This window comes from Streptomyces tamarix (genome assembly GCF_032423885.1).
GTDB lineage: Bacteria > Actinomycetota > Actinomycetes > Streptomycetales > Streptomycetaceae > Streptomyces > Streptomyces tamarix.
Map to the genome: position 1 here is coordinate 1 of NZ_JAWCTQ010000053.1, position 44,922 is coordinate 44,922.

Here is a 44,922-nt window from a genome sequence, read left to right on the forward strand (position 1 = left end):
CCCGGGCTCCGGGGGGCGGGACGACGGCGGTCCCCGCGGGGGACACGGGCCCGGGTCAGGGCCGGTCGCCGCATCCGCGGCGTCGGTGGAGGTCCGGGAGCCGCTCCGGAAGTCCGTGACGCCGACAACCCCTACGGTGCCGGACGCGTGTTAAGCGGATGCTGCCTCCACGTGTCGTCCTCGTACCGTTTGCACGAATCCCGTCCGCCCGGTCGTCACCTGCCGTCGCGGGCCAGGAAGGCGAGCAGGTCCTGGCGGCTCACCACGCCGGTCGGCTTGCCCTCGACCAGCACGATCGCCGCGTCCGCCCGTCCCAGGACGGCCATCAGGTCCTCGACCGGCTCGCCCGAGCCGACCTGCGGGAGCGGGGCGCTCATGTGCTTCTCCAGCGGGTCCCCGAGGGAGGCGCGCTGGGTGAACAGCGCCTCCAGCAGCTCCCGCTCGACGACCGAGCCGACGATCTCGGCGGCCATCACGTCCGGGTGCCCGGCGCCCGGCTTGACGATGGGCATCTGCGACACGCCGTACTCGCGGAGCACCTCGATCGCCTCGCCGACCGTCTCCTCCGGGTGCATGTGCACCAGCTTCGGGATGCCGCCCTCCTTGTGGTGGAGCACGTCGCCGACGCGCGCGGACGGGCCGGCGTCCTCCAGGAAGCCGTAGTCCGCCATCCACTCGTCGTTGAAGATCTTGGAGAGGTAGCCGCGGCCGCTGTCCGGCAGCAGGACGACCACGACGTCGTCCGGGCCGAGGCCCTCCGCGACGCGCAGCGCCGCGACGACGGCCATGCCGCAGGAGCCGCCGACGAGGAGGCCCTCCTCCTTGGCGAGGCGGCGGGTCATCTGGAAGGAGTCCTTGTCGGAGACGGCGACGATCTCGTCCGTCACCGTCCGGTCGTAGGCGGACGGCCAGAAGTCCTCACCGACGCCCTCCACCAGGTACGGGCGGCCGGAACCGCCGGAGTAGACCGAGCCCTCCGGGTCCGCGCCGACGACCCTGACCCTGCCGTCGCTGACCTCCTTGAGGTAGCGGCCGGTGCCGGTGATGGTGCCGCCCGTGCCGACGCCCGCGACGAAGTGGGTGATCCTCCCCTCCGTCTGCTCCCACAGCTCGGGGCCGGTGGTCTCGTAGTGCGAGCGCGGGTTGTTCGGGTTCGAGTACTGGTCCGGCTTCCAGGCGCCGGGCGTCTCGCGGACGAGGCGGTCGGAGACGTTGTAGTACGAGTCCGGGTGCTCCGGGTCGACCGCCGTGGGGCAGACGACGACCTCGGCCCCGTACGCCCGCAGCACGTTGATCTTGTCGGTGGACACCTTGTCGGGGCAGACGAAGACGCACTTGTAGCCCTTCTGCTGGGCCACGATCGCCAGCCCCACGCCCGTGTTGCCGGAGGTCGGCTCGACGATGGTGCCGCCGGGCTTGAGCTCGCCGCTCTTCTCGGCCGCCTCGATCATGCGCAGGGCGATGCGGTCCTTCACCGAACCGCCGGGGTTGAAGTACTCCACCTTGGCCAGGACCGTGGCCTGGATGCCCGCGGTCACACTGTTGAGCCTCACCAGCGGGGTGTTGCCGACGAGACTGATCATCGAGTCGTGGATTTGCACCGTAAGTCTCCGGGGTCTCCGTAATGGTCCAGCCAGCGTAAGCCGACCGGATGCGTAGGCGGGCACGGTTCCGGGGCAGTTAGCTCACAGACCGTACGGAGGAGGTGGCCGCGCCTATGTCGAGGGCGAGGGTGGCACGGCGGATCGCCGCGGGGGCGGCGTACGGGGGCGGCGGCATCGGCCTGCTGGGGGTGGCCGCGATGGGGGTGCTGCTGGCCGAGGTGCGGCTGGCGAAGCGGTCCGTGGGCGGCGGCGTCGCGCCGCTCCCGCCGGCGGCGGACGGGCTGTACGGGCGCGGCTTCGACGGGGTGCCGCTGCGGCTCGCCCTGCTGGGCGACTCCACCGCCGCGGGCCAGGGCGTGCGGCGGGCCGGCCAGACGCCGGGCGCGCTGCTGGCGGCCGGGCTCGCCCAGGTGGCCGAGCGGTCCGTGGAGCTGCGGAACGTCGCCCTGCCCGGCGCCCGCTCCGACGACCTGGAGCGGCAGGTCGCCCTGCTGCTCGGGCCGTCGGGGTGGGTCCCGGACGCCTGCGTCATCATGATCGGCGCGAACGACGTCACGCACCGGATGCCGCCCACGCAGTCCGTGCGGTACCTGTCGGAGGCGGTGCGGCGGCTGCGTGCCGCGGGGGTCGAGGTGGTCGTCGGCACCTGTCCGGACCTGGGCACCATCGAGCCGGTGTACCAGCCGCTGCGCTGGCTGGCGCGGCGGCTGTCGCGGCAGTTGGCGGCGGCGCAGACGATCGTGGTGGTGGAGCACGGCGGCCGGACCGTGTCGCTGGGCGACCTGCTGGGGCCGGAGTTCGCGGCGAACCCGCGGGAGATGTTCGGCGCCGACAACTACCACCCGTCGGCGGAGGGGTACGCCACGGCGGCGATGGCGGTGCTGCCGACGGTGTGCGCGGTCCTGGGGGTGTGGCCCGAGCCGGAGCGGCCGGACGCGGACCGGCGCGAGGGGATGCTGCCGGTGGCCGTGGCGGCGGCGGAGGCGGCGCAGGAGGCGGGTACGGAGGTCACGGGCGCCCGCGCGCCGTGGGCCCTGCTCAAGCACCGCCGCCGCCAGCGCCTCACGGAGTCCGCCGCCCCCGAACCCCCCGTCACCGACGCCCCGGCGTGACCGCGCGCCGCGGGCCCCGCACGGCCCGCCCGCGCACCGCGTCCGCGCGCCCGTGCCGGCGCGGGCGGGCGCGCCCGTGACGGCGCGGGCGGGCGCGCCCGGAACCGGACGGCGGGGCCGCGGGAGTGGCGGGACGGGGGGCCGGGGAGAGAGACTGAGCGAGCGCTTAGAAATGCGGTGGGGGTCACACCCCACATGCGGTGACCCCAGCCCTACGTAGGGGTAACTTCCCTCTCAGTCGCACACCCGCCCACCCGCCCACCCTGGAGCCGTGATGCCCGAAGCCGTGATCGTCTCAGCCGCCCGCTCCCCCATCGGTCGGGCCTTCAAAGGCTCGCTGAAGGACCTGCGGCCCGACGACCTGACCGCCACGATCATCCAGGCCGCCCTCGCCAAGGTCCCCGAGCTGGACCCGCGGGACATCGACGACCTCATGCTCGGCTGCGGCCTGCCGGGCGGTGAGCAGGGCTACAACCTGGGCCGCATCGTCGCCGTGCGGATGGGCATGGACCACCTGCCCGGCTGCACCCTGACCCGGTACTGCGCCTCGTCCCTGCAGACCACCCGCATGGCCCTGCACGCGATCAAGGCCGGCGAGGGCGACGTGTTCGTCTCCGCCGGCGTCGAGACCGTCTCGCGGTACGTGAAGGGCAACTCCGACAGCCTGCCCGACACCCACAACCCGCTCTTCGACGAGGCGCAGGCCCGCACCGCGGCCGCCGCCGAGAACGGCGCCTCCGAGTGGCACGACCCGCGCGAGGACGACCTGGTGCCGGACGCGTACATCGCGATGGGCCAGACCGCCGAGAACCTCGCCCTCCTCAAGGGCGTCAGCCGCGAGGAGATGGACGAGTTCGGCGTACGGTCGCAGAACCTCGCCGAGCAGGCCATCAAGAACGGCTTCTGGGAGCGCGAGATCACCCCGGTGACCCTCCCGGACGGCACCGTCGTCAGCAAGGACGACGGCCCCCGCGCGGGCGTCACCCTGGAGGGCGTCCAGGGCCTCAAGCCGGTCTTCCGCCCCGACGGCCGCGTCACCGCGGGCAACTGCTGCCCGCTCAACGACGGTGCCGCCGCCCTCGTCGTCATGTCCGACACGAAGGCGCGCGAGCTCGGCCTGACCCCGCTCGCCCGGGTCGTCTCCACCGGCGTCTCCGGCCTCTCCCCCGAGATCATGGGGTACGGCCCGGTCGAGGCCACCAAGCGGGCGCTCGCCAACGCCGGCCTCACCATCGACGACATCGACCTGGTCGAGATCAACGAGGCGTTCGCCGCCCAGGTGATCCCCTCCTACAAGGACCTGGGCATCCCGCTCGACAAGCTGAACGTCAACGGCGGCGCCATCGCCGTCGGCCACCCCTTCGGCATGACCGGCGCGCGCATCACCACGACGCTGATCAACAGCCTCCAGTTCCACGACAAGCAGTTCGGCCTGGAGACCATGTGCGTCGGCGGCGGCCAGGGCATGGCCATGGTGATCGAGCGGCTCTCCTGACCCGACCCTCCTGAACCGCACCGCGTCCCAGCCGTGACCGAATCTCCCCCAGGATGTGACCTATCTCCTGGGGGAGATTCGTTTATGCAGGTCATGGTGGTGGGAGCGCGAAACACCAGCGAAAGAAAACTGTCCAATTCGTGACGTAATGCACTGACACCGGGTCCACAGGCGGGACAAGCTGATGTAGGAAGTGCGGGGGATCGATTGAAACCGGGAGTAAGTCAGTGAGCGCCATGTCTCTCGCCCTGCTGCTGACCACGGCCACCACCACGGCCGTGGGCGCCGCTGCCCTGTACGCCGCCCGCGGACTGCGCCGGCAGATCACCGCCCTGCGCGCCGACCTCGCCGCCGCGGGCCGCACCCCGGCCGTCCCGCACGCCCGCTCCGCGGACGCCTCCGCCATGGCGGAGGAGATACGCGCCGCCGTCACCGAGGCCCTCGCCGAGGAGCGCGAGCGCGAGCTGGCGGAGGCCCGCGCGTTCTGGGCCGCCCAGGAGGCCCGGGAGGCCACCGACTCCCCCGCCTCCCTGCTGGGCGGTCTCCCCGGCCCGCTGGGCGGCGACGACGGCCCCTACTTCGTACCGCGCCAGGCCGACTTCGCGGGCCTGGAGGCGCTGGACCTCGACGCCGAGTACGACCCCACCGACCCGGCAGACCTGGCCGGCGACTTCCCCGGCGACTTCTCCGGAGCGGAGCTGCCCGAGCTGCCCGGCCCGCTGGGCGGGGAGCTTCCGGAGCCGGCCGGTGCGGGCGACTGCCCCGAGTACGCCGAGGACTCCCCCGAACTGGCCGCGGCCCGCCGGCGGCACCCCTCGCACCCCGACTTCGTGCCCGTCCGGACGCCGGTCGTCACCGACCACGAGCGGACCGTGGCGCGCCTGGAGGAGCTGGCCGCCGCGCGCACCGCGCTGACCGACGTACGGCCCGGCCCGCTCGGCACGCTCGACGTGTACGTCTTCGAGGACGGCACCACGCTGTGCATGACGCCGGGGCACCGCGAGACCGCCGAACGCCTCGCCGAGGCCCTGCGCGACGGCGCCGCGCCGTTCCTGCTGGGCGGGTCGGGCATCTCCGGCGCGTACGCCCTGACGTTCTCCTGCGGCGACGAGGAGAACGTCTACATCCTCGCCGACCGGGTCATCGCCTCCTTCTAGGCGCCGCCCCTACAGGCCCGCCCGCGCCGCCGTCGCGCGCACCGACGCCACCGCGTCCGCCAGCTCCCCGTCCAGCGCCGCCCCGGACGCGCCGCCCCGGCGCGCGGCGGCCCGCAGCGCCTCGGCGAGGTCCGCGCCCGCGACCGCCAGTTGGTCGCCCACCGCGAACACCCCCGCGTCCGGCATGACCCGCGTCTCCGCCGTGCCCTCCCACCGCTGCGCCCGCGCCGCCAGCTCCCTGGCCAGCGCCAGTCCCTCCGCCGCCGCGCCCTGCCTGAGCCGGCTCTGCGGGGCGGCCCGCAGCCGGTCGGCGAGGCGGCTCACGGCCTCGTCCAGTTCCGTCGTATCGCGCACACCGCGACCCTATGCGCCGGTGCGGCACTGTTGCCAACGGGCGAACGCTCGGGCACGGTGACGTGAAGGAGCACTCGCGCACAGCGTCCGGAGGCGCCCATGTCCCATGTCTTCTCTGAGGAAACCCACCGGAACCTGCTCTCCCGCATCCCCCACTGCACGGGCCGTGAGGTGTCCGACTGGCTTCGCACCGTCGAGGAAGGCCCCTCCCTCCTCCGCTTCGAGGAGAAGGTGAGCTGGCTCCGGAGCGAGCACGACCTCGCGTACGGCCACGCCAAGGCGATCATCCACGAGTACGACCTGCGGCGCGCCGCGCGCAAGCTGCTCTAGCGGCGGCGGTCCGGCACGACGCGGAAGGGCCCGCCCGGACGTACCGGGCGGGCCCTTCTCGGTCCACGGGACGATCAGCCGTCCCGGGGGACGGTCAGTCGTCGCCGGAGAAGATCTGCACGAGGCGCAGGAACTCCATGTAGATCCACACCAGGGTCATGGTGAGGCCGAAGGCGGCCAGCCACGACTCCTCGCGCGGGGCGCCGTACGTGATGCCGTCCTCGACCTGCTTGAAGTCCAGCGCCAGGAAGCAGGCGCCGAGGACGATGCCGATGATGCCGAACAGGATGCCGAGGCCGCCGCTGCGGAAGCCCAGGCCGTCACCGCCGCCGAACAGCGAGAACAGCAGGTTGACGGCCATCAGCAGCACGAAGCCGACCGCGGCCGCCATCACGAAGCCGTAGAAGCGGCGCGTGACGCGGATCCAGCGCATCTTGTACGCGATGAGCACACCGGCGAAGACCGCCATCGTGCCGAGCACCGCCTGCGGGACGGCGCCCGCCGTGACGTACGTCGAGACGGCGCTGGAGATGACGCCGAGGAAGACGCCCTCGAAGGCCGCGTACCCCAGGATCAGGGCGGGCGACGCCTTGCGCTTGAAGGACTGCACCATCGCCAGGACGAAGGCCACCAGGGCCGCGCCGACACCGATGCCGTACGACTTGCCGATGTTGGCCGGGTCGACCGGCAGCAGGAACCAGGCGAGCGTCGCGGTGACGAACACCGTGCCGAGCGTGATGGCCGTGCGGGACACCACGTCGTCGATGGTCATGGCGCCGGCGCGCGCCGGTGCCTGCAGCGGGACGCCCTGCTGGACGTCCGGCTGCGCGTAGGGGTTGGTCGCGTACGGGTTCGTCGCGTACGGGTTCGTCGCGTACGGGTTGGTTCCAGCGGCGGGGCCCCCGGCCTGCTGCTGCGCGTTGAAGCCCGCGTAGCCGTTGTCGCGGCTGAACCCCCGTCGCGAGAAGACCGGGTTGCTGCTCCTCATCTCACTCCTCCATGGCCGCCGTGCGCGGCCTTGGAACAAGAGTAATGGGGAAGCAAAGGAAACACCCTAGTGCTCGGGGAGGATCTTTCCGCTCCTGGGTCTCGATCACGCAACCCCCGTAACGCGCCGAAACCTCCCCGAGCCGGTCGGTGCCCGGAGCGGGACTCGAACCCGCACGGCCGTAGGCCAGCGAGGTTTAAGCTCGCCGTGTCTGCGTTCCACCATCCGGGCATGACACGCGTTTTCTGCGCGTCGGCACATGAGCCTATCCGGGCGTGTCGCCCGAACAGCGGAAGAGTGGCCCGATGTTGTCTTATTTTATTGACTTCTGAGGGGTCATCAGCACGCGTCGAGGGCGCTGCGCAGCAGCGGTGCCGACGTCACGGCCGCACAGGCCATCCCGAGGGAATGACGGAAAGTCGCCGTCCCCCCACGGCGAGTCCTCGCCATCGGGGCCGAAGCCCGTCCCCGCAGGCCCTCCCGGCGGCCCCTCAGGGGCGCCGTCATACCTCAGGAGGAGGGGCGGACCGCGCCGTCAGACTCCAGAGGGCCCCGGGAACGGGCACGCGGGCGGACGCCCCGCGGGGGCGGCGGCACCGACGATGGAACGGTCCTCGACGAACCCATGTGCGACAGGAGCCCTCCTCGTGATCCCCACCCCGACGACCGCACGCCGCGCCACCGCGGTGGCCGCCCGCGCCACGGATCTCTCCAAGGTCTACGGACAGGGCGAGACCCAGGTGGTCGCCCTCGACCGGGTCACCGTGGAGTTCCCGCAGGGAGAGTTCACCGCGATCATGGGGCCGTCCGGCTCCGGCAAGTCGACGCTGATGCACTGCGTGGCCGGGCTGGACAGCTTCTCCGGCGGCTCGGTCCGCGTCGGCGAGACGGAGCTGGGCTCCCTGAAGGACAAGCAGCTCACGCAGTTGCGCCGGGACAAGATCGGCTTCATCTTCCAGGCGTTCAACCTGCTGCCGACGCTCACCGCCCTGGAGAACATCACGCTCCCCATGGACATCGCGGGCCGCAAGCCGGACAAGCAGTGGCTGGACCGGGTCATCGACATGGTCGGCCTGTCCGGGCGGCTCGGCCACCGGCCGGCGCAGCTCTCCGGCGGCCAGCAGCAGCGCGTCGCCGTCGCCCGCGCCCTGGCCTCCCGGCCCGAGATCATCTTCGGTGACGAGCCCACCGGCAACCTCGACTCGCGCTCCGGCGCCGAGGTGCTGGGCTTCCTGCGGAACTCGGTGCGGGAACTGGGACAGACGGTCGTGATGGTCACCCACGACCCGGTCGCCGCCTCCTACGCGGACCGGGTGATCTTCCTGGCGGACGGCCGGATCGTCGACGAGATGCTCGCGCCCACCGCCGACGGGGTGCTGGACCGCATGAAGGAGTTCGACGCCAAGGGCCGGACCAGCTGACCGGGGCGCCGGACCGCCCCGCGCCCCGCCCCTCCCGCCACCGGACACCTCCACCCCAGGACACACCTCATGTTCCGTACCGCCCTGCGCAATGTGCTCGCGCACAAGGCCAGGCTGCTGATGACCGTCCTCGCCGTCATGCTCGGCGTGGCCTTCGTCTCCGGCACCCTCGTCTTCACCGACACCCTCAACCAGGCCTTCGGCAAGCAGTCCGCCAAGAGCTACGACGACGTCGCCGTCGCCGTGTCCTCCCACGCCGACCCCGACGACCCCGAGCAGGAGCCCGGGATCCCCCGCGCCACGCTCGACAGGATCGCCGGGGTGGACGGCGTCGCCACCGCCACCGGCCGGGTCGAGGGCTTCGCCGGCGTGCCCGACCGGGCCGGGAAGCTGATCGGCGTCGGATGGTCCAACAAGGGCGCCAACTTCGCCCCCGGGAAGGACGGCGAGGACCCGCGGTACGACTTCGTCGAGGGCGGCGGCCCCGTCTCCGGCGGCCGGATAGCCCTCGACCGGGAGACCGCCACCAAGGGCGGCTACGAGGTCGGCGACACGGTCCGCGTCGCCACCAACGGCCCGGTGGAGGAGTACCGCCTCCAGGGCGTCTTCACCACCGACGACGGCTCCGTCAGCGCCGGCGGCAGCCTGGTCCTGTTCGACACGGAGACCGCGCAGCGGCTGTTCCTCAAGCCGGGCTACTTCCAGGACGTCACCGTCACCGCGGCGCCCGGCGCCGACGACGCGGAGCTCCTCGGCGCGATCGAGCCGCTGCTGCCGAAGAGCGCCGAGGCACAGACGGGCAAGGCCCTCGCCCAGCAGCAGGCCGAGGAGATCGAGGAGAGCCTGAGCGCCTTCAACCAGGTCTTCCTGGGCGCCGCCGGGATCGCCCTCTTCGTCGGTGTCTTCCTGATCGCCAACACGTTCACGATGCTCGTCGCGCAGCGCACCAAGGAGGTCGCGCTGATGCGGGCCGTCGGCGCCTCCCGCAAGCAGATCACCCGCTCGGTGCTGGCGGAGGCCGCGATCGTCGGGCTGGTCGCCTCCGCCGCCGGCTACCTGCTCGGCATCGGGCTGGCCGTGGGCCTGCGCTCCGGCATGGCGGCGTTCGACCTGAAGGTGCCGGACGGCCCGCTCGTCCTCGGCGTCACGCCCGTGCTGTCCGCGCTCGGCGTCGGCCTCGTCGTCACGGTGCTCGCCGCGTGGCTGCCCGGCCGCCGCGCCGCGAAGATCCCGCCGGTCGCCGCGATGAACAGCCTGCACGCGGCACCCACCCAGAAGTCGCTGGTCGTGCGGAACAGCATCGGCGGCGGACTGGCCCTGCTCGGCTCCGGCGTGATCGTCTACGGCGCCGTCGAGGGCGGCGACCTGGGGCGCGTCCTCATCGCCGGCGGCGCGTTCCTCACCCTGATCGGCGTGATCATGCTGATCCCGCTGCTGTCGCGTCCGCTCATCGCCGCCGTACGGCCGCTGCTGGTCGGGGCCTTCGGGATCTCCGGCAAGCTCGCCGGGCAGAACGCCGTCCGCAACCCGCGCCGCACGGGCGCGACCGCCTCGGCGCTGGCGATCGGCCTCACCCTGGTCACCGGCCTGTCGGTGCTCGGCGTCACGGTCGGCCAGTCCATCGACAAGATGACCACCGACCAGATCAAGGCGGACTACATGGTCCGGATGGCCGGTGGCGGCTTCCTCGACCAGTCCGCGCTGGACGCCCTGGAGAAGGCCCCCGGCGTCACCGCCCTGTCGCCGCAGCAGGCGTCGTACCTGGAGATCGACGGCGAGTTCACCTCCGCGTCCGCCGTCACGCCCGGCGACATCGAGCAGGTCATGAACGTCGAGCGGACCGCCGGTTCGCTGGACTCGCTGGGCCGGGGGCAGATCGCCGTGGCCGAGAAGACGGCGGAGTCGCGCGGCTGGAAGGTCGGCAGCACCCTGCCCGTGAAGTACGACGACGACCGGAAGGGCACGCTGACCGTCGGCGCGGTCTACAAGGACTCCGAGTTCCTCTCGCCCGTCCTGATCGACCGGAAGGTCGTCGCCCCGCACGACACGAAGCCGTACATCCCCTCCATCTTCGTCGCGATGGACGGCGGGGAGAGCGCCGCCAACGAGAAGGCCCTGGTCGACGCCCTCGGGAACAACCCGGCGATCACCGTCATGGACCAGCGGGACATCCGCGACGAGTTCGGCGGTGCCATCAACATGCTGCTGAACATCATGTACGGCCTGCTGGCGATGGCCCTGATCATCGCCGTGCTCGGAGTGGTCAACACGCTCGCCATGTCGGTGTTCGAGCGGCAGCAGGAGATCGGCATGCTCCGCGCGATCGGCCTCGACCGGCGCCGGGTGAAGCGGATGGTCCGCCTGGAGGCCGTGGTGATCTCGCTGTACGGCGCGGTCGTCGGCATCGTCCTCGGGTCGTTCCTCGGCTGGGCGATCGGCGAGACCGTCAAGAACAGCCTGCCGGGGTACGCGCTGGTCCTGCCGTGGGGCCGGATCGGGATCTTCCTGCTGCTCGCCGGTCTGGTCGGCGTCCTGGCCGCGATGTGGCCGGCGCGCAGCGCGGCGAAGCTGAACATGCTCAACGCCATCAAGGCCGAGTAGCGGACGCGGCGCCGAAGAGGGCCGGGCCCCCCGTCTCGGGGGCCCGGCCCTCCGCCGTGCGCGGGGTCCCGCCGGCCGGGCACTGCGGCGACGCGCGGCAGGGGCCCTCCGGGGCGGGACGGGGACCTGGGGCGGGGGTGGGCCCCCGGGGCGGGGTGGGGGCCCGTCCGGGGCGGAAGGGGGACCGGCCGGGGGGATCCGGGGCGGGGCGGCTTCTCCGAGACGGAGTGCAGCCCCTCCCGGGCGGGACGCGGCCCCTCCCGGGAGGATCGAGCCCGTCCGGGAGGAACGGGCCCCGACCGAAAGGGGCCGGAGCCTCACCTGCCGCCGGTTTCGCTCCAGACGCGGCTGCGCAGCGGCATCCCCGAGGCGCCGCCCTCGGGGGTCTTCACGGCGAGGACCTGGTTGACGCCGATCCGGTTGCGTTCGAAGGCGAGCGCGGACGCCGCCATGTAGAGCCGCCAGACGCGGGCACGGCCGGGTGAGACGAGGCGTACGGCCTCGTCCCAGCGCTCCTCCAGGTTGGCGACCCAGCGGCGCAGGGTGAGGGCGTAGTGCTCGCGGAGCGCCTCGACGTCCCGCACCTCGAAGCCGGCCTCCTCCAGCGTGGCGGTGGTGCGGCCGATGGGCGCCAGCTCCCCGTCGGGGAAGACGTACGCGTCGATGAACGGGTCGAGGCGGTACTCCTCCTCACGGGGCTCGGGGCGGCGGGCGATCTGGTGGTTGAGGAGCCGGCCGCCGGGCTTGAGCAGGCCGTGCAGGACGTCGGCGTACTCGCGGTAGCGGACGGCGCCGACGTGCTCGGCCATGCCGATGGAGGAGATCGCGTCGTACGGCCCGTCGCGGACGTCCCGGTAGTCCTGGACGCGGATCTCGACGCGGTCGGCGAGGCCCTCGTCGGCGACGCGCTTGCGGGCGTGGACGGCCTGTTCGGAGCTGAGCGTGATGCCGACGACGGTGGCGCCGTGGTGGCGGGCGGCGTGCATCGCCATGGAGCCCCAGCCGCAGCCCACGTCGAGGAGCCGGTCGCCCTCCTTGAGGGCCAGCTTGCGGCAGACCAGCTCCAACTTGTCGTGCTGGGCCTCCTCCAGGGTGCCGCCCTCGGACCAGTAGGCGCACGAGTAGACCATGGACGGGCCGAGGACCAGCTCGTAGAAGTCGTTTCCCACGTCGTAGTGGTGGCTGATCGCCGCGCGGTCGCGGAGCTTGGTGTGCAGGGGGCCGCTGCGGCGCCGGACCTCCTCGGCGGGCGGGGCCGGCGGCGGGAAGGGCCCGGTGAGCCGCAGCAGTTCGCGGGCGGCGGCGCGGACGCGCGGGTCCCGGGCGGTGCGCAGGGCCTGGGCGGCCCGGGCGCCGAACCGGGGCCGGCGGCCTCCCGGGCCGTCGCTGCCGGTGCCGGGGCCGCGCTCCCAGAGGAGGCCGGCGAGCCGGGCGAGCGCCTCGTACAGGTCGCCCTCCACGTCCAGTTCCCCGGCGACCCAGCCGCGGGCGAGGCCCAGTTCGCCCGGCCGCCACGCCATGCGGCGCAGCGCCCTGCGGTCCCGGATGACCAGCACGGGCGTGCCGGGGCCGGCGGGCGGACCGGCCTCGCTGCCGTCCCAGGCGCGGATCCGCACCGGGAGCGGAACGCCCAGCAGGTCCTCGGCGAGCGCGGCCAGCCGCGAAGCGGCGTCGGACATGGTGCACACCTCCGTGACGTCGATCCCAGAAATGCTCAGCACCACGTAAACACCGTTCGGCGCGGAAAGTAGTCCCAAAACCACGCGACGTGGCGGGCGGTCGGCGCAACGGCGGCATCCCGCCACGCGGCGGGCCCCCGGCGCGCACTGCGGTACCACGCGCCCCGCGGCCCGGCCCCGGCACGGCACGTCCTGGCGCGACACCTCCCGGCACGTCCTGGCGCGACACACGGCACGACACGTCCCGGCACGGCACGGCACCGGCACCGGCACCGGCACGGGACGACGCACCCGCGGCGGGCCCCGGCACGACGCGCTCCCCGGCACGGCAGGCCCCGGCACGTCCCGCGGCACGACGCGGCGAGGGGCCGCCCGCACCACGGATGGCGGGCGGCCCCTCGTCGGGACTGCGTGGGGACGGCCGGGTCCGGCCGTCGGGGCCGGGTCGGTCCGGCCGTCGTCAGGAGGCCTTGGCCTTCTCCTGCTTGGCGGCGGGCGCCGGGGCCGGCTTGGCCGCCTCGTAGAACTCCTCGCGCGGCGACTCGATGGCGCCGAGCGAGACGACCTCGCGCTTGAGGAACATCGCGAGCGTCCAGTCCGCGAAGACGCGGATCTTCCGGTTCCAGGTCGGCATGGCCATGCCGTGGTAGCCGCGGTGCATGTACCAGGCGAGACGGCCCTTGAGCTTGATCTTCATCTTGCCCATGACGATCATCGCGACGCCCTTGTGCAGGCCGAGGCCCGCCACCGCGCCCTTGTTGGCGTGGCTGTACTCCTTCTGCGGGAAGCCCCGCATGCCGGAGAGGACGTTGTCACCGAGCACCCGGGCCTGTCGCAGCGCGTGCTGGGCGTTGGGCGGGCACCAGGCGTTCTCGTTGCCGGCCTTGCGGCCCACGAGGTCCGGGACCTGGGCGTTGTCGCCCGCGGCCCAGATGTAGTCCGTGCCCGTTACCTGGAGCGTCGGCTGGCAGTCGACGTGGCCGCGGGGGCCGAGCGGCAGGCCGAAGCGGGCCAGCGCCGGGTTCGGCTTCACACCGGCGGTCCACACGATCGTGTTGGAGTCGACTTCGAGGCCGTTCTTCAGCACCACGTGGCCGTCGACGCAGGAGTCCATGGACGTGCTCAGGTAGACCTCGACGCCGCGGCCCTCGAGGTGCTCCTTGCCGTACTTGCCGAGCTTCGGACCGACCTCGGGGAGGATCTTGTCGGCGGCGTCGACCAGGATGAAGCGCATGTCCTCGCGGGACACGTTCTTGTAGTACTTGGCGGCGTCGCGGGCCATGTCCTCGACCTCGCCGATCGTCTCGGCACCGGCGAAGCCACCGCCGACGAAGACGAAGGTCAGGGCCTTGCGGCGGACCTCCTCGTCGGTGGTCGAGTCGGCCTTGTCGAGCTGCTCGAGCACGTGGTTGCGCAGGCCGATGGCCTCCTCGATGCCCTTCATGCCGATGCCCTGCTCGGCGAGGCCGGGGATCGGGAAGGTGCGGGAGACCGCGCCGAGCGCGATCACCAGGTAGTCGAAGGGCAGCTCGTACGCCTCGCCGACCAGCGGCGCGACGGTGGCGACCTTGCGGTCCTGGTCGATGGTGGTGACCCGGCCGGTCAGGACCTCGGCCTTGGGCAGCACGCGTCGCAGCGGGACGACGACGTGCCGCGGCGAGATGCTGCCGGCGGCGGCTTCGGGGAGGAAGGGCTGGTACGTCATGTACGAGCGCGGGTCGACGACCGTGACGGTCGCCTCGCCGTAGCGCATCTTCTTCAGGATGCGTCGAGCTGCGTACAGGCCTACGTACCCACCGCCTACTACGAGGATCCTGGGACGCTCCGTGGTGCTCATGCCATCGAGTATCCACCCCTCGGACGGGGGTCGCTCGTGCGCCCCTTCACAAGGTTCGAGTGGACCTCTGCTACACTGCCCCGCCCACGTGACCGAGGTCATGGCGTCGACCGGGAACCAGGGTGTACCGAAGGACGTTGTTCACTGCCCCCTCACCCCTCGTGAACTGGACCGGAGAGCCTTTCGTAACGGTGGACCACCGCCTTGGTTCACATGGCCGAAACGCTTCTGCGGTTACGAAAACCGGGACGGGCAAGAGCCCCGAGAGGGCTCCGTAAGGGTCGCACCCCCCGTGGAGACCCTCATCAGGGCTCTTTTCCTTGTGAAGAACTTCACGACCTTTTCCCGACGACTCGTCGGTAGGCCCGTCGCGACCCGTGCCGATACGCCGGAACCACCACGTCCGCCCCGCTTGTCCCCCCTTGGGCCCCGTCCGTGACGACGCCCCGGCCCGCACGGGAAACACCCCCGGACGCGGCCGGTCGCGGCCGGCACGCGGCCGGTCGCGGCCGTCCCGCGAGGCCGGTCCGCGAGGCCGACACCCGGCCGATCCACGAGGCCGACGCGCGCCCGGTCTGCGGGGCCGGGGCAGCCCTGGCGGAGGCGGGTCCCGGCGGGGAGGCCGACCCGACCGCCCCGCCAGCGGAACTCCCGACGGGCCCGCCCCCGAGCCCACCGAGGCCCGCGGAGTACCCGACCGGCCAACGCGGAGGGACGTACCGAAGGCCGGCTTCCGCGAAGTCCCGGAAGCCTCAACCGTCCGACCAAACCGGCCGGTACACCTGCCGCACGCTGTTGCCGGGCATCACCCACGGCCGCACCCGCCCGGCCAGGATCAGCACCCGGCCACCGGGCCCGTTCGACCGCATGTCCTGGACCTGATAGATCCGCCCGCCCTCCACCCGGACCCAGTCCCCGATCCGCACGGCCTCCGGCGTGGTGTCCACCGGGCGGGTGCCCGGCGGGACCGGCTGCTCGGGCGGCGCCTCCTTGACCAGCCGGCAGCGCGCCGCCACGGCCCGCCACCTGTACCCCTGACAGTCCTCCAACTCGACCACGCCCAACTGCCGGTCGCACACGACCCCCACGGCGTCCCGCACCGTGTCGTAGACCAGGTCGCCGACGCCGTACCGCCCCCTCCTCACCGGGCGCCCACCCCGCGTTCCTCCCACTGCTCCCAGGTGTGCGGCCCGTCGTGGTGGCGGTACCTCGCGCACGCGTCCATACGACTGGGGCTGAGCGACGCGCAGTCGTCCAGGACGACCAGGACGACCGTGCGGAGGGCCGCATCGCTCGACCACTGCGCCCACAAGGCCCTCGCCCTCGCAGCCGGGGCCGCGTCCAAGTCGACCACGCAGGCGCGGTGCGGCCCGTCGTGGCCGCCGGGCTCGTCGCAGTACAGCCGGCCCTGTTCGGCCTCGTCCGGCCATTGGGCGGTGATCGCGGCTCGAAGGGCCACCGGCAGTTCCTTGCCGGACCAGCATCCGATCACGGCGCCTCTCCTCCGTCCACATCGCCGGATGAGTCGGCTGAGCTGATCGACTCTATTTCGAAGGACTGTTACTCATGAGCCACGCCGGAATCTCGGAAACCGACTGGACCAGTTCTAGCTACAGCCAGGCAAACGGCGGCGAGTGCGTCGAATGGGCTCCCGCGTACGCCGTCGCGCACGACGTCGTGCCGGTCCGCGACAGCAAGCGCCCCACCGGGCCGGTGCTGAAGGTGTCGCCGGTGGCGTGGACCGGCCTGGTGACGATGGCGGCCGGATCCCAGGTGTGACGTCACGACACCCCGGAGACGGAGATCCGCCCGTGGTCGGAACGCCACCTCCCCCCGGTGAAGCCCTCGCCCACCTCCGGGACCGCGTCGGCCGGCCCCGCACGACCCGGCTCCTGAGCGACCGGCGCGGCTCTCGCACCTGGAAGGTGCACGGCCCGCTCGGCGCCGTCGCCGTCAAGGCGAACAACCCCGATGACGAGACCGCCCGTAACAAGGCCGCGGAGATCGCCCAGGAGGACAGCCACATCACCCGCCTCATCGACGCGGGCGCGCTGAACCCCGGCTACCGGGTGGGTGCCGGCACCTGGGACGGCGGCCGGTGGATCGCCGTCCGGTGGGTCGACGGCACCCCCCCTGTGGCGTACGTTCGCCCTCGCCCGCGGCCCCGAAGGTGACCGTCCCTCCGTACGCCCGTGGTTGCTCGGGATCGCCCGCACCTGGGCCGAGAGCCTCGCCCGGCTGCATGCCGCCGGCTGGGCCCACGCCAATGTCCAGCCCACCAACACCCTCGTGGCGGACGGCCGCGCCGTACTCATCGACTACGCCCTCGCCTGCGGTCCCGGCGACGGCTCCCGCCTCCCCTACCGGGGAGCCCTCACCCACACCACCGCCCCGGAGATCGCCGCCTCCGTCCTCGCCACCTCCGCCGACACCCACGTCCAGGCCGCGCCGCCCGCCGACGTCTGGGGCCTCGGCGCGTCCCTGTTCTGGTGCTGGACCGGACACCGCCCCGTCACCTACGACGACGCCGTGGACCGGCCGGAGAAGCTGCGGGCCATCGCCGAGGGCAGGACGCTCCCGATCGCCGGAGTCCGGCCCTGGCCGTTCCCCGAGTTCGAGGAAGTGGTCACCGCCTGCCTGGCTCCCGCCCCGGAAGACCGCCCGACGGCCGCCGCCGTCACCGGCATGCTCACCGGCAAGTGATCACGCTCCGGGAACTGGCCGCGGCCGACGTCCCGGCCGTCCGGCGGGTCTACAGCGGTGCGTCCGTCCGCTTCACCCACGACCGTCCGTACACCACCGGGCAGGCGCACGACCGCGTCAGCCGCGCCCTCGCGGCAGCCCGCGAGAAGCCCCGCGTCCGGTGGGACTTCGGCGTCGTCCACGGCTGGGACCTCGTCGGCACCATCTCCCTGCGGCTGCGGGAACCGGGCCTCGGCACCCTCGGCTACATCCTCCGCGAGGACACCTGGGGCCGCGGTTACACCACCCACGCCGCACGGCAGGTCGTGGCCTTCGCCTTCACCCTCGCCGGCCTGGACTGTCTGGAGGCCAAGCACCACCCCGGCAACCCCGCCTCCGGCCGGGTCCTCGTGAAGGCCGGCTTCACCCGGGTCGGCACCGCCGGCCTGCCCCACACGGACGGAGTCGTCGTGCCGTACCCCGTCTACGGGTTTCACCGCGCCCTGTGGGCGTGCGGCCGGACCGGACCGGAAGGGCGCCACTGAGCTTGTTCTTTATCTTCCGGCCCCATGCCGTAGGAGTGGCCGGAAGATAAAGAACAAGTTAAGGAGGCCGGCGACGAGGACTGCGTGGCGCTCGCCGGGGTGTGCGCGCACGGCCCGTTGTGCTCAGCAGGAACGGGCTCAGGAAGCAGGAAATGCAAAGAAGTTGACTCCCTCGCTTATTTGATCAAGCTTCGGGCACCCACGCTCGTGAAAGCCTGAGGCTAATTTGGCCGGTTTGACAGTCTGCTGGTGGTGGGGGTGTTGCGCGGGTGGTGTCGGATGAGCTGTGGGAGTTGTTGGGGTGCTGCTAATGAACAGCGCAGCATCCGACATGTAGCTGAGTGTGATGTTCAAGTGGTGGATTCGGGGTGTCGCCCTCGGGAAGGGTGCGGTAGACGGTGGCGAGGTGGCGCTCGCCGTTCCTGTCGGACAGGGTGACGAGCCCACCCTTGGTGACAGCTTCGCGCTGGGCACCCAGGGCGCGGGCGTACGGAGCATGTCGTCGTCGACGACTTTATGCGTGCCGCATGAGCATCACGCTCAGCTACAAGTCAGCTGGTTCGCCGCTCGTTAACGGCACCCCAAATCTGGCCACGCACCGCTCCAAAAAGGTGGTGACGGCGGTGTCGCCGGCGATGGCGCACTTGAACTGCGTACCGACGGCCCCGAGTATGTGACTGACGAGGGGGCAGCAGAATCCGTCGCCGCCCCGGCCTCGGATGCGAATGAGGCCATGCATTCGACCGAAAGGAAGATCGAGTGACGTTTCTGGACACCGCCACGCACCTCCAAGACAAGGACGGGAAGCAGCGGAGCCTGCTGTTCCTCGGGTCGAGTTGTCTGGAGCTGAACTGGAGCGACGGCATCGCCTTCTGGGGGGCGATCAGGCAGTACAACAAAGGCGTCACCTGGAATGAATTACAGCAGTGGGGGTTCGACAAGGACATCGATGCGGCCGCAGATCTGACGGACGTTGTCGGCAGCCCGTGCACGATGCTGTTCAAGGGGGACCAGTGCGTGGTCCTCAAATGGGACGAAGGCATCGACTACCACGGGAAGATCACGGGGTACAAGAAGCACTGGGCGGACCTGCCGAAGGGGTTCGACCGTGACCTTGACGCGGTCATGCAGATAGAGGACCAGGGCGGCCCGTGCACCATGCTGTTCAAGAAGGACCAGTGCGTGGTGCTCAGCTGGAACCACGGCATCCAGTTCCACGACAAGATCACCGCGTACGAAGGTCCCTGGCGCGACCTGCCGAAGCCGTTCAGCAAGAGCCTCGACGCGGTTGTGCGGATGGCGAACGACGAAGACGGCAACCAGCAGAGCCTGCTGATCAAAGACAGCCAGTGCCTGGTGCTCAACTGGGAGAACGGCTTCAGCTACGACGGCGAGGTCACGGGTTACTCGCAGGCGTGGGCCAACGCCTACAACAGACTGACGGGTTAACCGCGGCCGCCGGACGCCACGAACAGTGAGGTCCGCCGGTCGCTGACGCGGTGCCGGGCCCGGGCCCGGATGCGTCGGGCCCGGTGCCGTGGCCACGTCAGCGCTGCACCGCGCCTTGCGTTGGAGGATGTTGCGGTCTGCCGCGCGGCAATATCTCCTGCGCCCGCGCGGTGGTCCGTACCAGTCTGGGCGGGACTGCTTCATAGTCCTTGGGACCGTACTTGCGGCGGGGCCTCTTCGCTGCCTTGAGCGGTTGAACCCTTGGCGCCGTCTGCCGGCATGCGACCCGGAGGAGTGTCTCGCGCCGGATCGCACGCCTTGTGGCCTGATGGTCAACCGGTGGGCAGCCGGGCACCGCGCGGTGCCCGCATCGGCACGGACACCGGTGTCAGCGGCCCCGCCTCACCTTCTGTGACACAACCTCGTAGGACACCTCGTCGTAGTCGATGGCCTGCACCTCGTCTGTGATGCTCCACAGGGCCCTCCTGAGGTCGCTGCGGCAAGTGGCCTGGACCATCCTCTCCTTGAAGTAGGCCTCCTCAGGTGACCACGTGATTAAGCACAGTCGGCGTCCCTGGAAGTCGAAGCCGTAGACGCCCCAGCGGCACTCGGAGGCCGGGAGATCCGCGACGAACGCGTCGTAGTCACCGCTGTCGCCGACCTTCTCCACGACGATCTCGGTGCTGCGGTCATTGAGCTTGAGGATCAGGTACCTGTGCTTCCCGGCCTTCACCTCATCGGCTTTCACCATGCACTGCTCGTCGACGTCCACGGTCCGCACAGGCTGACTCCCTTCGGCTGATGCTTGGTGTCACGCTATCGGCCCACTCCGCCCCCCGCCCAGGGCCTGACGGAGACCGCTGGGCGGGCACCGAACGCCACAGCAAGCCGAAACCCGCCCTGAGCCTCCGTGGCCTGAGCGTCGGCCGCCGGGCGGGGCGGCGCACAGCCAGACCCTCCAACAGCCCAGGGCGGGCGGAGGTATCCGGCACGATCGAGCGGCCGCGGCTCGGTGCGGGCCTGTTTCTCAGCTTGCTCTTTGTCTACCAAGGTCTTCCAGGCTTGCCGATGGCTTTGAGGGTCTCTGGGCGCTTGAGGGTCTTGCCGACGTCGTAGCGGGGCGCCCGGTGCTTGTTCCGGGCGCCGGGTGGCCGTCCAGGGCCAGCGCCCCGGGGTTTGGGAACACGGGCCGAGCAGGCGAGGTGGGCGCGGATGTTCCTGAACCCCCGGCGGACCCGGGCCGGGGTGAGCCGGTCAGAGATAGTGGGCTTCTCCCAGGGCCGGCGCAGGTCTGCAGCCAGCGGCCGGGCGAGCCGGAGCTGGGTGTGGGCGACGATCAGAATCCAGGTCCAGCGGTCCGCCGCCTCGGGAGTACGCAGCTTCGGAGTGGTCCAGCCGAGGGTCTGCTTGGCGAAGCGGAAGGTGTGCTCCAGGTCGAAGCGGCGGAGAAATGCCTGCCAGAAACGGTCCACGTCGTCCGGTGTGGCGCTGTTCTTGGAGGACCATAACCACACCGGCGGGGCATCGCGGTCCTTCGACAGATGCTCAACCTTTAACCGGATCAACGTGCCCTCTACCAGGGGCAGTTCGCCGTCGTGGTCGAGCCAGGAGGAGCGGTGGGTGAGCCGGGGGTGGACCCGGTCCCATGCCTGTGTCTCGGCCTTGCCGTAGTTGGTGGTTGCAGTGACCGTGGTGATCGCGGGCTCGGGCCACGTCTCCGGCTTGGTGAAGTGGAATTCCGGGCCGTGCTTGGGCGGCCGGCCGCCCTTCGGGTCGTAGACACGAGGCGGCTTCGGCAGTCGCATGACGCGGTCGGAGCGGACCCGGCCGACCAGCTCGACAGGCAGATCGCGCAGGACCCAGGCCAGGCGGGTGACGTCATAGCCAGCATCGCTGACGATCACGATGTCCGGGTCCCCGGCCTGCCACTGGCTGACGGCGATGAGCCGTTCAACGACTCCCCGCAGCTGGGCGGCAGTGACCGCCGTCGCGTCGTCCACCAGTCCCAGCCGGACCGCGTCCAGGATCGCAGTCCAGGACGTGGCACCCGGCTCCAGGACGGCGACGAAGGAGTAGGGCCAGCCCGGAATGAACTGCGACGCCGTCTTCGCCCGGCCATAGACATGGCAAAACAACCGCTCGGCCGAGCACGGCGCGTCCGAACGAAGCCACGGCGACACATCGACCGCCAGGACCAGGCGCCCGCCGTCGAACCGCGGCAGCGACAGCCCGGCCAGCACTATCCGTAGCCGATCCACGTCGATCCGGCCGTGATTCAGACCGCCGTACATCGCTCCGTGCCCACGACGATGCTCGGGCAACAACGTCAAGTCCACCGGAGACTTCACCGCACCGTCCGCACACAACACCGCGTCTGCCAGCTCGAACAATGCATCCCGCCGAGCGGTCAGACACTCGTAGAACTCGCCCCGGAAGCGTGACGCTTCCGCAAGCGCTTCCCTCCGGACAGCACCAGGCAGCAGACTCACCTCACGGCCTTTGTCGTGATCACGTGCACTTTGGTCGGAGCACAGGATCAGACGAAGGCCGCCTCTGCGTTCGGCGAATCCACACGTGAGCGACTCAGTTCGAGGCACCGTTCGAGGCCGGAAGATAAAAAACAAGCTGAGGGCGTGTTTCCAAGCCCCGGTTCTGATCTGAACCCGCTGTCGCAGATCGTCCATGAGTTCCCCAGCGCCGCGACGACGTCGAGCAGCCGACCTGCGGGCTCGTCCTCGCTCCGGAGTTGCCCAAGCGTCATGACGTCCCGGGCCCGGTGGCGGTGGGTTGCTGGAGGCGCGTCGTCGATTGCTCGCCCCGGTCGTGGCCGAACAGGCGGAGCCCTATGCCACTTCGAGCAGGCGGTCGAGGCGGTCGCGGTGCGCCGGGGTCATGGCGAGACGCTCCGCAGCGAGGTTCTCCTCCAGGTGATCGATCCGGGCAGTGCCAGGGATCGGGAGGATGACGGGTGAGTGGTCGAGGAGCCAGGCGAGGGCGATCTGCGTGGGGGTGGCGTCGAGTTCGGTCGCCACGGAGGCGACCTCGGCCTTCGCACCTGACGTGCCCCAGGCGACGGGTCGCCACGGCAGGAACGCGATTCCTGCCGCTTCGCAGGCCGCGAGCACGGGCTCGTGTTCGCGGTCGAGCAGGTTGTACCGGTTCTGCACGCTCGCGATGTCGACGATCTCCCGGGCCCGGTTCAGCTCGTCGACGGTGACCTCGGACAGTCCGATCCGGCCGATCTTGCCCTCGGCCCGCAGGTCCCGCAGCGTGCCGACCTGGTCGGCGAGCGGTGTTTCGGGGTCGATGCGGTGCAGTTGGAGAAGCTCGATCCGCTCGACCCGCAGTCGGCGGAGCGCCTGCTCGACCTGCTCCCGCAGCACGGCCGGCCGCCCGTCGAGCCTCCACTCGCCCGAGGGGCCCGATCGGGCGACGCCGACCTTGGTGGTGATCAGCAGTCCGTCCGGGTAGGGGTGCAGGGCCTCGGCCAGGAGTTCCTCACTGGCTCCCCCGCCATAGAGGTACGCGGTGTCGATCAGCGTGACACCCAGTTCGACGGCCCGCCGGGCGACCGCGAGAGAGGTCTCGCGGTCCGGGCCCGGTTCCGTCGGCAAGTGCATGGCCCCGAACCCCAGCCGCCGTACTTCCAGGTCCCCGCCGATGCAAAACGCGGTCGATGTCACGTGCCGCCCTCCCCCTCGCTCAAACGGCAACGCTAACAGCGCAGTTGGCCACGGCGAGCGTCCATCGGCAAGGAACGGCCACCGATCAGAACGGCGGCTGCCTGGTCGACGACGGGCTCGGTCCAGAAGCACGCGCCGGGTCGGCCCTCGGGGTGACCCGGTCGAGGAGGGCGGAGGCCGACGGTGGCGCCGGGGCGCGGACGGGCCCCGGGGCGCGGACGACCCCGGGCGCGCGGACGGCCCGGGCGCGAGAGGGGCCCGGGAGCGCGGACGGCCCGGGCGCGAGAGGGGCCGTCGGGCAGGGCGCGGGGGCCCGCCCCGGGAGGCGGGCCCCCGGCGGCGGGCCCGGTCAGGCCAGGGACCAGGCGATCCCGTCCAGGATGTCGTGTTCGCTCACCACGACCTCGGGGGCGTCGATGTGCTCCATGATCTCGCGCAGGACCAGGGCGCCGGAGACGATGACGTCGACCCGGCCCGGGTGCATGACGGGGATCGCGGCGCGCTCCTCGTGGGTCATGGCCAGCAGCCGGTCGGTGACCTCGGCGACCTGCCCGTAGGGGATGCGGGAGCGGTGGATGGCCGCCGAGTCGTACTCCTCCAGGCCCAGCGCGATCGCGGCGACCGTGGTGACGGAGCCGGCGAGGCCGACGAGGGTGTGCGCCTCGCGGACGGGGACGGTCTCCTCGGCCAGGGCGATCGCGGCGCGCACGTCGGCGCGGATCGCGGCCACCTCGTCCTCGCCGGGCGGGTCGTGGCGGACGTGGCGCTCCGTCAGGCGCACGCAGCCGATGTCCACCGACCGGGCCGCCTCGACGTGCGCGGAGCCGACGACGAACTCGGTGGAGCCGCCGCCGATGTCCACCACCAGGTACCGGTCGGTGCCCTCCAGTTCGCGGGTCGCCCCGGTGAAGGAGAACTCGGCCTCCTGGTCGCCGGTGATGACCTCCGGCTCGACCCCGAGGATGTCCAGGACGCCCCGCACGAAGTCCTCGCGGTTCTCGGCGTCGCGGGAGGCGGAGGTCGCCACGAAGCGGACCTTCTCGGCGCCCAGCTCCCCGATGGCGGCGGCGTACTCGCGGCACGCCGCGAACGTCCGCTCCAGCGCCTCCGGGGCCAGCCGGCCCGTGCGGTCCACGCCCTGGCCGAGGCGGACGATGGTCATCCGCCGGTCCAGGTCGACGAGGGTGCCCGCGTCGGGGTCGACGTCCGCCACGAGGAGGCGGATGGAGTTCGTGCCGCAGTCGATGGCCGCCACCCGGGTCACTTCTTCTCCTCCTCGTCGTCGATCGGCTTGAAGGCGAAGTGGCCGTCCGCGTCACCCTCGACGGTCCAACCGTCCTCCTCCTTCGGGGCCACGCACGGCGTGACGCAGGGGCCCTTCGCCCACCACTCCGGGAGCATCGCCAGCGCCTCGTCGCCCAGCGGGTTCACGCCCGGCCCGGCGACCAGGGAGTGGGCGACCAGGACGTGCAGGCACTTCACGCGGTCCGGCATGCCGCCGGCGCTGGGGAAGCCGGTGAGGACCTCGATGGCGTCGCGGCGGGCGATGTAGTCCTCGTGCGCGGCCCGGTAGGCGGCGGCCAGCTCGGGGTCGGTGCCGAGGCGCTCGGTCATCTCCTTCATGACGCCGTTCGCCTCCAGCGTGCCGATCGCGGAGTTCGCGCGGGGGCACGTGAGGTAGTACGTCGTCGGGAACGGCGTGCCGTCGGGGAGCCGGGGCGCGGTCTCGACGACGTCGGGCTCGCCGCACGGGCAGCGGTGCGCGATGGCCCGCAGGCCGCGCGGCGGGCGGCCGAGCTGTTCCTTGAAGGCCGCGACGTCGGCCTCGGTCGGCTCGGTGCGTTCGGTCTGCGGAGGGGGCGTTTCCATGCCTGCCTTGATCCTGCTCGGTCCTGGTGGGGCGCGGGACCGCCGGGGGCGGCCCAGCGGCTATCGGTTCTGCTGGTCGGCGCGGTCCACGCCGTCCCAGACGCTGGAGTACCAGGGCCGGCCGGTGCCGCCCTGGTCGGTGCGGTGCCGCCGGGCCGCCCCGGGGTCGTTCATCGTGAAGGCGGTCTCGCCGGGCATCACGTAGTGGAGGTGCTGGCGGGCGAGCCGCTTGACGTAGGCGTCGTCCTGGAGGCGGGCCTTCTCGTCGCGCAGCCGTTCGACGCGGGCGGCGGCCTCCTCGGCCAGCCGCTCCTGCTCGGCGATCTCGCCGCGCTGCGACACGTACTGGCGCATCGGGTAGGCGAGGGCGACGACCATGGTGCAGACGACGAGGGCGAGGAAGGCGGCCCGGCCGGTGAGCCGGGAGCGGCGCGCCTGGCGGCGGCTCTGGGAACGGTAGACGCGGGCGGCGGTCTGCTCGCCGAGCAGCCGCAGCCTCGTCGCGGTCGAGAACCGGTCCCGGTCCTGGCCCATCGGCTCGCCCCTCCTCACGTACGACGTCCCCGGACACGGTACGGGACCGTGGCCGGGGACGTACGCAACCGGGGGCGACGAGGCGCCGGCCCCCGCTCGTTCAGTCGTTCGCGGGGCGGAACCGCGGGAACGCGCTGCGGCCGGCGTACACCGCGGCGTCGTCGAGGATCTCCTCGATGCGCAGGAGCTGGTTGTACTTGGCGACGCGCTCGGAGCGGGCCGGGGCGCCGGTCTTGATCTGGCCGCAGTTGGTGGCGACGGCCAGGTCGGCGATGGTGACGTCCTCGGTCTCGCCGGAGCGGTGGGACATCATGCACTTGAAGCCGTTGCGCTGGGCCAGCTCGACGGCGTCCAGGGTCTCCGTGAGGGAGCCGATCTGGTTGACCTTGACGAGCAGGGCGTTGGCGGCGCCCTCCTCGATGCCGCGGGCCAGGCGCTCCGGGTTGGTGACGAACAGGTCGTCGCCGACGAGCTGGACCTTCGAGCCGAGCTTCTCGGTGATGGTCTTCCAGCCGTCCCAGTCGTCCTCGAACAGCGGGTCCTCGATGGAGACGAGCGGGTACGAGGCGACGAGCTCCTCGTAGTACTCGGTCATCTCGGCGGCCGTGCGGGACTTGCCCTCGAAGGCGTACGCGCCGTCCTTGTAGAACTCGGACGCCGCGACGTCCAGGGCGAGCGCGATGTCCTTGCCCGGGGTGTAGCCGGCCTGCTTGATCGCCTCCAGGATGAGGTCGAGGGCGGCGCGGTTGGACTCCAGGTTCGGGGCGAAGCCGCCCTCGTCGCCGAGGCCGGTGGACAGGCCCTTGTCCTTCAGGACCTTCTTCAGGGTGTGGTAGACCTCGGTGCCCCAGCGCAGGGCCTCGGAGAAGGACTCCGCGCCGATCGGGGCGATCATGAACTCCTGGATGTCCACGTTGGAGTCGGCGTGCGAGCCGCCGTTCAGGATGTTCATCATCGGCACCGGCAGCAGGTGCGCGTTCGGGCCGCCCAGGTAGCGGAAGAGCGGCAGGTCGGACGCCTCGGAGGCGGCGTGCGCCACGGCGAGGGAGACGCCGAGGATGGCGTTGGCGCCGAGGGAGGACTTGTCCGGGGTGGCGTCCAGGTCGAACATCGCCTGGTCGATCAGCCGCTGCTCGGTGGCGTCGTAGCCGACGAGCTCCGGGCCGATCTGCTCGATGACGGCGAGCACGGCCTTCTCGACACCCTTGCCGAGGTAGCGGTCCTTGTCACCGTCGCGGAGCTCGAGGGCCTCGAACGCACCGGTGGAGGCACCGGACGGGACGGCAGCACGGCCGGTGCTGCCGTCGTCGAGGCCGACCTCGACCTCGACCGTGGGGTTGCCTCGGGAGTCCAGGATTTCCCGGGCTACGACGACGTCGATGGACGGCACGAGCATCTCCTTCTGGGATGTGACGCATGGAGTGCAGGATCTTTGGCCTTGCGGCAAGAGCCTAACCGCCCCGGAGGGCCGGGGCCCGCGACCGCCCGCCCGCTGGGACGAAAAAGGGCACGAAGCGGTGGATTACGGGGTGAACGGCCGCCACTCCTACTGGACGGTAACCACCTTGAGCGCCCCCGTTCTCATCCGTCCTGGATCGGTTTGCCCCGAAACGGGGAGGCCCCGGCTCGCCGCGTACGGGGGATGCGCGACGAGCCGGGGCCGGCTCGGGGGGAGCGGCCGGCCGGGTGGGTCCGGCCGGACCGCCTCCGGGTCAGCTCAGGTGGAGCTGCTGGCCCGGGTAGATGAGGTCGGCGTCGTCGACGATGTCCTCGTTCAGGTCGAACAGCTTCTTCCAGCCGCCCTTGACGCCCTCGGCCGTGGCGATGGAGCTGAGCGTGTCGCCGGCCTTGACCTCGTACTCGCCGTCGCCCTTCTCGACCTTCTCGCCGGTCGGGGTGGTGACGGTCTCGGCCTTGGCCTTGGGGGCCGCCGCCTTGGGCTGGGCCGGCTTGGGCGCGGTGCGCTGCTCGCTGCGCGTGGTGGGCTCCTCGGCGGTGCGCTCGGCGGCGGCGCCGCCACCGTACGGCGCGTTGGACAGGCCGACGCCGCAGACCGGCCAGGCGCCCTTGCCCTGGCCCGCAAGGACCTTCTCGGCGATCTCTATCTGCTGGGCCTTGCTGGCCCGGTCGGCGGTGGAGGCGTACTGCGTGCCGCCGTACGCGGCCCACGTGGAGGCCGAGAACTGCAGGCCGCCGTAGTAGCCGTTGCCGGTGTTGATGGACCAGTTGCCGCCGGACTCGCACTGCGCGACGCGGTCCCACTCGGAGGCGGTCGCGGCGCTGGCGGACGTGGCGCCCATCAGCGGGGCGGCGACGGCCACGCCGGTGATGCCGGCGAACGCGACGAGACGGACGGCCTTGGACGGGCGACGGTGCTTTCCCTTGCCGGAATTCAGCATGGCGGATCTCCTCACCGACGCCTGCGAGGTGAGCTGTCGGGTTCGGGCCTGGTGAGTGCCCGGCCGCGCGTTGGGCGCGCGGCTTCACCCCGAGCCGGTTCCGGTCGTCTCTCAACGGCCGGGCCCGGCACTTACCTTGGGTCCCCCGCTCCTGCCTACGGCGCTGGAAGCGTCGACTGTTCCCGTCGCCCGGCGGCAGGATTCGGCGTTACCGGTCGGACGGGGCCCGCGGTGGCGAGCGGTATCGACGGTAAGCACAGACCCGCCCCAAGTTCAAAGGGGGACATCCGGGTCAATCCGCCCCTACGCGCCTGCCTCTTGCGGGCGTTTGCGCAGGTAGGGGCGGAGACGGACGGATCGGGCGGCGCAGGGGCGCGAGTTGGGGCAAAGAGACTCTTGTCTCACTTCCGAGAAACGGACATTCGGCCCGTAACTATCCCTCGTTCACGCCCAGATCGAGGCTCTGGCCAGGGAGGATGAGGTCGGGGTCGGTACCCACGGTCTCGCGGTTCGCGTCGTAGAGCGCCGGCCAGCCGCCGGCCAGCTCGTGGGTGTCCGCGATGGCCCACAGGTTGTCGCCGGGCTGGACGGTGTACGTGCCGTCCGCGGCGAGGCCCTCCGCCGTACGTGCCGTTCCGTCACCCCGCGAGGTGTGTCTACCGTTTTCACGCCCACTGACCGTATTGTCGGATTCAACGGACTCGCCGGACCCGCCGGATTCGCCGGACTCATCGGTGGCGCCCGGAACCGTCGGAGCGGTCGCGGCCTCCTCCTTGGCCGGCTCGCCGCGGTGCCTGCCCGTGCCGGAGGCGGAGCCGCCCGTGCCGCCGTCGGCCGCGGGCGCGTCACCGGAGGCGGCGGGGTCCGCGGGGTCGTCGGAGGGCGTGGCCGTCGCGTCCGGGGCGGCGGGGGCGGTGGTCTTCCCGCCGCCCTCGGCCGTGCCGGAGGGGGTCGTGGCGCCCTCGGTGGCGGCCTTCGCCGGCGCGGCGGGCTCCTTCGACGCCCCGGCGTCCGCACCGGTGCCCGCGGACGGCTCCGGCGTGGCGCCCGGGCCGGTCTCCGCCGGGGCGGGGTCGCCCGCGCCGGCCAGGCCCGCGATGGGCGCGCAGGTCTCCCACGCGGCGGAGCCCCGCGCGGCGAAGACCTTCTCCGCGACGGCGATCTGCTGGGAGCGGCTGGCGAGGTCGGCGCGCGGCGCGTACGCCGTGCCTCCGTACGCCTGCCAGGTCTCCTGCGAGAACTGGAGGCCGCCGTAGTAGCCGTTGCCGAGGTCGGCGCTCCACATGCCGCCGGTCTCGCACTCGGCGACCCGGTCCCAGGTGGCGGCGTCGGCGGCGGACGCGGTGCCCGCGCCGAGCAGCGGCAGGGCGATCGCCGATCCGGTCACCCCCGCGGCGACGACGAGGGCGGGAGCCTGACGGGGTCGACGGTGTCGTCCGTTCCCGGAGCGCATGCGTTGGACCTTTCGCGTGACTGCTGAGGTGACGGTGAACGTAGCGGCATTCGAACGCCAGTCACAAGTCGATGCAGGGGAGATTACGCGAACATCACAGAGCTGATGGTTCGTCAGATCCTTTCGGGGGTGAACTCCACCGGGAGGGTCCGCAGCCCGCGCATGATGAGCCCGCCGCGCCACCGCAGTTCGTCCGGATCGACGGCGAGGCGCAGGTCGGGCAGGCGCGTCAGCAGCGTGGCCAGCGCGGCCTGCCCCTCCAGCCGGGCGAGCGGCGCGCCCAGGCAGTAGTGGATGCCGTGCCCGTACCCGAGGTGCTGGTTGTCGGTCCGCCCGAGGTCCAGGGTGTCCGGGGCGTCGAACCGCTCCGGGTCCCGGTCGGCCGCGGCGAGGACGACGAGGACGGGGTCGCCGGGCTCGATCCGCTGCCCGCCGAGGACGAGCGGCTCCGTCGCGTAACGCCAGGTCGCCAGCTCGACCGGCCCGTCGTAGCGCAGCAGTTCCTCCACGGCCGTGGCGAGCAGCCCCGACTCGCCCGCGGCGAGGGACCGCTGGAGGCGGGCACGCTCGCCGGGGTTGCGGAGCAGGGCGTACGTGCCGTTGCCGATGAGGTTGACGGTCGTCTCGAAGCCCGCGAACAGGAGGATGAAGGCCATCGCGGCGGCCTCGTTCCCGGTGAGGTGCTCGCCGTGGTCGGAGGCGCGGATGAGGCCGGAGATCAGGTCGTCGCCGAGGTCCTCCCGCTTCCGCTCGATCAGGTCGACGAGGTACGCCCGCATCCGCTTCACGGCCCGCGCGACACCGCCGCGCGGGCTCTCCCGCCGCCCGCCCCCCTCGGACGAGGACGCCGCCCGGCCGCCGTGCCGGATCATCTGCCCGGCCCAGTCCCGGAAGTCGTCCTGGTCCTCGGCGGGCACACCGAGCATGTCGCAAATGGCGTAGATGGGGAGGGGGAAGGCGAACTCGTGGATGAGGTCGGCCTCCCCCCGCGCGGCGAAGCCGTCGATCAGGCGGTCCGTCAGCTCCTGCACGCGGGGGGCGAACTCCGCGACCCGGCGCGGGGTGAACGCCTTCGACACGAGCCGGCGCAGCCTCGTGTGGTCCGGCGGGTCGATGTTGAGCAGGTGCGTCATCAGCTCGGCCTTGCGCTCCCCCGGGATGCCCGTCTTGCCCTTGGCGTGCGCGGGCCCGCCGTGGTGCGCGGGGTCCTTGCTGAGCCGCTGGTCGGCGAGGGCCTGCCGGGCGTCGGCGTACCGGGTGACCAGCCACGCCTCGACGCCGCTGGGCAGCCGGGTCCGGTGCACGGGCGCGTGCTCCCGCAGCCAGGCGTACGCCGGGTACGGGTCGGTGGCGAACTCCCAGGTGAAGAGTTCGGGGGGCGCGGCGGGGTCGTGGGCGGCGTTCACCCCACGACGGTATCCGCCCCGCCGCCGAGGTCCTCCGCGGCACCCGGGTGCCCGGCGTCGGCGGCCTTGCGCATCCAGGCGGCGGCCTCGTCCTTCCGGCCCTCCTTCTCCAGGAGGCGGGCGAGGAGGAAGGCGCCGTAGGGGTCGCCGAGCTCGAAGCCCTTCTCGTACCAGGTTCGGGCCTGGTCCCGGTCGCCCCTGCCCTCCAGGAAGGCGCCCAGGTGGGTCGCGTCCATGGGGTGCCAGGAGAACTCCCGCAGGTACTCCTCCGTCCCCTCCGGCGTGACCGGATCGTGCCGCGCCAGGTGCCCCTCCCTGCGGGTGTCACCTGCGTCGGCCGCGCGGCGGAAGAAGATCTCCGCGAGCAGCGAGTCGCCCCGGTACAGGTGGTACGCGCCGAGGCTGCCCGCGACCTCCGCGTACTCGGCCTCGAACGCGTCCACGTAGTGCTTGAGGGCGCCCTGGTCGTCGCCCAGGCCGAACAGCAGGTCGCCCAGGTGGTGCGCCGCTTCCGGGTCCCCCTCGTCCGCACCCTTGCGGAGCCACCCCATCGCCCGGTCCCGCAGCAGCGTCCCCAGGAGGGTCGCCGCTCCGGCGGCACCCGCCTCGGCGGCCCGTTCCAGGTAGGGCTCCGCCGCGCGGGCCTCGCCCCGGTCGGCCAGCACCCGGCCCAGCTCGGCCATCGCGCCCGGGTGCCCGGCGTCGGCGGCCCCGCGCAGCCAGTCCTCGTCGTGGAGGAGCTGTGCCAGGCGGTACATCGCCTCCCGGTCGTCCGCCTTCGCCCACGCCCGGAAGTGCTGCAGGGCCCGTACGGAGACGGCCTGCCGGTCGTGGGCGAGGGCCAGGTCCCACACCTCGTACGGGACGCGCGGCAGCCCCTTGGTCACCAGGGCCTCCCCGATCAAGGAGCCGTACGCGGCCAGCTCCGCCGTGCCCGGCGCCTCCACGAGCAGGCCCGTCACGCCGAGGCGCGGCCGGGTCGCCCAGGCGAGGGCCGCGTCGAACGCCTCGGCGTGCTTGGGGGCGTACGTCTCGTACACGGCCCGGACCACGTCGCGCGGCAGCGGCCCGGTGAGTCCGCAGCGGGCCAGGTCGAGGGCGGCGCGGACCAGCTGGTGGCCGGACCGGTTCCCGGAGGGGCGCCCGGCCCGCCGCCACTCCTCCCACAGCTCGGGCCCGACCGCCAGGTACTCGGTCACGCTCCGGTCGCCGCGCCAGGTGTACGCACCTTGGAGGTGCGCGTCCCGCGCGCCCTTCAGACGGGCCAGCTCGGCGGCGCTCCATTCGAGGTCCAGTTCGACGGTCCGGGCGCGGCCGAGGAGGCGCCCGGACGTCAGGGAGCCGAAGCGGTACTCGTCGTAGGCGGCGTCGGACATCGTGGCGACGACCGGCACGCCCATCGCCATGAAGCGGGACAGCAGCGCGGCGTCGAGGCCCCGGTCGGCGTCCAGGTAGCGCTCCAGGTCGTCCAGCCACAGCACGCAGTCGTTGTCCCGGGCGCGGATCCACCCGGGCAGCGTCCGCAGGTCCGCGCCGGGCAGCGGGACGCACACCTCGGTGCCGGGGGCGAACCGGCGCAGGTGCGCCCACGCGGTCGTCGTCTTCCCGGACAGCCGCTCCCCCGTGATCACCAGGAAGCCGCACTCCCCCGCCCCGGCCAGGTCCGCGTCGCGGTCCCGGGGGACGTACGGCCCCTCGTGCCGGGTGCCGAGGGCGAGCGGATCGGCCGTCGCCGCTTCCCACCAGAGGGCCGGGTCGTCGGGTGCTTCCGCGCCGTACTGGACGCTACCGATGTACCCCGCCTGGACGAGGTGGGCGGCGGTGCCGCCGGAGACGGTGTTCCGGGTGGGGGCGGCGGGGGCGTCCCCGGCCGGGGGTGCCTCGTCGGCGGGGCGGCGCACGTCGCGACGGAGGTCGCGGGCGCGTTCCGAGGTGACCTCCCTCACGAAGGAGCACAGCTCGGCCAGGGTCCGCGGGTCGCGGGTGGCCGCCCAGCGCAGCCAGTGCTCGGCCTCGGCGCGGACCACGTGGGGGCCGCCGTCCACCCGTGCGCGGGCGGCCCGGTCGTTGGCCACCAGCTGGCCGAAGCCGCGGGCGGCCGGCTTGTCGAACGCCTTCAGCCGCTCGATCAGCTCCCCGTGCCTCTCCGACCGGACCGCGCGGAGCACGGTGGTGACGGTCGCGTCCCGCGTCTGGTCCCCGCCCACCGGCCCTCCCCAACTCCCAAGCCCTGCCGGGCCGGAGGGCCACGTTACCCAGCCGGGCCGTCACCCGGCCGGGTGACCCTCCGCCGCGCGGATCGCGTCGCGGTACGCGCGGGCCGCCGCCCGCAGCGCGGCCTCCGGGTCCACGCCGTCCGCCTCCGCGCGGGCCGCCAGCTCCAACAGCGCGTAGCCGACGCCCTCCCCGGACGGCGGCTCGACGTCCAGGCCGGCGTTGCGGACCCGGCTCGCGAGCTTCGCCGCCAGGGCGAGGCCCGGCTGCCCCAGGGGGACGCCGTCCGTGACGGAGGCGCGCCGCTTCTCGACGGCCTTGGTGCGCAGCCAGTGCTCCTTGACCTGCTCGGGCGTCTCGGCGGTCTCCTCGCCGAAGACGTGCGGGTGGCGGTGGACGAGCTTCTCGACCAGGCCGCCCGCCACGTCGTCGAGGGAGAACGGCTCCTCCTCGGCCTCCTCGGCGATCCGGGCGTGGAAGACGACCTGGAGGAGGACGTCGCCCAGCTCCTCGCGCAGCTCCTCGCGGTCGCCGTCCTCGATCGCCTCGACCAGCTCGTACGCCTCCTCGATGGCGTACTTGGCGAGGCCCCGGTGGGTCTGGCGGGACGACCAGGGGCACTCGCGGCGGATGCGGTCCATCACCTCGACGAGGTCGAGGAGGCGGGCGCCCGGCAGGTCGTACGAACCGGGGAGCAGCTCCAGGTCGGGCATGGCGACGCGGCCGGAGCCGGCCAGGCGGGCCAGGCCGTCGGTGAGGTCCCGGTCGCCCTCGCCGGTGGCGAGGACGACGACCGTGCGGTCCCCGGCGCACGCGTCGACGAGCTCCCGCGCCGTGGGCGCCGCGGTCTCGACGGCGACCCCCGCCTCGCGGAGGTACGGGAGCTGCGGGTGGTCCGGGTCGGGACACAGCACCGCGTCGGCGGCGTGCAGGGTCTGCCACGCCGGCCAGGACAGCACGCCGGGGGCCACCCGGTGGCTGGTGGTGAGGAGGACGAGGCGGCCGGTGCCGGGGGTGTCTGCGGCTTGAGCGTTCACCCTTCGAACCTACCGCCCCGGCCCTACGCCCCCGTCGGGGCCGCCCCCGGGTCCTGGGTGACCTGGCGGAGCCAGGGGGCCTGGTAGCGGCCGAGCTGGATCTTCTCGTGGTCCCAGGTGCCGTACCGGGGGTTCACGTCGATGCCGAGCTCCTCGGAGGCGGCGCCGAACAGGTCGGTGAGCTTCTTCTGGCCCTCGGGGGAGCCCGTCACGCCGTGCTTCTCAGCGATCTTGTTCATGAGGATGTTGCGCCGGACGACCCCGTCGATCTCGCCGGGCGCGGTGCCCTGCTGCTGGAGCAGCATCGCGGCGAGCTGCCCGTCCCCGCCGTACTGGCGGGCGGCGTCGCGCCGGGTCTGCTGGACCTCCTTGCGGCTGACCGTGATCCCGGCGTCGGCGGCGACCTTCTCCACCAGCCGGTCGAAGATCATCCCGTTGAGCTTCTCGCGGCTCAGGTCGCCCGTGGCGCGGATCAGCTGGTCGGCCTGGGGCGAGGCCTCCTGCGCCGAGCGGACGTCCCGGACCTGCGCCTGGAGCGCGGCCGTCTCGATGCGGTCCCCGCCCACGACGGCCGCCGCGCCCGGGTGGGCGTCGCTGCCGCAGGCGGTGAGGAGGGGGGCCGCGACGAGGAGGGCGGCGGACACGGAGAGCGCGGTGCGACGGCGGCGGTGCAAAGGGGCCTCCCGGCGTGGGTCGTACGTCAGAGTCAACGACCTTGCGGTGATCGATGGTAAGCAGTGGATGTGGCCCGGGCCACTACTTCGGAGCCACTTCTGCCAACGAGTCACGGTCCTTGGGGTTCTCGGGCCGCAGCATGATCGTCCGGGAGACGACGAACGTGACGGGGACGGCCGCCGCCGCGGCGAGCAGCGGCGCGTACCGGCTGGACAGGCCCGCCACGCCGACCAGCAGCCAGACGCCGGCGGTGGTGATCACGAAGTTCGCGGCGTTGGTGAGGGGGAACAGCAGGAACTTCCGCCAGGTGGGGCGGGTGCGGTAGGTGAAGTGGCTGTTGAGGAAGAACGAGCCGGTCATCGACAGCAGGAACGCGACGACGTGCGCGGCCACGTACGGCAGGCCGCACGCCAGGAACAGCAGGTAGCAGCCGTAGTACGTGCCGGTGTTCACCACCCCCACCAGGGCGAACCTGACGATCTGGCCGCTGACGCCGGTCATCTTCGGCTGAACTCCCCCGGGGACGGCTCGGTGCTCGGCACGCCCGTGTTCGCCGCCTTCACCAGGAAGTGCGGGCGCCGCTTCACCTCGTAGTAGATACGGCCCACATACTCCCCGATCAGGCCGAGCATCACCATCTGGACACCGGCGAGCGCGGTGACGGCGACCAGGAGGGTGACGTACCCGGGGGTGTCGACGCCGTTGAGGAGGGCGTCGCCGACGATCCACGCCGCGTAGAGAAAGGCCGTGGAGAGCAGGAGGAAACCCAGGTAGAGGGCGGCGCGGAGCGGTTTGTCGTTGAAGGAGAGCAGACCGTCGAGCCCGTAGTTGAGGAGTTTGCGGAACGTCCATTTCGAGCGGCCCTGTTCGCGCGTCTCGTTCTGGTACTCGAACGTCGTGGTGGGGAATCCGATCCAGGCGAAGATCCCTTTCGAGAAGCGGTTGTACTCGGTGAGTTCCAGCACCGCGTCGACGGCCCGGCGGGACAGCAGCCGGAAGTCCCCGACGCCGTCGAGCAGCTCCACGTCGACGAGCCGGTTGACCACCCGGTAGTAGGCGCGGGCGAGCAGGGTGCGCGTGACGCGGTCGCCCTCGCGGGTGCGGCGGGCGACGACCTGGTCGTAGCCGTCGGCGTGCAGGTCCAGCATGCGGCCGACGAGCCGCGGCGGGTGCTGGAGGTCGGCGTCCATGAGGACCACCGCGTCACCGGTGGCGTGGCGGAGCCCGGCGAGCATGGCGGCCTCCTTGCCGAAGTTCCGGCTGAAGGAGACGTACCGGACGCGGGGGTCGGCGGCGGCCCGCTCCTGGAGGAGTTCCAGCGTGCGGTCGCGGCTCCCGTCGTCCACGTAGACGAGTTCGAAGTCCGCCGCGAGGCGGCCCAGTTCCTCCGTCACGTGCGCGTGGAACCGGGCGATGATCTCCTCTTCGTCGAAGCAGGGCACCACTATCGAGATCAGCACGGCGTCCACGGAAACGGCCGCGCGTGTCGGGTGCGGACCCCTTCCGTGGCGGGCAGGCGGCGATTGGATGAACTCGCTTTCGCCGCCCGGGAATTCCCGCTTTCCCGGTGTCATATTCGGGGCGTGGCCGAGTCCCGTACCCCTCCGTCCGCTCCGCGCGCCTGCGGCGCGGCCGCGCTGCTCGCCGTACTCGCCGTCTGCGCCGGTGACGCCGCCGCCCGGACCTTCCCCTTCGGGCCGCGCACGCGCGCCGTCAACGACCTCGGCAACCAGTTCGTGCCGTTCCACGCCCACCTGTGGGACCTGCTGCACGGGCGGGTCGGGGGCGGGCCGCTGAACTGGCGGTCGGGGTACGGGACCAGTCTGCTGCCCGACCTGGGCACCTATCTGACCAGCCCGTTCGCCCTGCTCGTCGGGGTGTTCCCGCGGGACCGGATCGACCTGGCCGTGTACGTGGTGACGGTGCTGAAGCTCGGCGCGGCGGCCGCCGCCATGGCGCTGGCGCTGCTGCGGCAGCGGCGGGGCAGCCGGTGGGGGGCGGCCGTGCTGGGCGCCGCGTACGCGCTGTGCGGCTGGGCGGTGGTGGAGGCCGCGTACAACCCGATGTGGCTGGACGGGCTGATCGCCTTCCCGCTGCTGTGCCTGGTCGCCGCGTGGGTGCGGGAGGGGCGGCGGCCGGTGCTGGGGCCCGTGGTGGTCGCCGTGTGCTGGGCGGCCAACTTCTACACCGCGTACATGGCGACGCTCGGCGCGGCGCTGGTGCTGCTCGCGCGGGGCGGGGCGCGGCCCCGGGTGCTGGGGCGGGCGGTGGCGACGGTGGGGCTGGGGGTCGGGCTCGCCGCGCCCGTGCTGGTGCCGGTGTTCCTGGGGTCGCGGCACGCCTACCCGGGGTGGACGCGCCACTTCGACGCGGCCCCGTGGGCGGACGTGGCGGCGCGGGTGCTGCCGGCGACGTACAGCTTCTTCACGCCGGCCCTGTTCCTGGGGGCGGGGGCGCTGCTGCCGGCCGCCGTGCTGCCGTTCCACCGGGGGGTGGCCCGGCGGGAGCGGCTGGTGTGGAGCGGGCTGGTGGCGGGGGTGCTGCTGTCCGCGCAGTGGGAGCCGACCCATCTGGTGTGGCACGTCTTCGCCACGCCGAACGGCAGCCCGTACCGGCAGACGTTCGTCCTGGCGGGGGTCGTGGTGATGGCCGCGTGGACGGCGGTGGCCGCGGGCCGGCCGGGGTGGCGGGCGCTGCTGGGCGGGGTGGGCGTGCTGGCCGCCGTGGCGGTGGCGGCGGCGGACAGCGCGCTGGTGACGGGCGCGGCGTACGCGCTGTTCGCGGGCGGGGTGGCCGCCGCCGCGGGGGCGGTCGTCCTGCTGGGGCGTGCAGGGCGTGCGGGACCTGCGGGGCCGTCGGTGCGGGGGCGGCGGGTGGTGCGGGCCGTGGGGGGCGCGCTGCTGGCGGGCGCCGTCGTCGTGCCGGCCGCGGCCACCACGGCGTACGCCGACCGGGAGCGGCCCGCGCGGCTCGACCACTACCCGGCGTGGGGCGGCGCGCACGACGCGCGGGCGGCGGCCGTGCGCGCCGTCGACGGCTGGCCCGCCTACCGGACCGACCCGGGGCGGCCCCAGCTCACCGGCAACGACCCGCTGTTGGTGGGCGGGCAGGGCGCCGCGTACTACAGCAGTCACACGCCACAGGTGTGGACGCGGACCCTGGCCGCGCTGGGCGGCGGCTGGACGTCGCACGGCCGCGGCCTGCAGAGCCTCGACAACCCGGTGACGGACGCCCTGTTCGCGGTGGGCGCGCGCTGGCGGGACGGGGTGCTGGTGCGGAACGGGGAGCGGCTGCCGCTGGTGACGGTACGGCCGGGGGCCGGTTCCGACGGGCGGGAACTGCGGTACGGGCCTTCCGCGTTCCGCAACCAGGAGCTGCTGCTCGGGTCACGCGTCTACGACCTCCCCGCGGACGGCGCGTGCCCGGTCGGCAGCGACGTCTTCGTCTGGGCGCCCGACTTCACCGGCACGGCGCGCCTGGGCGGTACGGGCCGGTCGGTCGAGCTGCGCGGCGGGCTGCCCAAGCGGCGGGCCGCCATGGCCCCGCTCGGCACGCAGCGCGCGGCCGGCGTGCGCGTGCAGTGGCGGGGGCGGGGCGCCGTGCCCGAGGGTTCCGTCGGCTGCCTCGACCGGGGGCGGCTGAGCGAGGCGGTGGCCCGGCTGCGGACGACCGCGGCGGTGGACGTGCGGGTGGACGGCGGCGGGGTGCGCGCCGTGCTCCCGCCGGGCGCGCACGGGGTGGCGGTCCTGGCGGCGCCCCGGATCGCCGGGTGGCGGTGCGGGGGGCGGCCGGCCGGGGAGTACCTGGGCCTGGTCGCCGTGGACGTCCCGAACGTCCCGGACGGGTCGCCGGTGAGCTGCGCGTTCCGCCCGCCGGGGCTGCGGGCCGGGACTGTGGTCGGGGCGGCGGCGCTGCTGGTGCTGGTGGGGGTGGTGGTGCGCCTCCGGCGCGCGCGTCGCCCGCACGCCACCGAGACTTCACCCGTGCACCACCGTGCCGTCTCCCGGGAACCGGCCGGTGCGGCGTAGCTTGCCCCGCATGCCCTCCCTTCTGAGAAATCCGCTGACGCGGCGGCTGCTGCGGCCCGCCCTCTCCCTGGTCGAGCAGCGCGTGGAGCACCACGCGCGCGCCCTCCAGAAGGACTTGGACGCCCTGCACCACGAGGTGGCCGACCTGCGCCGGCAGAGCTACGGGCTCGGGCTGCTCCTCGACCACGCCGGCCGCGGCGCGCACCGGGTGCCGACGCCCACGCAGGTGGACCGGCTCGTCGGCGAGGTCCGCGCGGTGACCGGCGCGGCGGACGAGCGGGTGCGCGGGGAGGTCACCGTGGCGTACCGGCACCTCGTGGCGCTGGAGGCGCTGGGGGCCGGCGGGATCGGGGGGACGGTGGCCGACGTGTGCGGGCGGCTGGCGGCGGTCCCCCTCCTCGCGGTGGGTGCCGCCGCGGACGGTGCCGGGGGTGCCGCGGGCGGGGGCGCGGACGGCACCGGGGGCGCGGGCGGGGGCGTGGTGGAGGTGCTGGAGTCCGGTGCCCGGCACGGGCTGTTCGCGGCGGCGCTGTGCCGGATGCTGCGGCGGCAGGGGGTGGAGGCGCGGCTGACGCTCGTCGGCCCGCTGGACGGCGCGCCCGCCCGGGAGGAGGCCGTGCGGGACGACCTCGCGCTGGGCGGCGGGCGGCCGGACGGGGCGCGGCTGGTGCGCGGCCGGCTGGACGAGCCCCGGGTCCGCGAGCTGGTCGCGGACCGGCGGTACGGGGTGGTCCTCCTGGACGTCCCCCACGACGGGGTCCGCGCCCTGGCGGCGCCGGGCGCGGTGGTGGTGGCCCCGACCCCCGTCCCGGGGCCGGGTCCGGGCCTGCGGTCCCTGGGCGAGGTCGCGGACTCCGCGTACCACCGCGCGACCGCCTGACCGCCCGGCCGGGGCGCCGGGTCAGCGACCGCGCACCTGTTGCTGGTGGGTGAGCGCCCGGCGCAGCTCGCCCGCCAGCGGGTGGTACGGGCCGTACGTGCGCTCCGTGTCGTACAGCAGGTTCTGGAGCTGCTGGTACGCCCCGGAGTGGTCGCCCGTCGTGAGCAGCAGGTGCCCGATCCGGTGCCGGATGCCGAACGCCCGGCCCGGGTCGGCGCCGGGCTGCTGCCGGGCGCTCTCGTAGTACGGCAGGATCGCCCGGTACTCGGCGAGCGCCTCCGCCGCCTCGCCGAGCTGTTCCAGGCAGAGCGCCGCGTCGTGGCGGTACTGGAGGGTCTGCGGGTCGGCCGGGCCCGCCTCGGCGGCCCGGTCGGCGGCGAGGCGGCGCAGCTCGGGCAGGGCGCGCCGGTACTGGCCGTCGTCCATGAGGGTCGTCGCGTACTGCTTGCGCAGGACGCGGACGACGTGGGAGTGCTCGCCGTGCTCGGCGGCGGCGGCCGGGAGGATCGCGCCGAGGAGGTCGACGGCCTGGGTGATGCGGCCCTCCCCGAGGAGCCGCTTCACCTCGTCGACGGCGGCGGCCACGCCGGGCCGCCCGGCGACGGGCGCGCCGGTGGCCGCGGCGCCGGACGGCGGGGCGGTCGGGGGCGGCGGGACGTGGACGGCCGCGGCGGGCGCGGAGGCCCGCTCGGGCCAGGGCGCGAGGGGGCGCGTGAAGGGCCGGGTGGGGTCCATGGGCCCGGTCGGCCCCGTGCCGCGCGCCGGGAGGAGCGGGGCGAGCGCCTCGTACACCTCCTGCGCGCCGGAGGGCCGGTGCCCGGGGTCCTTGGCGAGGAGCCGCAGCACCAGGGCCTCCAGCGCCTCGGGGGTGTCGGGGCGGAGGTGCCTGATGGGCTGCGGGGGCTCGTAGAGGTGGCGGTGGAGGACGCCGAGGGCGGTGGAGCCGGCGAAGGGCACGTTCCCGCTGAGCAGTTCGTGGAGGACGACGCCGAGGGCGTACAGGTCGGTGTACGGGCCGACGGCGCCGCCCATGGCCTGTTCGGGCGCCATGTAGGCGGGGCTGCCGATGGGCGAGCCGGTGTGCGTGAGGCGCGTCGTGTCGGTGTCGAGGACGGAGGCGACCCCCAGGTCGAGGACGGTGACCGTGCCGTCGGGCTTCACCATCACGTTGCGCGGCTTCAGGTCGCGGTGGACGATCGGCACGGCGTGGACGGCGGCCAGCACCGCGCACAGTTGGGCGGCGACGGCAACGGCCCACTGCCACGGGTACGGCTCGTGCTCGGCGAGGTGGTCGGAGAGGTCGGCGCCCTCGACGTACTGCATGACGAGGTACAGGTCGTCGCCGTCGCTGCCGGCGTCGTGCACGGTGACCAGGCCGGGGTGGGCGACCTGGGCGGTGACCCGGCACTCGCGGACGAAGCGGCGGCGCATGTCCTCCGCGTCGGCGGCGGCGGCCATGTGGTCGGGGCGCAGCAGCTTGACGGCGACGCGCCGGTCGAGCCGCCGGTCGTACGCCGTCCAGACCTGGCCCATGCCGCCCTGGCCGATGACCGTGGCCAGCTCGTACCGGCCGGTGATGACCCGTCCGTTCACCGGCCGCCGTCTTCCTTCCGGAGGAGGTCGCTGAGCTCGTCCAGCTCGGCGCGGACCTGGTCGATGCGGGGCGCCGCGGGCGCACCGGCCCGCGGGGCGGCCGGGGGCCGGGGCGGGACCGCGGGCCCCGGCACGGCGTGCGGCTGCCCCCCGCCGTAGGGGGGCATCGCCGCGGGGGGCGTCCCCGTGTACGGGGTCTGCGGCGGCGGGTACCCGTGGCCGGACGCCGGGCCGAGGGGGAACGTCGTCGCGTACGGCGCGGCGGCCCGGGCGGCGGCCGGGCGGGCGGCGCGCCGGTCGTGGTGGCGGATGTCGGCGTACAGGAAGTACCCGGTGAACAGCGCGGCGTTCAGCAGGAGGCCGCCCACCGAGAGGTTGGCCCGCATGCTGTCCGTGTCCTCCGGGATGAAGACCAGGCACGTGACCGTGAGGACCACGGAGAGGCCGAACAGCCACCAGTCGCGGGGCCGTCGCGTCACCACCGCGAGGCGCAGGGGCGCCGCCCCCGTGAGGAAGCCCAGGCTCAGCAGCGGCAGCACGGCGAACAGGACGCGGAGCACGACGACGTGGGTCGGCGTACGACGCTGCGGTGGCACGGGGCCGGGGCCGTACATGGCTCCTCCAGGAGGCCGGGTGGGGGGAAGACGTCCGATACGGGGATGAGCGTATACAGCGACACGGACAACGGCCGCAGGGTTGTGCGGATCGGCCGTGCGGTTGCTCACGCCTCCAGCGTGCCGTCCGTCAGCCCGTCGTACATGCCGCGCACCAGCCGCTCCCCGAGGCGGCCCGCCTGGCGCAGGGCCTGCTCGAACTCGGCGAGAGCGCGGAACCGTTCGCCGTACCGGCGCTGCTCGGCGAGCGGCAGCCGGGGCAGTTGGAGGCGGCGCACGTCGAGGCGGGTGGCGGTGGAGGCGTAGCTGCTGGCCTGGCGCTGGTTGGCGGTGCCGCGCAGGAACCCGGCGAGGAACCAGGGGTCGAGGGCGGCCGGGTCGGGGCGCAGGAGGTGGAGGTTGCGCCCGAGGGCGGCGCCCGCGGTGGCCTCGTCGACGACGCGTGCGACGGGGCCGCCGCCGAGGACGGGGACGACGACGTCGCCGGTGCGCAGCAGGACGGGTTCCTCGCCGTCCGGGGGGCCTTCGGGAAGGGTGCCGCCGGGTCCCCGGCCGGTGAGGACGTCCTGCTCGGTCAGGACGCGGGGGCGGGCGGCGGGCGGGCCGTGGCCGGGGGCGGTGCCGGCGCCGCCGGCGTGGAGGCGGAGGGCGCCGGTGCGGGCGAGTTCGCCGACGGTGACGCCGGGCGGGCGGGCCGGTCCGGCGGGGGCGGGCGCCGGTTCGGTGCGGGTGATGCCGCCGGGCGGCGGGGCCAGCTCGGCGGTGCGGCGCAACTGGGCGGCGAGCCGGTCGGCCACGGTCGCCAGCTCGGCCGCGCCGCCGCTCGCCGCGGGGGGCGGCAGGTGGCGGGCGGGCGCGAGGTCCACGTCGTCGTCGAGGAGGTCGATGACGGGCAGGGAGCGGCTGGTGCCGGGGCGCTCGGGGGCGGTGCCGTGCCGCTCGAACGGCGTCCAGGCGTCGAGCACGGCGGTGTGGACGGCCTGCCAGTCGAGCCGGTCGCGGCCGGTCGCGCCGTGCGCGGACGCGTCGACGAGCAGCAGCTCGGGCGACGGGGCGGTGGCGCCGGGTCTGCGCAGCACCCACAGGTGGAGCGGGACGCCGTATGGGGGCGCGGCGCCGGCCGGGAGGGCGACGACCGCGCGGAGGGCGCCGCGGCGCAGCAGGTCGGCGCGGATGCGGCGGCCGGAGCGGCGGGACGCGGCGGCGGGCGGCATGAGCAGCACGGCCGTGCCGCCGGGGCGGAGCCGGGCGAGGGCGTGCTGCACCCAGGCGAGCTCGGACTCCGTGCGGGCGGGCAGCCCGTACTCCCAGCGGGGGTCGTAGGCGAGCTCCTCGTGGCCCCAGTTGCGCTCGTTGAACGGCGGGTGGCAGAGGACCGCGTCGGCGGCGAGGTGCGGGTGGGCGTCGGCGCGCAGCGCGTCGCCCGCGCGGGCGTGGACCTCGGCGCCGGTGTGCAGGGCGAGGTGGAGCGCGCCGAGGGCGGCCAGGTCGGGGTCGGCCTCCTGGGCGTACAGGGCGGCGGGGGCCTCGACGGCGCGGAGCAGGGCGCCCGTACCGCAGGCGGGGTCGAGGACCGTGGGGCGCTCGGCGCGGCCGGGCGGGGCGGCGAGGGCGGCCATGAGGGCGGCCGGGCCGGGCGGGGTGAGGGTGAACTGGCGGGGGTGGGCGTCGAGGTGACGGCCCAGCAGGAACTCGAAGGCGGCCGGGGCGCCGCCGCTCCCGGCGGCGAGTTCGACGGCGGCGCGCAGCAGCGGCACGGACGGGGCGAGCGCCTCGGCGGTGGGGGTGGGGACGGGACGATGGGGGCCCAGCCGGGCGGTGAGGGCGCCGTCGAGGACGGTGGGCAGCAGCTCGGCGAGGTGCTCGTCGGGCACCCGGGTCCCGGCGGGCCACAGGGCGGGCCGTTCGTGGACGAGGAGGAGGGCGCAGCCCGCGTGGACGAGGGCGGTGGCGGCGCCCCCGGGATGGCCGGCGACCTGCTGCCAGACCCTCTCCCGCAGGGGCACTTCGGCGAGTTTGCCCTGGGCGCGCAGCCAGCGCTCGACGTCGGCCAGTGCGAAGGACGGGCTGGTCTCGGTGCCCCCGACCGGCTTGGGGAAGTCGGCGTGGCGGCGGCGCCAGTTGCTGACGGCGGCCCGGCCGACCCCGGCGAGCCTGGCGATCTCGGCGGCGGTCACCTCTGGTGCATTCGTGTTCTCCGGCACGTGGCCGCTCCCTCCGTCCGCGATGTGCCCGCATCCTACGGCGAGTACACGATGACACTGTTTCACAGCGTGAGCAGGTAACGAGTAAAGAATGCTTGTTGACTGAGTTCACAAGCTCTGGTGTGATTGACGCATCGCTTCACGGGGCTGCGTCAAGCTCCGTCCCCGTCCCATGACTTCGCCCGGAGGGCATCCATGTCCCACCCCACGCAGCAGCCCCAGTACGGCGCGCCGCACCCCGCTCCGCCCGTCCCGGCCGCTCCGGCGCGCAACGGGCTGGGCACGGCCGCGCTGGTGCTCGGCATCATCGGCACGGTCTCCGGGTTCATCCCGCTGTTCTTCTGGCTCGCGGGGATCCTCGGTCTGCTGGCCCTGATCCTCGGCCTGGTCGGCCGGGGCCGCGCCAAGCGCGGCGAGGCCACCAACAAGGGCGTCACGACGGCCGGCGCGATCCTCGGCCTGGTGGCGCTGATCCTCTCCGTGGTCGGCGCGTACCTCACGTACAAGGCCGTGGACACCGCCGTCGACGAGATCAACAAGGAGCTGAGCAACACCGCCCCGAAGGACACGGCCGGCGGGGACAAGGGCACGGGCGCCGCGGGCGACGCCGGCGGCACGGACGGCGGCGCGGAGGGCGACAAGGTGCCCGAGGTGCTTTCCGCCGACGAGACGATCATCTACGACGACGACCTGAAGATCACCGTCTCGGCGGCGAAGTCCTTCACGCCGAGCGACATCTCCTCCGGCCACACCGCGGGCAACAAGGCGTACAAGGTCACCGTCGTCGTCGAGAACGGCAGCAAGGAGAAGTTCGACGCCGACATGGTCCTCCTGGAGGCCCGCGCCGGCAAGGACGGCGTGACCGCCGAGCAGGTCTACGACGACGGCCTGGACGGTGTCACCGGCACGGTCGCGCCCGGCAAGAAGGCCACCGGCACGTACGCCTTCGACGTGCCCGCCGACGCGAAGACCCTGACCGTCGAGGTCACCCCGGGCTTCGAGCACGAGGCCCAGCAGTGGGAGCTGAAGTTCTGAGCGGACGCCCCGCACCGGGGGCACGGCGTGGGGGGGGGGGGGCC

The 44,922-nt window shown here is 73.2% G+C and carries 40 protein-coding genes, 1 tRNA gene and 1 riboswitch; of the genes, 15 read left to right on the forward strand and 26 right to left on the reverse strand.

The genetic code is table 11. The annotated features are described in order from the left end of the window. Positions 1-215: 215 nt before the first annotated feature. Positions 216-1,601, reverse strand: coding sequence for a cystathionine beta-synthase (locus tag RND61_RS28545; protein ID WP_315881027.1), 1,386 nt, complete (start codon positions 1,599-1,601; stop codon positions 216-218). A 116-nt stretch (positions 1,602-1,717) separates the two neighbouring features. On the opposite strand from RND61_RS28545, the gene RND61_RS28550 reads away from it, so the two are divergent. The 3 genes from RND61_RS28550 to RND61_RS28560 all read left to right on the forward strand — a co-directional run bounded on the left by RND61_RS28550 (position 1,718) and on the right by RND61_RS28560 (position 5,368). Then, positions 1,718-2,716, forward strand: a complete 999-nt coding sequence (locus RND61_RS28550) for an SGNH/GDSL hydrolase family protein (RefSeq protein WP_315881028.1) — start codon at positions 1,718-1,720, stop codon at positions 2,714-2,716. A gap of 274 nt (positions 2,717-2,990) precedes the next feature. Further along, a complete protein-coding gene (locus RND61_RS28555) occupies positions 2,991-4,211 on the forward strand; it encodes an acetyl-CoA C-acetyltransferase (protein WP_315881029.1) in 1,221 nt (406 codons plus the stop codon). 236 nt (positions 4,212-4,447) lie between these two features. Further along, positions 4,448-5,368, forward strand: a complete 921-nt coding sequence (locus tag RND61_RS28560; RefSeq protein WP_315881065.1) for a hypothetical protein — start codon at positions 4,448-4,450, stop codon at positions 5,366-5,368. Between the two features lie 9 nt (positions 5,369-5,377). Here RND61_RS28560 and RND61_RS28565 read toward each other — a convergent pair whose 3' ends face one another. Further along, positions 5,378-5,722: a hypothetical protein gene (locus tag RND61_RS28565; protein WP_315881030.1), complete on the reverse strand. Its 345-nt coding sequence runs from the start codon at positions 5,720-5,722 to the stop codon at positions 5,378-5,380. A gap of 99 nt (positions 5,723-5,821) precedes the next feature. On the opposite strand from RND61_RS28565, the gene RND61_RS28570 reads away from it, so the two are divergent. Then, positions 5,822-6,052 (forward strand): DUF4287 domain-containing protein, encoded by a 231-nt coding sequence (locus RND61_RS28570; protein WP_315881031.1) that lies wholly within the window; start codon positions 5,822-5,824, stop codon positions 6,050-6,052. Positions 6,053-6,146: 94 nt separating this feature from the next. Here the strand turns inward: RND61_RS28570 and RND61_RS28575 are convergent, their stop codons facing one another. Further along, the gene (locus RND61_RS28575; protein WP_315881032.1) at positions 6,147-7,040 is read right to left on the reverse strand and encodes a Bax inhibitor-1/YccA family protein; all 894 of its coding nucleotides are present in this window, start codon (positions 7,038-7,040) and stop codon (positions 6,147-6,149) included. Positions 7,041-7,190: 150 nt separating this feature from the next. Next, positions 7,191-7,271, reverse strand: a tRNA-Leu gene (locus RND61_RS28580). Between the two features lie 419 nt (positions 7,272-7,690). Between RND61_RS28580 and RND61_RS28585 the strand changes: the two genes are divergently transcribed. Together RND61_RS28585 and RND61_RS28590 are read left to right on the forward strand one after the other, a co-directional pair. Next, entirely contained in the window at positions 7,691-8,461 is a 771-nt protein-coding gene (locus RND61_RS28585; protein ID WP_315881066.1) for an ABC transporter ATP-binding protein, read from the forward strand. Positions 8,462-8,530: 69 nt separating this feature from the next. Further along, positions 8,531-11,062, forward strand: coding sequence for an ABC transporter permease (locus RND61_RS28590; RefSeq protein WP_315881033.1), 2,532 nt, complete (start codon positions 8,531-8,533; stop codon positions 11,060-11,062). A 317-nt stretch (positions 11,063-11,379) separates the two neighbouring features. On the opposite strand, the gene RND61_RS28595 is transcribed toward RND61_RS28590, so the two are convergent. The 4 genes from RND61_RS28595 to RND61_RS28610 all read right to left on the reverse strand — a co-directional run bounded on the left by RND61_RS28595 (position 11,380) and on the right by RND61_RS28610 (position 16,070). Next, the gene (locus tag RND61_RS28595; protein WP_315881034.1) at positions 11,380-12,741 is read right to left on the reverse strand and encodes a cyclopropane-fatty-acyl-phospholipid synthase family protein; all 1,362 of its coding nucleotides are present in this window, start codon (positions 12,739-12,741) and stop codon (positions 11,380-11,382) included. Between the two features lie 460 nt (positions 12,742-13,201). Continuing rightward, positions 13,202-14,578, reverse strand: coding sequence for an NAD(P)/FAD-dependent oxidoreductase (locus tag RND61_RS28600; RefSeq protein WP_315881035.1), 1,377 nt, complete (start codon positions 14,576-14,578; stop codon positions 13,202-13,204). Positions 14,579-15,330: 752 nt separating this feature from the next. After that, on the reverse strand, positions 15,331-15,723 hold the full coding sequence (locus RND61_RS28605; RefSeq protein WP_315881036.1) for a hypothetical protein: 393 nt from the start codon (positions 15,721-15,723) through the stop codon (positions 15,331-15,333). Next, positions 15,720-16,070 (reverse strand): hypothetical protein, encoded by a 351-nt coding sequence (locus tag RND61_RS28610; RefSeq protein WP_315881037.1) that lies wholly within the window; start codon positions 16,068-16,070, stop codon positions 15,720-15,722. Before RND61_RS28610 ends, RND61_RS28605 begins: the two co-directional genes overlap by 4 nt. 74 nt (positions 16,071-16,144) lie before the next feature. Here RND61_RS28610 and RND61_RS28615 point away from each other — a divergent pair, with 74 nt between their 5' ends. The 6 genes from RND61_RS28615 (at position 16,145) to RND61_RS28640 (ending at position 19,254) form a co-directional block, all read left to right on the forward strand. After that, the gene (locus tag RND61_RS28615; protein WP_315881038.1) at positions 16,145-16,357 is read left to right on the forward strand and encodes a DUF397 domain-containing protein; all 213 of its coding nucleotides are present in this window, start codon (positions 16,145-16,147) and stop codon (positions 16,355-16,357) included. 32 nt (positions 16,358-16,389) lie between these two features. Further along, on the forward strand, positions 16,390-16,752 hold the full coding sequence (locus RND61_RS28620; RefSeq protein ID WP_315881039.1) for a hypothetical protein: 363 nt from the start codon (positions 16,390-16,392) through the stop codon (positions 16,750-16,752). A gap of 22 nt (positions 16,753-16,774) precedes the next feature. Then, entirely contained in the window at positions 16,775-17,281 is a 507-nt protein-coding gene (locus RND61_RS28625) for a protein kinase domain-containing protein (protein ID WP_315881040.1), read from the forward strand. Then, positions 17,278-17,805, forward strand: coding sequence for a GNAT family N-acetyltransferase (locus RND61_RS28630; RefSeq protein ID WP_315881041.1), 528 nt, complete (start codon positions 17,278-17,280; stop codon positions 17,803-17,805). Before RND61_RS28625 ends, RND61_RS28630 begins: the two co-directional genes overlap by 4 nt. 527 nt (positions 17,806-18,332) lie before the next feature. Then, complete coding sequence (locus RND61_RS28635) at positions 18,333-18,482, forward strand: hypothetical protein (protein ID WP_315881042.1); 150 nt, start codon at positions 18,333-18,335, stop codon at positions 18,480-18,482. Between the two features lie 82 nt (positions 18,483-18,564). Then, positions 18,565-19,254, forward strand: a complete 690-nt coding sequence (locus RND61_RS28640; protein ID WP_315881043.1) for a hypothetical protein — start codon at positions 18,565-18,567, stop codon at positions 19,252-19,254. 388 nt (positions 19,255-19,642) lie between these two features. Here RND61_RS28640 and RND61_RS28645 read toward each other — a convergent pair whose 3' ends face one another. The 15 genes from RND61_RS28645 to RND61_RS28715 form a co-directional block, all read right to left on the reverse strand. Beyond that, positions 19,643-20,026 (reverse strand): actin-binding ADF family protein, encoded by a 384-nt coding sequence (locus RND61_RS28645; protein WP_315881044.1) that lies wholly within the window; start codon positions 20,024-20,026, stop codon positions 19,643-19,645. 271 nt (positions 20,027-20,297) lie between these two features. Continuing rightward, the gene (locus RND61_RS28650) at positions 20,298-21,743 is read right to left on the reverse strand and encodes an NF041680 family putative transposase (RefSeq protein WP_315881045.1); all 1,446 of its coding nucleotides are present in this window, start codon (positions 21,741-21,743) and stop codon (positions 20,298-20,300) included. 354 nt (positions 21,744-22,097) lie between these two features. Next, entirely contained in the window at positions 22,098-22,937 is an 840-nt protein-coding gene (locus RND61_RS28655; protein WP_315881046.1) for an aldo/keto reductase, read from the reverse strand. 349 nt (positions 22,938-23,286) lie between these two features. After that, complete coding sequence (locus tag RND61_RS28660; RefSeq protein WP_315881047.1) at positions 23,287-24,201, reverse strand: Ppx/GppA phosphatase family protein; 915 nt, start codon at positions 24,199-24,201, stop codon at positions 23,287-23,289. Beyond that, the gene (locus RND61_RS28665; protein WP_315881048.1) at positions 24,198-24,806 is read right to left on the reverse strand and encodes a DUF501 domain-containing protein; all 609 of its coding nucleotides are present in this window, start codon (positions 24,804-24,806) and stop codon (positions 24,198-24,200) included. The genes RND61_RS28660 and RND61_RS28665 overlap by 4 nt, the downstream gene beginning before the upstream one ends. 60 nt (positions 24,807-24,866) lie before the next feature. Then, positions 24,867-25,340 (reverse strand): FtsB family cell division protein, encoded by a 474-nt coding sequence (locus RND61_RS28670; RefSeq protein WP_315881049.1) that lies wholly within the window; start codon positions 25,338-25,340, stop codon positions 24,867-24,869. Between the two features lie 100 nt (positions 25,341-25,440). Then, positions 25,441-26,730 (reverse strand): phosphopyruvate hydratase, encoded by a 1,290-nt coding sequence (gene eno / locus RND61_RS28675; RefSeq protein WP_449343284.1) that lies wholly within the window; start codon positions 26,728-26,730, stop codon positions 25,441-25,443. A gap of 322 nt (positions 26,731-27,052) precedes the next feature. After that, the gene (locus RND61_RS28680; RefSeq protein ID WP_315881051.1) at positions 27,053-27,739 is read right to left on the reverse strand and encodes a transglycosylase family protein; all 687 of its coding nucleotides are present in this window, start codon (positions 27,737-27,739) and stop codon (positions 27,053-27,055) included. Positions 27,740-27,742: 3 nt separating this feature from the next. Beyond that, positions 27,743-27,912: riboswitch (cyclic di-AMP (ydaO/yuaA leader) on the reverse strand. A gap of 260 nt (positions 27,913-28,172) precedes the next feature. Then, positions 28,173-29,192: a transglycosylase family protein gene (locus tag RND61_RS28685; protein WP_315881052.1), complete on the reverse strand. Its 1,020-nt coding sequence runs from the start codon at positions 29,190-29,192 to the stop codon at positions 28,173-28,175. A gap of 113 nt (positions 29,193-29,305) precedes the next feature. Next, positions 29,306-30,598: a cytochrome P450 family protein gene (locus tag RND61_RS28690; RefSeq protein ID WP_315881053.1), complete on the reverse strand. Its 1,293-nt coding sequence runs from the start codon at positions 30,596-30,598 to the stop codon at positions 29,306-29,308. After that, entirely contained in the window at positions 30,595-32,805 is a 2,211-nt protein-coding gene (locus RND61_RS28695; RefSeq protein WP_315881054.1) for a tetratricopeptide repeat protein, read from the reverse strand. The genes RND61_RS28690 and RND61_RS28695 overlap by 4 nt, the downstream gene beginning before the upstream one ends. A gap of 60 nt (positions 32,806-32,865) precedes the next feature. Beyond that, positions 32,866-33,849, reverse strand: coding sequence for a nucleoside triphosphate pyrophosphohydrolase (locus tag RND61_RS28700; RefSeq protein ID WP_315881055.1), 984 nt, complete (start codon positions 33,847-33,849; stop codon positions 32,866-32,868). Between the two features lie 23 nt (positions 33,850-33,872). Next, the gene (locus RND61_RS28705) at positions 33,873-34,523 is read right to left on the reverse strand and encodes a SurA N-terminal domain-containing protein (protein WP_315881056.1); all 651 of its coding nucleotides are present in this window, start codon (positions 34,521-34,523) and stop codon (positions 33,873-33,875) included. A gap of 82 nt (positions 34,524-34,605) precedes the next feature. Next, complete coding sequence (locus tag RND61_RS28710; protein ID WP_315881057.1) at positions 34,606-35,025, reverse strand: GtrA family protein; 420 nt, start codon at positions 35,023-35,025, stop codon at positions 34,606-34,608. Next, positions 35,022-35,984 (reverse strand): glycosyltransferase family 2 protein, encoded by a 963-nt coding sequence (locus tag RND61_RS28715; RefSeq protein WP_315881058.1) that lies wholly within the window; start codon positions 35,982-35,984, stop codon positions 35,022-35,024. Before RND61_RS28715 ends, RND61_RS28710 begins: the two co-directional genes overlap by 4 nt. 114 nt (positions 35,985-36,098) lie before the next feature. Between RND61_RS28715 and RND61_RS28720 the strand changes: the two genes are divergently transcribed. Together RND61_RS28720 and RND61_RS28725 are read left to right on the forward strand one after the other, a co-directional pair. After that, a complete protein-coding gene (locus RND61_RS28720; protein WP_391654347.1) occupies positions 36,099-38,552 on the forward strand; it encodes a YfhO family protein in 2,454 nt (817 codons plus the stop codon). Between the two features lie 10 nt (positions 38,553-38,562). Then, positions 38,563-39,432, forward strand: a complete 870-nt coding sequence (locus RND61_RS28725) for a class I SAM-dependent methyltransferase (protein WP_315881060.1) — start codon at positions 38,563-38,565, stop codon at positions 39,430-39,432. A gap of 21 nt (positions 39,433-39,453) precedes the next feature. On the opposite strand, the gene RND61_RS28730 is transcribed toward RND61_RS28725, so the two are convergent. From RND61_RS28730 to RND61_RS28740, 3 genes are all read right to left on the reverse strand, one after another. Beyond that, positions 39,454-41,025: a serine/threonine-protein kinase gene (locus tag RND61_RS28730; protein ID WP_315881061.1), complete on the reverse strand. Its 1,572-nt coding sequence runs from the start codon at positions 41,023-41,025 to the stop codon at positions 39,454-39,456. Further along, positions 41,022-41,639 carry a hypothetical protein gene (locus RND61_RS28735; protein WP_315881062.1) on the reverse strand — a complete coding sequence of 206 codons (618 nt, stop codon included), beginning with the start codon at positions 41,637-41,639 and terminating at the stop codon, positions 41,022-41,024. Before RND61_RS28735 ends, RND61_RS28730 begins: the two co-directional genes overlap by 4 nt. A gap of 107 nt (positions 41,640-41,746) precedes the next feature. Continuing rightward, positions 41,747-43,816 (reverse strand): N-6 DNA methylase, encoded by a 2,070-nt coding sequence (locus RND61_RS28740; RefSeq protein WP_391654349.1) that lies wholly within the window; start codon positions 43,814-43,816, stop codon positions 41,747-41,749. A 222-nt stretch (positions 43,817-44,038) separates the two neighbouring features. Between RND61_RS28740 and RND61_RS28745 the strand changes: the two genes are divergently transcribed. Continuing rightward, positions 44,039-44,878 carry a DUF4190 domain-containing protein gene (locus RND61_RS28745; protein ID WP_315881064.1) on the forward strand — a complete coding sequence of 280 codons (840 nt, stop codon included), beginning with the start codon at positions 44,039-44,041 and terminating at the stop codon, positions 44,876-44,878. Positions 44,879-44,922: the final 44 nt, after the last annotated feature.

What these genes read in the sequence shown, in the direction of transcription:
- RND61_RS28550 (WP_315881028.1), top strand. Translation starts at nt 1,718, where the DNA reads ATGTCGAGGGCGAGGGTGGCACGGCGGATCGCCGCGGGGGCGGCGTAC.
- RND61_RS28555 (WP_315881029.1), top strand. Translation starts at nt 2,991, where the DNA reads ATGCCCGAAGCCGTGATCGTCTCAGCCGCCCGCTCCCCCATCGGTCGG.
- RND61_RS28560 (WP_315881065.1), top strand. Translation starts at nt 4,448, where the DNA reads ATGTCTCTCGCCCTGCTGCTGACCACGGCCACCACCACGGCCGTGGGC.
- RND61_RS28570 (WP_315881031.1), top strand. Translation starts at nt 5,822, where the DNA reads ATGTCCCATGTCTTCTCTGAGGAAACCCACCGGAACCTGCTCTCCCGC.
- RND61_RS28575 (WP_315881032.1), bottom strand. Translation starts at nt 7,040, where the DNA reads ATGAGGAGCAGCAACCCGGTCTTCTCGCGACGGGGGTTCAGCCGCGAC.
- RND61_RS28590 (WP_315881033.1), top strand. Translation starts at nt 8,531, where the DNA reads ATGTTCCGTACCGCCCTGCGCAATGTGCTCGCGCACAAGGCCAGGCTG.
- RND61_RS28595 (WP_315881034.1), bottom strand. Translation starts at nt 12,741, where the DNA reads ATGTCCGACGCCGCTTCGCGGCTGGCCGCGCTCGCCGAGGACCTGCTG.
- RND61_RS28600 (WP_315881035.1), bottom strand. Translation starts at nt 14,578, where the DNA reads ATGAGCACCACGGAGCGTCCCAGGATCCTCGTAGTAGGCGGTGGGTAC.
- RND61_RS28615 (WP_315881038.1), top strand. Translation starts at nt 16,145, where the DNA reads ATGAGCCACGCCGGAATCTCGGAAACCGACTGGACCAGTTCTAGCTAC.
- RND61_RS28635 (WP_315881042.1), top strand. Translation starts at nt 18,333, where the DNA reads ATGAGCATCACGCTCAGCTACAAGTCAGCTGGTTCGCCGCTCGTTAAC.
- RND61_RS28665 (WP_315881048.1), bottom strand. Translation starts at nt 24,806, where the DNA reads ATGGAAACGCCCCCTCCGCAGACCGAACGCACCGAGCCGACCGAGGCC.
- RND61_RS28670 (WP_315881049.1), bottom strand. Translation starts at nt 25,340, where the DNA reads ATGGGCCAGGACCGGGACCGGTTCTCGACCGCGACGAGGCTGCGGCTG.
- RND61_RS28680 (WP_315881051.1), bottom strand. Translation starts at nt 27,739, where the DNA reads ATGCTGAATTCCGGCAAGGGAAAGCACCGTCGCCCGTCCAAGGCCGTC.
- RND61_RS28685 (WP_315881052.1), bottom strand. Translation starts at nt 29,192, where the DNA reads ATGCGCTCCGGGAACGGACGACACCGTCGACCCCGTCAGGCTCCCGCC.
- RND61_RS28710 (WP_315881057.1), bottom strand. Translation starts at nt 35,025, where the DNA reads ATGACCGGCGTCAGCGGCCAGATCGTCAGGTTCGCCCTGGTGGGGGTG.
- RND61_RS28725 (WP_315881060.1), top strand. Translation starts at nt 38,563, where the DNA reads ATGCCCTCCCTTCTGAGAAATCCGCTGACGCGGCGGCTGCTGCGGCCC.
- RND61_RS28735 (WP_315881062.1), bottom strand. Translation starts at nt 41,639, where the DNA reads ATGTACGGCCCCGGCCCCGTGCCACCGCAGCGTCGTACGCCGACCCAC.
- RND61_RS28745 (WP_315881064.1), top strand. Translation starts at nt 44,039, where the DNA reads ATGTCCCACCCCACGCAGCAGCCCCAGTACGGCGCGCCGCACCCCGCT.